The organism is Bradyrhizobium liaoningense, from assembly GCF_018130785.1.
Taxonomy (GTDB): domain Bacteria; phylum Pseudomonadota; class Alphaproteobacteria; order Rhizobiales; family Xanthobacteraceae; genus Bradyrhizobium; species Bradyrhizobium liaoningense_A.
Window position 1 is genome coordinate 1 of sequence record NZ_JAFCJT010000014.1, and the last position, 56,364, is coordinate 56,364.

The following is a 56,364-nucleotide window of genomic DNA, read 5'->3' on the forward strand; positions in this document are numbered from 1 at the left end:
GTGCTGCGCCTGCCCGAGGCCGGCATGGAAGAGAACCCCGTCAACCTCGACCCCCGCATGGCCAAGCTCGCCGGCGGTGTCCATCGTCTCGACGGTCAGCTCATGGTCGTCCTCGACGTCGATCGCGTCCTCGAGCTCGCCCCTGAGATGATGGCGGCCTGATACGGCGGCGTTGCCGCCGACGGACTTGCAATTGGAAGTATCCCCGCAAAGGGGATAGGAAGCAGAGGTTCACATGCGAACTTGTCTCGTCGTTGATGATTCCAGCGTCATCCGCAAGGTTGCGCGCCGGATCCTGGAGGGCCTCGACTTCCAGATACTCGAAGCCGAGGACGGTGAGAAGGCGCTGGAGGCCTGCAAGCGCGGCTTGCCCGATGCGGTGCTGCTCGACTGGAACATGCCCGTGATGGACGGTTACGAGTTCCTCGGCCATCTCCGGCGGATGCCCGGCGGCGATCAGCCCAAGGTGGTGTTCTGCACCACCGAGAACGACGTCGCGCACATCGCCCGTGCGCTGCACGCGGGCGCCAACGAATACATCATGAAGCCCTTCGACAAGGACATCGTGACCGCGAAATTCCAGGAAGTCGGGCTTATCTGAGCGAACACCCGGAGGCTGAACGGATCCTTCGGCGATTGTTTTCAACTGAACCGTTTCAGTCTGAGTTGGTGAGTAATGAGTGTTGCGTTCGCAGGTAATTCGACCACGAGTCCGTCGCGCGACGCCGGGCCGCTGCGGGTGATGATCGTCGACGACTCCGTCGTCATACGCGGTCTGATCTCGCGCTGGATCGGTGCCGAGCACGACATGGAGGTCGCGGCCTCGCTGCGCACCGGGCTCGAGGCGGTCAACCAGCTCGAACGCATCAATCCCGACGTCGCCGTGCTCGACATCGAAATGCCCGAGCTCGACGGCATCTCGGCGCTGCCGCAACTGCTGGCGAAGAAGCGCGATCTCGTCATCATCATGGCCTCGACGCTGACCCGACGTAACGCGGAGATCAGCTTCAAGGCGCTGTCGCTCGGTGCGGCGGACTACATTCCGAAGCCGGAGTCGACGCGCGAAGCGTCGGCCGCGGACATCTTTCATCACGACCTGATCCAGAAGATCCGTCACCTCGGCGCGCGGCTGCGCCGCAGGCCCGCAGTCGCTAGCCCGCCGCTGGCGCCCGCGAGCCCGGCACCGGCTGCACGTGCGCCGGCCGTCGTGCGGCCCGCCGCGCCCGCACCGGCCCCGCATGCGCCGTCGTCGGGGGCGCTGTCCACGCGCCCGTTCTCGGCTCACGCACCGAAGGTGCTGCTGATCGGCTCCTCGACCGGCGGTCCGCAGGCACTGATGGCGCTCGTCACCGAGCTCGGCCCGGTGATCGACCGCTTCCCGGTGCTCATCACCCAGCACATGCCGCCGACCTTCACCACTATTCTCGCCGAGCACCTGGCGCGCGCGAGCCGCAAGCCCGCGGCCGAGGCGGTCGACGGCGAGCCGGTGAAGCCGGGACGGATCTACCTGGCGCCCGGCGGCAAGCACATGCGTGTCGTGCGCAGCGGCGCTGACGCGGCGATCGCGCTCGACGACGGTCCCGCCGTCAATTTCTGCAAGCCCGCGGTCGATCCGCTCTTCACCTCCGCCATCGACATCTGGCACGGCAACATCCTCTCGGTGATCCTGACGGGCATGGGCTCGGACGGCATGCGCGGCGGCAAGGACATCGTCGCCGCCGGCGGCAACGTGATCGCGCAGGACGAAGCCTCCAGCGTGGTCTGGGGCATGCCGGGCGCGGCGGCCAATGCCGGCATCTGCGCGGCGATCCTGCCGCTCAACCAGATCGGCGCCAAGGTCAACCGCCTGTTCGCGGGGGACCGCTCGTGACGCCGGTTGACTACGAGTATCTGCGCAAGTTCCTGAAAGAACGCTCCGGCCTCGATCTCTCCGCCGACAAGCAATATCTCGTCGAGAGCCGGCTGCTGCCGCTTGCCCGCAAGGCGAGCTTGCCCGGCATTCCCGATCTCGTGCTGAAGATCAGGAACGGCGACGGCCGGCTTGCGACCGACGTGGTCGAAGCGATGACCACCAACGAGACCTTCTTCTACCGCGACAAGATCCCGTTCGATCATCTGCGCGAAACCATCCTGCCGGGCCTGCTCCAGGCGCGCGCGGCGCGGAAGAGCTTGCGAATCTGGTCGGCAGCGTCCTCGACGGGGCAGGAGCCCTATTCGATCGCGATGTGCGTGAAGGAGATGGGCGCGGCCTTCGCCGGCTGGCGCATCGAGATCGTCGCCACCGATCTGTCGCAGGAGGTGCTGGAGAAATCCAAGGCCGGCGTCTACAGCCAGTTCGAGGTGCAGCGCGGCCTGCCGATCCAGCACCTGATGAAATACTTCACCCAAGTTGGCGAGCTCTGGCAGCTCAATGCCGACATTCGCGCGATGGTGCAGTTCCGCCAGCTCAACCTGTTGCAGGACTTCTCCCATCTCGGCACGTTCGACGTGATCTTCTGCCGTAACGTGCTGATCTATTTCGATCAGGACACCAAGGCCGTGATTTTCGAGCGCATGGCGAAGGGACTGGAAGCCGACGGCACGCTGCTGCTAGGCGCCGCCGAATCCGTCGTCGGCATCACCGACGCGTTCCGCCCGATCGTCGACCGCCGCGGTCTCTATCAGCTCAACCCGGCGCGCTCCGGCCGCCCGATGGGCGGTTTGATGCCGCAGCCGCTGAAGGTCGCCGCGGCGAGGTGATCTTTTCCTGTCATTCCGGTCTCGCGACTACGTCGCGCCCGGAATGACAACCTCACAAAATCGCATGCGGCAGAAACCGCGAGCGGTTGCCCGTGATCGGACTTTCGTCCTCGCGGATCGACAGGCCGCACGGCTCGTGGTTCACGAGCCAGCTTCCCACCACCGCGTAGAAGCCTGAGAAGTTCGGCAGCGGCGACAATGCCTGCCGCACGAAGCCTTCGGCGCCGTAGGGGCCTGCCTGCTCGTCGAGCGGCAGGCCACCAGACACCAGCGTGACATTGGCGCCTTCGCGCGACAGCAGCGGCTTGCGGACGTAGGAGCTGCCGAGCTCGGCAGCCCGCGCGTCGTCCTCGAAGAAGGCCGGCAGCAGATGGGGATGGTTCGGAAACATCTCCCAGAGCAACGGCAAAATGCCCTTGTTGGAGAGCACCGCCTTCCAGGGCGGCTCGATCCAGCGTGTCGGCGCGCTCATCAGCTTGGCACCGAAGGCGTCGTGGAACATCCATTCCCAGGGATAGAGCTTGAAGGCGAGCGCGATGTCGCCATCGTCGAGATCGACGAAGCCGCCGGGCTCGTCGCGCCAGCCGACCTCCTCGATGTCGAGCAGCCTGGTGGAGAGCCCCGCCTGGCGCGCGGTGTCCTCGAGATAAGCGAGCGTGCCGGCGTCTTCCTCGCTGCCGGTGGTACCGGTGAGATGGACATGGCGGCCTGCGGCAATCTCCTTCCATGCCGCGATCAGCCGTTCGTGGATGGAGTTGAACTGATCGGCGCGCGCGGGAATGATGCGGCGTTCGATCGCCTGTTCGAGCCAGGTCCATTGAAACACCGCGGCCTCGAAGATCGAGGTCGGCGTATCCGCGTTGTATTCGAGCAGCTTTGCGGGACCCTGGCCGTCGAACTTCAGGTCGAGCCGGCCATAGAGGCTGCGGTCGTCGCGCTCCCAGCTCTCGGCGATCAGGCTCCAGAACGCCTCTGGAATCTTCAAGCGTCGCAGATAGCGCTCGTCACCGATTATGCGACCGGCAAGCTCCAGGCACATCGCGTCGATCTCGCCGGTCGGCATCTCGATGCCGCGCTCGATCTCGTCGAGCGTGAAGGCGTAATAGGCACTCTCGTCCCAATAGCGCTCGCCGTCGATGGTGTGGAAGGCGAAGCCGCATTGCTCGGCGGTCTGCCGCCAGTCGTCGCGCTCGGGGCAGACGATGCGTTGCATGGATCAGCCGCCGCCCGAGAAGCCATGGCCGAACGAGCCGAAGCCGCCACGGCTCACGCTGCTGGAGCCTGAGTCCGAAGAGGTTCCCGATGAGGAATGGCTCGCGGAATCGCTGCTGAAGAAGCTCGACCGAGACGACCAGCGCGAGCTGCTGCCGCTGCTGCCGCCTGACGAACTGCTGCTACTGCTGCACGTCGTGGTCGTCTGGCCCGGCAAGGCTCCGGGCGAGGGCTCGCAATGTTGCCGCGGCATCAGCGTGTAGGCGGTGGTGCCCACCGCAATCGTGCCCATCACCAGCAGCGCGACATGGCCGGAGCGCTTCACCGGTGGACTCGATGGCGGCGCCACGGGCGCTGGCCGGCGCTTGCCGAACTGCTTGTTGGAGGGTTTGTCGGCCATATCAGTGGATCATGTCAGTAGATCATGCAGGCGGCGTTCAACAAGCCCGCCGCGAGCGAGGACAGCCCGAGCCAGATCGCTGGCGCAAGCTCGCCTGCGGCAATCCGCGCCGACAGGTTCGGCACCGGCACCTTCACCAGAAACAGCACGATGATCTGAACGATCAGCGCGATGATCGCCCAGATCAGGCAGTCCAGCACATTGGCCGAATGCGCGATGGCGCTGACCAGCGGCGCCACGAAGCCGAGCAGGCTGAGGCCGAGCGCGATCGCGGCGGCCGGCTCGTTGTCGCGGATGAGCTGGAATTCATTGTGCGGGGTGATGCGGGTGTAGACGAACAGATACGCCACGATCGCGATCAGGCCGGTGCAGAAATAGACCAGGAAGGCGGGCAGGCCGGCGAGTGATTGCAGGATCATCGTTCCCCCATCGTGCAGCGACCATTCGTCGGCGGGGGAAGGATAGCGGTTCAATGGCGCAAGGACGATGAGGCCGCGTTGGCGTCCCCAAAAAACAAAACCCCGCCATTTGCGGCGGGGTCCAGGCTGGGAGGAGCAAGCCCCGAAGGGCTCGCGACGTAAACCCAGGGATCAGGCGGGAATGCGCTCTTCGTGCTCGTGCGGCTCGCGCAGCACGTAGCCGCGGCCCCACACGGTCTCGATGAAGTTGCGGCCTTCCGAGGCATTCGCGAGCTTCTTGCGGAGCTTGCAGATGAAGACGTCGATGATCTTCAGCTCCGGCTCGTCCATGCCGCCATAGAGGTGGTTGAGGAACATTTCCTTGGTGAGGGTCGTACCCTTGCGCAAGCTGAGTAGCTCCAGCATCTGGTATTCCTTGCCGGTCAGATGCACGCGCTGGCCGCCGACTTCCACCGTCTTGGTGTCGAGGTTGACGACGAGGTCGCCGGTCTGGATGACCGACTGGGCATGGCCCTTGGAGCGGCGCACGATCGCGTGGATGCGGGCCACCAGCTCGTCCTTGTGGAAGGGCTTGGTCATGTAGTCGTCGGCGCCGACGCCGAGACCCTTGACCTTGTCCTCGATGCCGGCGAGGCCGGAGAGGATCAGGATCGGTGTCTTGATCTTGGAGACCCGGAGCTGCTTGAGCACGTCGTAGCCGGACATGTCGGGCAGGTTGAGGTCGAGGAGAATAATGTCGTAATCGTATAGTTTACCGAGATCGACGCCTTCTTCCCCCAAATCGGTCGTGTAGACGTTGAAGCTCTCAGACTTCAACATCAGCTCGATCGACTGCGCGACGGCGCTGTCATCTTCAATCAGCAAAACGCGCATGCCAGTTCCCCATAGTCGCCGCTCCCGGGCGTCAGGTCGGCCGCATTCGCGGCACTCAACAAAACGCCTTTGAACAACTGATTCGGATCCTGACGACAGATGGTTAACAAATCCTGATTCTGGAACGCAAGTCCCCCCGGTGCAATTTTTGTCGAATCGCCCTAAGGTGTTGCGCGCGAAGCAGCTTTCGTCACATCGTGCCGTTCAAGTTCCACTTTAAGAGGCGGGCCTAACCGACTCCCGCGACTCAGCCTTCTTCTGAAGGGGAGTCGCGCTCAGTCACAAAGACAGTGACGCAATGATTAACGATGCGGGTAAACACGAAGTTAAGCGCCGTTCAGAAATGTGGCGAAACTTAAGGGTTTCGCCATGAAGCCTGGAATCGAAGGCGACCACCTGATGACGGCCCTCTTGTTGAAAGCGCGCGCTTGATGAAGGCCCTTGCCGAACAGATCGGCGACATCGACGGCGTCAACATTTATGGCCGCGTGGTCGGTGTTCGCGGCCTGATGGTCGAAGTGGCCGGACCTATTCATGCGATGTCGGTCGGTGCGCGGCTCGTGATCGAGACCGGCGCGAACCGTTCCATTCCCTGCGAGGTCATCGGCTTCTCAGGCAACAATGCTGTCGTGATGCCGTTCGCCGGCCTCGACGGGGTGCGTCGCGGCTGCAAGGCCGTCATCGCCAATGCGGCTAATCAAGTGCGTCCGTCATCGGCCTGGCTCGGCCGCGTCGTCAACGCGCTGGGCGAGCCGATCGACGGCAAGGGGCCATTGCCGCAGGGCCCGGCGCCGATGCCATACCGCAATTCGCCGCCGCCGGCGCATTCGCGCAAGCGCGTCGGCGCCCCGCTCGATCTCGGCGTGCGCGCGATGAACACGTTCCTCACCTGCTGCCGCGGCCAGCGCATGGGCATTTTCGCAGGGTCCGGCGTCGGCAAATCGGTGCTGCTGTCGATGCTCGCGCGCAACGTCGATGCCGCGGTCAGCGTCATCGGGCTGATCGGCGAACGCGGCCGCGAGGTCCAGGAGTTCCTGCAGGACGACCTCGGCGAGGAGGGCCTGGCGCGCTCGGTCGTGGTGGTCGCAACCTCGGACGAGCCGGCGCTGATGCGGCGCCAGGCGGCCTATCTGACGCTCGCGGTGGCCGAATACTTTCGCGATGAAGAAAAGGACGTGCTCTGTTTGATGGACTCGGTGACGCGCTTTGCCATGGCCCAGCGCGAGATCGGCCTGTCCGCCGGCGAGCCGCCGACCGCCAAGGGCTATACGCCGACCGTGTTCACCGAGCTGCCGAAGCTTCTGGAGCGCGCAGGGCCGGGCCTGGGCGAGGGCGCGATCACGGCGATCTTCACGGTGCTGGTCGACGGCGACGACCATAACGAGCCGATTGCGGATGCCGTCCGTGGCATCCTCGACGGCCATATCGTGATGCAGCGCTCGATCGCCGAGCGCGGCCGCTACCCCGCCATCAACATCCTCAAATCCGTCTCCCGCACCATGCCGAAATCGGCCGATCCGCAGTTCTGGCCGACCATCCAGCGGGCCCGCCAGGTGATGGCGACCTATGCCGACATGGAGGAATTGATCCGGCTCGGGGCCTACCGGGCCGGTTCCAGCCCCGAGGTCGACGAGGCGATCCGGCTGCACGAGCCGCTGGAGGCGTTCCTGCGCCAGCGCAAGGACGAAAATGCATCACTGGCGGACGGCTACCGCCAGTTGGCGCAAATCCTCGGTAATTTGGAAACGGAACGCTAACTTTGTCCCGTCATCATCCGTTCTCACAGAGTAGCAGAGCCGGTCTTGGCCCCAGTCGGGCCTGTGGGGAGACCGGTGTCGTCCCACGCGCAGCCAGGGGACTTCTGGGGAGTATGAGTCGATGAAGTCACGAGATACCCTCATCCGCCTGAAGAAATTTCAGGTCGACGAGAAGCGCCGCCGGGTCACCCAGATCGAGACCATGATCGCCGACTTCCAGCGGATGTCGATCGATCTTGAACGCGAGATCACGACCGAGCAGGAGCGCGCCGGGATCAACGACCCCTCGCATTTCGCCTATCCGACCTATGCCAAGGCCGCGATCCAGCGCCGCGAGAACCTGACCCGCTCGGCCGACGAGCTCAAGGGACAGCTGGACGAAGCCAAGGCCGCGCTGGCCGAGGCCTTCGAGGAGCTGAAGAAGGTCGAGCTCCTCGACGAGCGCGACCAGGCCCGCGAGCGCGCCGAGGAGAACGCCCGCGAGCAGGCCGACCTCGACAGCATCGGCCTGATGCGTGCCCGCATCGGCGCCGTCGCCTGAGACGCTAGCAGCAAAACTGCCGAAATTTGCCAAACCCGGACCCGCCAGGTCCGGGTTTTCGCATTTGCTGTCCACAGTGTGGCGCCCCGCCTCTTGGTGATGGGCTTTGCCGCGCGCTATGGTAGCGGAGTGCCTGGGTCCGCGCGGAACAACGCGACGGGGGCCAGCGCGTTGGGGGGCTGAATGCTGACGCCAGCAGAGCTGGTCGGGCTGATTGAGGCGGTGACGAAAGGCGATCAGGCCGCGTTCGAGCGCCTCTACGTCGCCACGCGCGCGAAACTCTATGGCGTCGTGCTCCGTATCTTGCGCCGACAGGATCTCGCAGAGGAGGTCATTCAGGAGACCTACGTCAAGATCTGGAACAGTGCGGGCCAGTTCAATCCGGCTTTATCGTCGCCGATCACTTGGATGGCGTCGATCGCGCGAAACCGCGCCATCGACATCGTGCGCAAGAAGACGGAAATCTCCATCGAGGAAGAGCCTCAGGCGATGGAGGTTGCGGCCGACAGCCCCGATCCGCTGGCGCGGAAGGAGATGACCGAGGAGTTGAAGCGGCTCCTGGAATGCATCGGCCGGCTCGAGCCGGACCGTCAGAGGCTCGTGCTTCTCGCCTATTACAACGGCTGGAGCCGCGAACAATTGGCGGAAAAATTCGCTGCGCCGGTCAACACGGTGAAGACGTGGCTCCGGCGCAGCATGTTGGATATCCGCGAATGCCTCGGACTATGAGGGCTCGTATTGTGAAGGTGGTTCTGGACTGCATGTGATGGCCTACACGGAGGACCATATCGCGCTCGCCGCGGAATATGCGCTCGGTACGCTCGACGCCGACGAGCGTGCGCAGGTCGAGACCATGATGGCCGTGGACAAGGCGTTCGCCGATGTCGTGCAGGCCTGGGCTTACCGGCTCGGCGTCCTCAACCAGATGGTCGGTTCGGTCGAGCCGCGTCCGATCGTGTGGGAGAACATCCGGTCCGAGCTGGCGCGGACGGACTTTGCGCAGGAGACGGCTGCGCCGGAAGCTTCGCCGCCGCCCCCACCTGTGGCGGAGTTTTCCTCGATCGAAGCTGCACCGCCTGAGCCGTCGCCGGACGTCGCGCCGCAACCGGAGCTGCAGCCTTCCGAAGCAGAGCAGCCCGGGACGGCGCCGCCGGCATCCGATGCGCTTCCCGACGTCGCGCCGATATTCATGCCGCAGGTCCATGCGCCCGATCCTGACGTCGCGCGCGCGCCGCAAATGCCGGTCGCCGACAACAGCAACGTCATCCGGCTCGAGAGCCGCGTGAAACGCTGGCGCACGATCGCTTCCGCCGTGGGCGCGCTTGCGGCTGCGCTGCTGGTGACGCTGTCGCTTCAGATCTTCCAGCCCGATGCGCTACCGGGCGGCCTGCGTCCGGCGCCGCGCATCCAGACGGTGGAAGTGAAGACGCCGGCGCCGCTCGCGGCTGCTTCGCAATATGTCGCGCTGTTGCAGGGCCAGGGCGGCGGTCCCGCCTTCATCCTCACCATCGACGGCGCGACGCGGAATTTCACCGTGCGCAAGGTCGGCGCGACCCCGGAGGCCGGCAAGAGCTTCGAGCTCTGGCTGATCTCGGACAAGCTGCCGCGTCCGCGCTCGCTCGGCGTGATCGGCGCGGGCGATTTCACCGCGCGGCCGGTGCTCGGCTCCTTCGATGCCGAGGTCGTCAACGGCGCGACCTACGCCGTCACCGTCGAGCAGGCCGGCGGCTCGCCCAACGGCCAGCCAACCTCGGCCCCGGTATTTTCCGGCAAGCTGATCGAGACCGTGCCGCCGTCTCAGCCGCAGGCGCCCGCGAAGAAGTAGGTGTCGTAGCCCGGATTATGCTTCGCTCCTTCCGGGCTACGAAGGCGCTCGGCTGTCGCCACGGTCCATCCAGCCGTCGCATCCGGACAAATCCCGCCGAATCCACCCCCGATTTGAACCTCCCCGCAATCCGCGGCGTCAAATGCCCGGAATTTGCAGTCGGCGCCGCAGATCATGGTGCCGGAGAGGGGCTAGAAGTCAGATGGATGCAGCAAGGACGCCGGGCATCTTCGTCCACCACTATGCGGGTCTTCCGCATGGACCGGCCTTCGAACATTGGCGCGAGCGGGCCTTCGGTCCCTGCGGCCTCGATATCGGCCCGAGCCATGGCGACAGCATCGATTGCCGGCTCCAGGTCAGCGTGGTCGACAATATCGCTTTGGCCATTCCAGAAGGTGCCTCCGCGCAATATTCGCGCACGCAGAGCCATCTTGCCGACGGCAGCGATGATCTCGTCCTGATCGCCGCGCATGCGGGTCTGGTCCGCGTCGGGCAGAACGGCCATACCGTCGAACTTGCGCCCGCGCAGATGGTGCTGGTCGACATGGGCGTCACCGGCACCGTCGGCCACACCGAGGAAGATCGCTTCACGACCATCCGCATGCCGCGCCGCGCGCTGCTCGACATCAATCCGCGTGCCGAGGACAAGCTGTCGCAAGTGCTCTCGGATGGCGCGGTGGCCGAGACGATCTTCCGCTACCACGCACTCGCCGCCAATCACGCGCCGCATCTCGACGCCGTCGGCCAGCGCCTGACCGCGCAGCACATGATTGATCTCGTCGGCCTGCTGCTCGGCACCGATGCGGAGCATGCAAGCCTTGCGCGCGGTCGCGGACATGCGGCGGCCCGTCTCGATCTCATGCGTGCCGACGTGATGGCCGCGCTCGGCCGCAACGATCTCTGCCTGTCCGAGATCGCGACGCGCTCTGGGCTCAGCCCGCGCCAGGCGCAACGCCTGTTCGAGCAGGCCGGCACGACCTTCACCGAATTCGTGCTGGAGCAGCGCCTGGTGCTGGCGCGCAAGCTGCTCGGCGATCCCCGCGCGAGGGCGCGCAAGATCAGCGACATCGCGCATTCCTCGGGCTTCTCCGACCTGTCCTATTTCAACCGTGCCTTCCGCAAGCGTTTTGGCGCGACGCCGTCGGAATTGCGCGAGGCCTGAGGCCAGCGATTTTGTGCAGCGGCGCGGCGCCGCCGCAGTTGGTCGATCCGGGCGAATGAGCTATATCTGCCTGCGCGGGCAGGCCGCCGGAATTCTTGGACAAAGCAGTAAACGGACATGGCGCGTATCGTCGTGCTCGGCGCCGGGTTTGCAGGTCTGTGGGCGGCCATCGGCGCCGCGCGCAAGCGCGACGAGATCGGCGCGGCCGGCCGTGACGTCGAGATCTGTGTCGTCGACCGCAATCCCTATCACAACATCCGGGTGCGCAATTACGAGGTCGACCTCAGCGAGGTCGCGCTGCCGTTGCCGCAATTGCTCGATCCGATCGGCGTCACTCATGGCATTGGCGAGGTCGAAGCCATCGACCCGGCGCGGCGCGAGATTTCTCTCGTCACGAGCGGCGGCGAGGAGACGCTGAGCTACGACCGCCTGGTGCTGGCGCTCGGCAGCGAAGTGATGCGTCCCGCCATCCCCGGCCTTGCCGAGCATGCTTTCGATGTCGATTCCTATGCCGCCGCGCTCAGCCTCGAAAATCATCTCGTCTCGCTCGGACACAGCGCGCCTTCGCCGGGGCGCTCGACCGTCGTGGTGGTCGGCGCCGGATTCACCGGCATCGAGGTCGCGACCGAGATGCCCGACAGGCTGGCGCGCGCCGGCATCACCGGCAGCCGCCGCATCGTCCTGGTCGATCCCAATCCTGCGGTCGGCGCCACCATCGGCGCGCATGCGCGTCCCGTCATCGAGACGGCATTGGCCTCGCTCGACGTCGAGACGCGGCTTGGCGTGCGCGTCGTGTCCGTCGAGGCCGCCGGCATGCGCCTGAGCTCGGGCGAGTTCGTCCCGGCGCAGACGGTGATCTGGTGCGCCGGGATGCGTGCGAGCCGGCTGGCCGAGAGCTTCGCGGTCGCGCGCGATCGCCTCGGCCGCCTGCTGGTCGATCCGTTTATGCGGCTTGCGGACGTACCGGGCGTGTTCGCTGCCGGCGATGTCGCCTCGAGCGTGGTCGACGGGCTGCATCCGACCGTGATGTCCTGCCAGTTCGCCCGTCCCATGGGCCGCTTTGCCGGCCACAATGTGGTGGCCGATCTCGCGGGCCTGCCGATGCTGCCGCTGCGGATCGACTGGTACGTGACCGTGCTCGATCTCGGCGGCTGGGGCGCGCTCTATACGGAAGGGTGGGATCGCGAGGTTCGCGCCACTGGCGCGGCCGCAAAGGCGACCAAGGAGACGATCAACCGCAAGCGCATCTACCCGCCGCTCAACGGCCGCAAGGACGAATTGTTCGCGGCGGCAGCCCCGACAGTGCAGGCGCCGCCACCGACTTATGGGGCGCGGTAGTCGCCCGGTGTCAGGTGTCATCGTCCGCGAAGGCGGACGATCCAGTATTCCAGAGACGGCAGTGGGATACGGAGAAGCCGCGGCGTACTGGATTCCCCGCTTTCGCGGGGAATGACGGCGGTGTTCGGGGCGACGTCCCGCGCTACATCCATAGCGAAGCCATACCCAGACATGAGAAAGCGCCCGTGGGGGGCGGGCGCTTTCCGTAGTCGACTTGGGGTTGGGGTCGTCTACATATCCACGTGGCGACTTTGGGGGGCTGGTAAAGAGCCGCGTGAATTCACAAAACTCGTCAAATCTCCTTATCGAACGAGGGACGCGTTCGAGCTGGTGATAACAACCGGCTTGCCGGCCTTGATGACGCGGGCGGTCTGGGTCAGGCCTTCATCCGAACCCGTACGAGCCTTGATGCCGAAGCCTGCCACCGCGATCCCTGCGACGAGGGCCACGACCACGATCTTCAGGTGGGTCGAGCGATCAGCGCTGTAAATCGAGTGGTTCATGGAAGGCTCCTGCCGCCATCTACCCGAAGTAGTCGCTACCCTGTTGGGGCAGGTTCATGCTTCCGGTGCCCAACAACCTAGTATTGGGGGGATTCGTTCCCAAGAGGCGATCACAAGAGCGTGACAGGACGTGAAAGGTCGCGATCAAAAGCGATCGTTGGTCGTGCGATTTCGTAATTATTTCAAAGTGGTAATGTGCCCGTAAGGCGCCTTGCCGGCATTTGGTCGACAAGAGGCCAGGAGCTCAAAAACCGTTTGCATGTGGCTGAAAAACACACGGCTTCTTAAGGCAAATCAGACGCTTCCGACCGTTTTCAATCGCGCCCTGGGGTGGATTTCGGCCTGCGACAGCACCGTCGTCTGGGCCCGGAACCGCTCCACCAGGGAACGCACGAAGGGACGAATTGCCGCAGAGGTGACCAGCACCGGCGCCTCGCCTTCGCGGGCGGCGCGCTCGAACGCCTCGCGCACGGCGGTCATGAATTCCGACAGCTTCGAAGGCTGCATCGCGAGGCTGCGTTCCTCGCCCTGGCCGATGATGGATTCGGCAAAGGCTTGTTCCCACCGCGCCGACAGCGCGATCAGCGGCAAATAGCCGTTGTAGGAGGTGTTCTGCGCGCAGATCTGCCGGGCCAGCCGGGCCCGGACATGCTCGACCATGGTCGCGGGATTGCGCGAGAAGGCGAGCGAGTCGGCGATACCTTCGAGAATGGTCGAGAGGTCGCGGATCGAAATGCGCTCGGCGAGCAGCAGCTGCAGCACACGCTGGATGCCGGAGACCGTGACCTGGCCCGGCACGATGTCCTTGACCAGCTCGCTCTGCTCCTTCGGCAGTTCCTTGAGCAGCTTCTGCACCTCGCCATAGGAGAGCAGATCCGACATGTTGGCCTTGAGCAGCTCGGTGAGGTGGGTCGAGAGCACGGTTGCGGCGTCGACGACGGTGTAGCCCTTGAGTGAAGCTTCTTCCTTGAGGCTGGCGTCGACCCAGGTCGCGGGCAGGCCGAACGTCGGCTCGGTGGTGTGGATGCCGGGCACCTGCACCTGGCTGCCGCCGGGGTCCATGACCATGAACTGGTTCGGCCAGATCTTGCCGGTGCCGGCGTCGACCTCCTTGATCTTGATGATGTAGGTGTTGGCTTCGAGCTGGACGTTGTCGAGGATACGCACGGCGGGCATCACGAACCCCATCTCAATGGCGAGCGAACGGCGCAGCGCCTTGATCTGCTCGGTGAGGCGGTCGGTGCCGTCGGGCCCGTTGACCAGCGGCAGCAGCGCATAGCCGAGCTCGATCTTGAGGTCGTCGATCTTGAGTGCGGCCGAGATTGGCTCCTCGGCTGCGGCGGCGCCCGGCGCACCTGGCGTGCCCGGAGCGGGCGCGGTCTTGGCGGCTTCCTCGGCCTTGGCCGTCACCCGGTTGCGGTTGCGGGCGTGCCAGGCCAGCGCGCCGGCGCCGGCGCCGAGCGCGAGGAAGGGAATGGTAGGAATGCCCGGCAGCGCCGCCAGCACCAGCATGACCGCCGAAGACATCGCGAGCGCCTGCGGATAGCCGGAGAACTGCTTCATCAGCGCCTTGTCGGCGGCGCCGGAAACGCCGGCCTTGGAGACGAGCAGGCCGGCCGCGGTCGAAACGATCAGCGCAGGCACCTGGGTGACGAGGCCGTCACCGACGGTCAGCAGCGTGTAGCTGCGCCCGGCGTCGGCGAAGGAGAGGCCCTGCTGCGCCACGCCGATGATCATGCCGCCAACGATATTGATGAAGACGATCAAGAGGCCGGCGATGGCGTCGCCGCGGACGAATTTGGAGGCACCGTCCATGGCGCCGAAGAAGCCGCTTTCGTCCTCCAGCTCCTTGCGCCGATGCTTGGCAACCTTTTCGTCGATCAGGCCGGCGGAGAGATCGGCGTCGATCGCCATCTGCTTGCCGGGCATGGCGTCCAGGTGGAAGCGCGCGGCGACTTCGGCGATACGGCCCGAGCCCTTGGTGATGACGACGAAATTGACGATGATCAGGATGGCGAAGACGATGATGCCGATGACGAAATTGCCGCCCATCACGAAGCTGCCGAAGGCTTCGATGACGTGACCGGCGGCATCGGTGCCCTCGTGCCCGTGCGACAGGATCAGGCGGGTCGAGGCCATATTGAGCGACAGCCGCAGCATGGTCGAGATCAGCAGAACGGTCGGGAAGGCGGAGAATTCCAGCGGCGCCTGGATGAACAGCGACGTCATCAGGATCAGGATCGAGAGCGTGATCGAGATCGCCAGGAACAGGTCCAGCACGATCGCGGGCAGTGGCAGGATCAGCACCACCAGGATGGTGAGGACGCCGAGCGCCAGCGCGATATCGCCACGCTTGAGGATGTTGCCGATCTCGGCAAGGGAGGGGATGCTCGGCTTCGCGCTGCCTACGCCTTGTCCCGCGGTGACGTCGACCATGGTAGCTGCCTCCCCGCGCGACTGCCGGCCGCGCGCCCCAAATGTCTGCGCGGCGGCCGAGGGGCCGCCGTTCCGAAAGTGAGGCACCGCACTGGCGTCCACGGGGGACCTCCCGTTTTACGCGGCTGACGACACTCGACTTCACCCGGCAATTCTTGCCGGGTGTATGGTTAGCAAAGGGTTAACGGAGGGTGCGGCAAGGCTGCGGGGAGGGTTTTTGGCCCGGGCAGGGGAAGAAATCGTCATGCCCGGGCTTTCACGTTCTCTGTGCCGCATGGCAAGGCGTGGATGGCCGGGACAAGCCCGGCCATGACGCTTTGGAAGCTTCAGCGCCCAGAATGACGGTTGAGGGAGACTGCCCTACTTCGCCTTCTCCAACTTTGTCACCGTATACCCCGAAGCCGCCTCTTCGGCGTCAAAAGTCACCTTGTCGCCGACCTTGACCTGCTTGAGCAAAGCGGGGTCCTTGACGCGGTAGACCATGGTCATGGGCTCATCCATGCCGAGGCTTTTCGCCGGTCCGTGCTTGAGCGTGATCTTGCCGGCGCCCTCGTCGATCTTCTTGACCTCGCCGCTGATCGCGGCGCCCTGGGCCGCGATGGCTCCGGCGGCAAGGCCGACGGTCAGCGCCAGCGCTGCGGCGATACGGATGGTGCGGTTCATGGGAGTCTCCCTTGTTACTTCACGGTGACGTGGCCGACCATGCCGTAGTCGCGATGGTCGGGAATCAGGCAGGAAAATTCGAACGTGCCGGCCTTGCTGAACTTCCAGAGGATCTCGGCTGTCTTGTTCGGTGCAAGCCGCACCCCGTTGGGATCGTCGTGCTCCATGTGCGGATGCTTCTTCATCTCCACGGCATGCGCGAGATTCTCCTTCGTCGTGGCGAGCAGGAATTCATGGTCCTCCTTGCCGACATTGCGCAGCACGAAACGAATCTGCTCGCCGCGTTTGACCTCGATCCTGGCGGGGGCGTAGTCCATCTCGTTCAGCAGGATCTCGATCGTGCGCGCGGGCTTCCCGGGATCGCCGGGCTCGCCGGCCGAAAAGTTCCCATGCCCATGCTGGTCGTGGGCAAACGCCGGTGCGGTCGAAAGCGCAGCCATCGCGAGGCCGAGCCTGATCGTCTTCCTCATCGTCATCTCCAGTTGGTGGTGGTTCATCGAAACGCTCACATCTTCATGTTCTTCATCGGCGTGCTGCCCGGCCCTTGCCGCGCCGGCTCTGTGGACGGCGGCGTGACCTCGTAGGCGACGGTGCCTTTCGGGAATTGGTAGGGGCCGGGATCGCGATAGTCGTCGCGCGCGAGGCCCTCGCGGATCTTCATCACCGTGAACATGCCGCCCATCTCGATCGGCCCGAACTGACCGGTGCCGGTCATCATCGGCAGCGTGTTGTCGGGCGCGGGCATCTCCATGTTTCCCATGGCCATGCCGGTCGAGCCCATGGCCATGCTGTCAGGCGCGAGCTTGCCGACGGCCTTGGCGAGATCCTTGCGCGACACGCCGATCAGGTTGCGCACTGCGTGTCCCATCGCATTCATGGTGTGATGCGATTTGTGGCAATGGAACGCCCAATCGCCGGGATTGTCGGCGAGAACGTCGAACACGCGCACCGCGCCGACGGGTACGTCGGTGGTCGTCTCCGGATATTGCGCGCTCTCCGGAATCCAGCCGCCATCGGTGCAGGTCACCGCAAAGCTGTGGCCGTGCAGATGAATCGGATGGTTTGTCATGCTGAGATTGCCGATGCGCACGCGCACCTTGTCGCCGAGCCTGACCGGCAAGGGATCGATGCCGGGAAACACCCGCGCATTCCAGGTCCACATGTTGAAATCGGTCATCTCGTTGACCTGCGGCAAATATGTGCCGGGATCGACGCGATAGGTGCTCATCACGAAGACGAAGTCGCGATCGACGGGCCGGAAGTTCGGATCGCGCGGATGCACGACGACCATGCCCATCATGCCCATCGCCATCTGCACCATCTCGTCGGAATGCGGGTGGTACATGAAGGTCCCGCTCTTCTTCATCTCGAACTCGTAGACGAAGGTTTTTCCCGGCTGGATGTGCGGCTGCGTCAGCCCGCCGACACCGTCCATGCCGCTGGGGATGATCATGCCATGCCAGTGCACGGTGGTGTATTCGGGCAGTCTGTTGGTGACGAAGACGCGGACCTTGTCGCCTTCGACCGCCTCGATCGTCGGGCCAGGCGACTGGCCGTTATAGCCCCACAGATTCACCTTCATGCCCTCGGCGAATTCCCGCACCACGGGTTCGGCGACGAGATGGAATTCCTTCCAGTCGCCGTTCATGCGGAACGGCAGCGACCAGCCGTTCAGCGTGACCACGGGGCGGTAGTCGGGGCCGCTGATCGGATGCAGCGGCGGCTGCATCACCACCTTGTCCATGTGCGGCGCTTCCGGAATCGACGCAGCCTGGACGCGGCCGCTGATGGCCGACGCGCTGGCAAGCGCAGCGGTGCCCAAAAATCCTCGGCGGGAAAACATGTTGGTCTCCATGTCAGTGGCCGCCATCGGCCGGCGCTGCGGCGGCGATGGTGGTTGAATTGTCGCCGCCCGACGCAGGTGCGCCGCCGCCGTTGACGGCGGTCTGGAGGTCGGACTGGGCGAGGAAGAATTTTTGCTTGGCATCGATCGCGCCGCGCAGCGATGCGAGGCGCTGCCGCGCTTCGGTGAGCAGCGCGAAGATATCGACCTGCATGCTGGAGAAGCGCAGCTGCATCTCCTCCGTGATGATTTTTCGCAAGGGGAGGATTTCGCGCTGATAGTGGCCGGCGATGTCGTAGGTCGAGCGATAGACGCGATAAGCATCACGCGCCTCGGAGCGCACGTTGACGGCACGCTCGGTCAGGCGATTGAAGGCGAGGTTGTAGGTCTCAGCCGCCTGCCGCACGCGCACCTCGCCGCCGTCGAAGATCGGGATCTGGAACTGCACGTCAAAACCGCGTTCGCGGAACGGCGGACCCTCGGGGTCCTGGGTGCGGCGGGAGATGCCGGCGAGGTCGAGCAGCGTGACGAAGCGCGTCGCCTCGGTGAGGTTGAGTGACTTTGCCAGCGCCGTCAGCTCCAGCCGCGCGATCTGAAGATCGATGCGATGGGCCACCGCATCGACCTCGATCGAGGGCAGTGCCTGCGGCCGGCGCGGCAGCGGCGGCAGTTGATCGGGCAGACGGAAGTCGAGGCCGCCATCCCACAGCCCCATCAGGCGCGCGAGCCTTTCGCGCGCGCTCGCTGCCGCTTGCCGCGCGGAAGCGAGGTCGGCCGTGGTCTCGGCGTAAAACACCTGTTCGCGGGCCTGGTCGAGCTTGTTGAGCGAACCGGTCTCGCCGAGTTTGACCGCGAGCTGCGCCGTCGATTCCGCCGTCGCCTTCGCGTCGGTGAGCAGCGCCACCATTTCGTTTCCGGCGACCGCACGGACATAGGCGCGCCGGACATCGGCGGCCAGCCGCAGCGTCGCCAACGCCGCGCGCAATTGTGCCTGACGAAAACGGTCGCGCGCGATGTCGGTGCGGAACGGCAGGGTGGCCAGCGCGAGGATGTCGCCGACCACCTGACGCTCGATTTCGCTGGCGCCATTGCCCGAGATCCGCGAGATCGAGAATACGGGATTGGGCGGCAGGCTCTGCTCCACCAGGTCGGTTTCGGCCAGTGCGAGCTCATTATAGGCGGCCTGCAGACCCTTGTTGTTGAGCAGCGCGACCTGCACGGCGGACTCGGTGGTCAGCGTGCGTGCCAGCAAGCGGTGGACGGTCGCGTTGACGGCCTCCGCGCCTTCGGCCGTTCGCACGAAGGCGACGTCCCTGTTGATGGTCTGGCTGGTGAGGTCCGAGACCGTCGTCATGCCTCCGTCCGGCGAGAATGTCATGCAGCCGGAGAGTCCCAGCACAGTGAGCACCAGCAGGCCCCGCGCAAAATGATGCGTCATGGCGCGCCCCTACCGGTCTTGCTTCGGCGGCGGCGCGACAGCGTCGTTGCGGTCGCGCCATGGCCCCGGCGCCGCAGGTCGCAGGCTGGTGTAGGGCGCAATCGTCGAGCGATAGCCGACGTGCGCGACCTTCGCCGCCGGATCGGCCGGATCGGCGCCGGTCACGGGCACAGTTGCCGGCATGCAGCCGGACAACATCAATGCGGTTGCGGCCAGCAGCGGCCAATTGAATCGAAAGTGTCGGCCACGCGCTGCGGATGCGGCGGCGAACTTCGCCCCGGAAAGGGTAAGCATGAGTCATCCTTGATCTGTCGTAAAGACCACAGGTTCGCGCGCGCGGATGCGCGTGCGGCCCTGACGTCGTCGCGTCAGATCAGGCGATGGGCGGGCGGTAGTGCTGAGGCGGCGGCGCGCTGTGCAGGCTGGCCACGATCTCGGGCGCGCAGGCGGATATAGGTTGAACCGGCTTTGCGACGCTGGGCAGATCGGCCGGCAGAGCGCTGATGCACATCATTGCGCAGCAGGGGCCAGCGTGGCTTTTGCCGTCATGATGATGCTGGGCCGGCGCGTCCTGTGCGGCGGTCTGGTGATGCGCATGCGGTCCCGAATGGTCATGCGATGCGTCACCATGAGCGTGGCTGGCCTGCATCTGATGATGCACCGGTACGAGATCGGCGAGGCGTGCGTCGTCGAGGCACGGTGCTGGACCGCTACCCCAGGCAAGCGCCGCTGCCGGCGCGAGCACGCAGAACAGGTAGGCGAGGGCAATGAGGCGCCCCACCCTGATCCGCATCGATCGCGTCAATCGCAACAGCATTCCGCCGATAGACTCCTCGCGCGGCAATGTTGCACACGCAGATTGCAAACTAATGGCAAAGCGCGGCTTCGCCAAGCTCCTTCTTACCGCAGTGCACCGCGCATGCCCAATATCGCGGCACGATGCTTGACCGCGCGGCGATCAGCGAACATGGTCCAGCCCGTGCACGCGCCAAATCTTCCAGGACAGAGACCGGCCTCATTCACCCCTGATTCGCGTCAGGCTTGGGTGCGGCTGTTGCTTGCGCTGCTGATCGGTTCGATCGGTGGCGTCGGCATGTGGGCGGTCGTCGTGGTGATTCCCGTCGTGCAGACGGAGTTCGCCGCCACGCGCGCGGCGGTCTCGCTGGCCTTCACCTTGATGATGTTCGGTTTCGGGCTCGGCGGCGTGATCGCGGGCAAGATCACCGACAAGTTCGGCATCGTGCCGGCGATGGCGATCAGCATTGCTTTCATCGGCGTTGCCAATGTGCTGGCGGGGCTCTCGACCCAGCTCTGGCAGTTCGTCGCGGCCTATTTCCTGATCGGGCTCGGGACGTCGGCGACCTTCGCGCCGCTGATGGCGGAGGCCTCGCACTGGTTCGAACGCTATCGCGGACTTGCCGTGACCATCGTTGCGAGCGGCAATTACGTCGCGGGCACGATGTGGCCGCCACTCATCAGCTCGGGCATGCAGACGATCGGCTGGCGCTACACGCATATCGGCATCGCCCTCGTTTGCGTGGTCTTGATGACGATCCTGGTGCTGGTCCTGCGCGCGCAGATGGGCGACGATCAGGTCCGCAACCACGCCAATGCGCGGCCGCCGCAGGTCGACCTCAAGCTTTCGACCAATACGCTGACCGTGCTGCTCTCGATCGCCAGCATCTCCTGCTGCGTCGCCATGGCGATGCCGCAAGTGCACATCGTCGCCTATTGCGGCGATCTCGGTTACGGCGTGGCGCGCGGTGCCGAAATGCTGTCGCTGATGATGGCCTGCGGCATCGTCAGCCGGATCGGCTCGGGCTACCTTGCCGACAAGATCGGCGGCATCCGCACGTTGCTGATCGGATCGCTGGCGCAGGGCTTTGCGCTGGTATTCTATCTGTTCTTCGACAGCCTTGCTTCGCTCTATCTCATCTCGGCGATGTTCGGCCTGTTCCAGGGCGGCATCGTGCCGAGCTACGCCATCATCGTGCGCGAGGCGATGCCGGCGAGCGAGGCCGCAACCCGCGTCGGCATCGTGATCTTTGCCTCGGTGTTCGGGATGTCCTTTGGCGGCTGGGTGTCGGGCGTCATCTTCGACGCGACGGGCTCCTACGCTGCGGCGTTCGCGAACGGCGTGGCGTGGAATGCCCTCAATGTCGGCATCGTGCTGACACTGCTGATCCGGTCGCGGATGAACGCGGTCAAGACGGGGCCGGGGTTCGCGACCTAAGCCTCTCGCCCTGCCTTGAGCAGCGAACAGCCGGTGATCTTGTAGCTGCCATCGGGCTGCTGCTCGAGCGTGTAGAGCGCCTCCCAGGCTTCGCCATCGGCATCGATGATGTGAACGCGCTGGGAGATCCAGTTGCCTTCACTCTTGCCCTCGCCAAACTCAAAACTCTTGTGCCGATAGACCGGCGCGTAACCGTTTTGCACCATGGACATGAAGATGTCGGGCGCGGGGAAAATCTCCTTGATCGCCGGCGCAGCATGGGAATAGGCCGCGGCCGCATCGTCGCGCGCAAACGCCTGTTCCTGGGCGCGGATGACGCCCTGCGCCGCGGCGACGTCGCCGGCGCATGCCGGAGCGGCACTGAGGGTGATGACAAGGGCGACGAGCAAGGCGGCAATGCGCATGACAGGCTCCGCGTTGAAGTCCCGGCGGTGCCGATCCTAGCACGACCTCCAGGAAATACGGGCGTGCTATCGCTTCCGTTTCACCGCCGGCTTCGCGGGCTTGGCGGTGCGCGCCTTGGGTCTGCCGGCCGGCTGCACCCGCAGCCCGTCCACGAACACGTCGAGCATGCGCAGCACCGAGGATTGCCAGCCGGGCTGGTCGTGCATGTAGCACATGCCGACGAGAGCCCGCAGCAGATCCTCCGGGCTGACATCGCCGCGCATCTCGCCGGCAGCAACCGCACGGTCGAGCAGCGAGCCGATCGCCTTGGTCAGCCGGTCCATCGAGAACGCCGCGAGTTCCGACGAGCTCTGGAACGTCAGCGCCAGCGCGGCCGACATGCCCTTTTTTGTGGCAACGAATTCGACGTTGGAGCGCAGCCAGCGCCGCAGCGCATCGACCGGATCCTTTGCGTTCTTCAACTGCTCCGCAAGCTCGCTGAGCTGCTCGACCTCGCGCCGGTACACCGCCTCGAACAAATCTTCGCGAGTCGGGAAGTGCCGATACAGCGTGCCGATGCCGACGCCTGCGCGTTTTGCCACGGCCTCCAGGCTCGCCTCGGGACCGCCCGCGTTGAACACGATTTTCGCCGCCTCGAGCACGCGCTCGCGATTACGCACGGCATCGGCGCGGGGCTTCCGAATCTGGTCGGCGTGGTCGTCCATGCGAGCAATGTAGATCACGAATTGGTTAGATTGAACCCTTGCAGGGCCGCATCGCGTTGGTGGCGCATGGGCTTTTGACGAATTCCAAATATTTTTTGGTGGCCCTTGTTAACCGGAGGGTGCCTCCGTATCTTCGTTGAGATGTTGGCCGGGTTCCGCCTGACCAGCGCATGTCGACGGCGGCCACGGCGGTGGCGCGCTGCGCGATGACTCATGTCCATATCTGATCGGAGCCTTGTATGAACCACTCCATCAGCCTCACCGTGAACGGTGCGCGGCGCGATTTCGTCCTCGACGATCCGCGCGTCACGCTGCTCGATCTCCTGCGTGAGCGCCTCCATCTCACCGGAACCAAGAAGGGATGCGACCGCGGCCAGTGCGGCGCCTGCACCATTCTCGTCGACGGCAAGCGCATCAACTCCTGCCTCGCGCTCGCCATCAGCCATGACGGCGCCGACATCCTCACCATCGAAGGTGTTGCGCGCGGCGACCAGCTTCATCCCGTCCAGGCCGCCTTCATCGCCCATGACGGATTTCAGTGCGGCTTCTGCACGCCAGGCCAGATCATGAGCGCGATCGGCATGATGCGCGAAGCCCAGGCCGGCAACGATCCCGAGCGCATCCGCGAATGCATGAGCGGCAACCTCTGCCGCTGCGGCGCCTATGCCGGCATCGTCGATGCCGTGCTCGAGGCGCAGGCCGGTACTGACGAAGCAAATCAGAGGCGCTCCGCATGAAACAGTTCGATTACGTCAGGCCGGCCACGGTCACTGAAGCCGTCGCTGCCGCCGCGCAGCCGGGCGCCGTCTATCTCGCCGCCGGCACCAATCTGCTCGATCTGATGAAGGGCGGCGTCAGCCGGCCGGATCGCTTGGTCGACGTCACGCATCTCGGCGGGCTCGATCAGATCGAAACCCTCGCCGACGGATCCTTGCGCATCGGCGCGCTCGTCAGCAATGCCGATCTCGCGCACGACGCGGACTTTGCAAAATCCTATCCGGCCGTCGCCGAAGCGCTGCTCTCCGGCGCGTCGGCGCAACTGCGCAATGCCGCCACCGTCGGCGGCAATCTGTTGCAACGGACGCGCTGCGCGTATTTCTACGACACGGCGAGCCGCTGCAACAAGCGAGAGGCCGGTACTGGCTGCGATGCCCGCGAAGGCGAGAACCGTACACATTCGGTGCTTGGCTGGAGCGAGAGCTGCATCGCCACGCATCCGTCCGATTTCTGCGTGCCGCTCGTCGCGCTCGATGCCGTCATCGAGATCGAGGGCAAGCACGGCCGTCGCGAGATCGCACTTGACGAACTGCATCGTTTGCCCGGCAATACGCCCGAGCGTGACGCCGCGCTCGAACCCGGCGACCTCATCGTCGCGGTTCGCCTGCCGCCGTCGGCGCGCGGCTTTGCCGCACATGCACGCTATCTCAAGGTCCGCGAGCGCACGTCTTACGCGTTCGCCGTCGTCTCGGCCGCTTCTGCGTTGCGCATCGAGAACGGCAAGATCGCGGAGGCGCGGCTGGCGCTCGGTGGCGTCGCCGCAAAGCCCTGGCGTGCCCGCGCCGCCGAAGACGTGCTCAGAGGCGTCGCGCCCACGGCAGATGCCTTCCAGGAAGCGGCCTGGCGCGCGCTCACCGACGCAAAACCGTCCGGCGACAACGCCTTCAAGATCGAGCTCGCACGCCGCATCGTCGTGCGCGCGCTGACCCTTGCCGCCGCCGGTACGCCCGCGCGTATTCCCGCGCTGCCGGCCTCTCCCTTTGCCTCGACGTCCGGAGCCATCCATGCCTGAGCTCAATCTCACCAGCGCGCCCGCCCATCTGCGCCATGGCTCGAACATCGGCCAGCCGCTGACCCGCCGTGACGGCATCCTCAAGGTCAAGGGGCAGGCGACCTACGCCGCCGACAACCATCCGCCCGGCATGCTGTTTGCCGTAATGGCGGTCTCCAGCATCGCGCACGGTCGCGTCACCTCGCTCGATGTCGCCGCCGCAAAACGCCACCCCGGCGTGGTCGACGTCATGACGCCGGATCACAAGCCGCAGCTCGCGATCGATCCCGAGATCAAGACAAATCCGTTCGTGTTCCGGATGGAGGTCTTGCAGAGCAACGAAGTCCGCTACGCCAACCAGCCGATCGCCGTCGTGATCGCCGAGACGCTGGAGGCGGCGACGGAAGGTGCGGTGCTGCTGGCGCCCCGCTACGAGGCGCAGCCCGCGCTGGTTGGGCTCGATGCCGGCACGAGTTACGTGCCGCCCGTCGTCGGCGTCGGCAACCCCACCGAAAATCACCTCGGCGATGTCGAGGCGGGGCTTGCCTCGGCCGACAAGCAGATCGACGCGATCTACGAGACGCCGCCGCAATATCACAACGCGATGGAGCCGCATGCGATCGTCGCCGCATGGGATGGCGACAGTCTGCAGATCGACATGCCGACCCAGGGCCTCATGCTCTCGCTCGGGCGCATTGCCGAGCTGTTCGGCATCGCGCCGGACAAGATCCACATCCGCAGCCCGTTCCTCGGCGGCGGTTTCGGCTCCAAGGGACTGATGTCCGGGCCGCCGACCCTCGGCATCATGGCCGCGAAGCTGGTCGGAAAGCCGGTGAAGCTCGTGCTGCGGCGTGAGCAGATGTACGGCCCGGTCGGCCATCGCGCGCCGACGCGCCAGCGGCTTCGCATCGGCGCCGACGGCGAGGGACGCCTGACTGCGCTCGATCACCACGCCAGGACCGTGTCGAGCACGTTCGACGATTTCTACGAGCCCGCGGCCGACGCCTCGCACACGCTCTATGCGAGCCCGGCGATCCGCACCTCGCACGATGCCGTGCGCGTCAACACCGGCACGCCGCTGTTCATGCGCGCGCCGGGCGAGGCGACCGGATCAATCGCGCTCGAAAGCGCGATCGACGAGATGGCCTGGGCCTGCGGCATTGATCCGCTTGCCTTCCGCCTCAAGAACTATGCCGAGGTCGAGCCGATCACGGGAAGGCCATTTTCCTCGAAAGCGCTGCGTGCCTGCTACGATCAGGGCGCAGCGCGTTTTGGCTGGGCGAAGCGCTCGCTCCAGCCTGGACAGATGCGCGATGACGCCGGACTTCTGGTCGGCTGGGGGATGGGCACCGCGACGTTCCCCGCGCTGATGTTTCAGGCGGAAGCGCGCGCCGTGATCCGCCTCGACGGCTCCGGCGCGATGGAGATCGGCGCGCATGACATGGGGCAGGGCGCCTGGACGGCGTTGGCCCAGATCGCCGCCGACGAGCTCGGGCTCGATATCGATCGCGTCGAGTTCAAGGCCGGTTCCTCCGACTTGCCCGACGCGGGCATTGCCGGCGGCTCGGCGCATACGGCAACCGCGGGTGCTGCGATCCACAGCGCGGGCGCGGCCGTGATCGCCAAGCTTGCAGATCTCGCCACCAACGACGAGCGCTCGCCGCTGTTCGGCGCCGGCAATGCCGGCGTGATTGCGCGCAACGGCCGATTGATCAGGCGTGACGACGAGAGCCGCGGCGAGAGCTACGTCGAGATCCTCGCGCGCGCACGCATCGTCGAGATCGAGGCGCGCGGAACCGGCGCGCCGAATCCTGCGGCGATGGAGGAGTATGCGATGCATGCGCATGGTGCGGTGTTCGCGGAGGTGAAGGTCGATCCCGAGCTCGGCCAGGTCCGCGTCACCCGCATGGTCGGCGCCTTCGCCGCGGGACGCATCGTCAATCCGCATCTGGTCAAGAGCCAGCTGTTCGGCGGCATGATCTGGGGTATGTCGTTCGCGCTGCACGAGGAGGCCATCACCGATCGCCGCAGCGGCCGGATCATGAACGCCAATCTCGGCGAGTACCATATCCCGGTGAATGCCGACGTGCCGCCGCTCGACGTGATCACGGTCGAGGAACACGATCCGCATGTGAATGCGCTCGGCATCAAGGGTGTCGGGGAGATCGGTATCACCGGCAGCGCCGGTGCGGTCGCCAACGCAGTCTGGCATGCGACCGGCGTGCGCGTCCGCCGCTTTCCGATCCGGATCGAGGACTTGCTGGCGCAGCGTTGAGGCGGCGGGCGGGGCGAGATATTCTCGTTCCGCCGCGTACCGCTAATGCAGCTTCCTGCGGAGGGCCTTGAGCGCCTCCCGCTGTGTCTCGATGTATTCGGCAATAGCCTTGCGCAGCTCGCGTGAATGGAGCTTGTCGGCATCACGCTGCACTTCATCGAGCGCAGCCTCTGCATTGGCGAGCGTGATCTTCATCTGCGAGCCCAGTTACGAAGCGGCGCCGGAATGTCTCGGCTAGGGTTCGCAACATATAGCGGCCCGGCTCGCGGAAATTGAGGTGGCTCAAGCTCCGTAAGATACCGGTGGCTCCGTAAGATCCCGGAGAGCGCTGATGCGCTTCAGAAGGTCGGCGGTGTGCAGGCCGAGATCACTTCGCACGGCTTGCCGCCGACGCAGCGGAAGCGATGCGGGCGACGGCTCTCGAAGTAGTAGGCATCGCCCGGATTGAGGATGCGGCGTTCGTCCTCGACGGTGACCTCGAGCTTCCCCGAGATCACGATGCCACCTTCCTCGCCGTCATGGACGAGATGAACGCGCCCGGTGTCGCTGCCGGGCTCGTAACGCTCCTTCAGGATCTGCAGGCTGCGGCCGAACAGATTGTCGCCGATCTGGCGATACGAGATCGGCTTCTTGCCGACCTCGGTCAGCTCCTCCGCGCGATAGAAGATCTTGCGCCGTGACTCCGGCTCCAGCGCGAAGAACTCGGCGAGCCCCATCGGGATGCCGTCGAGGATGCGCTTGAGCGCGCCGACCGACGGGTTCATCTGGTTGGATTCGATCAGCGAGATCGTCGAATTGGTGACGCCCGCGCGCTTGGCGAGCTCGCGCTGCGACAGCTTGTGGCGTGCCCGGATGAATCGCAGCCGTCCACCGATGTCGACGCTCATGCCCTGGCCTCTGTTTCAGGTGTTGCGGATCGCGCAAATATGGACCGGCTGCCCCAGTTAAATCAATGGCTTGCAGGTCACCAGAAAAGGACTTGTTGCCCCATCCAAGCCGTGGCTCTGCTAGTGGGTCAGCAAAGGAGCGTGGCCCGTGACCCTTCATCAGATTCCGAACACTATCAAGACCGACGCGTTCTGGATGCCGTTCACGGCCAACCGTCAGTTCAAGAAGGCGCCGCGCCTGTTCTCCTCGGCCGAGGGCATGCACTACACCACCGTCGACGGGCGCAAGGTGATCGACGGCTCCGCCGGCCTCTGGTGCGTCAATGCCGGCCACGGCCGCAAGCAGATCGCCGCTGCGGTGGAGCGCCAGCTCATGACGCTGGACTTCGCGCCGACCTTCCAGATGGGCCATCCGCTGGCATTCGACTTCGCCGAGCGTCTCGCCGAGATCGCGCCGAAGGGCCTCGACCGCATCTTCTTCACCAACTCTGGCTCCGAGTCGGTTGACACCGCACTGAAGATCGCGCTCGCCTATCACCGCGCCAACGGCCAGTCGAGCCGCACCCGCCTGATCGGCCGCGAGCGCGGCTATCACGGCGTCGGCTTCGGCGGCACCTCGGTCGGCGGCATGGTCGCCAACCGCCGTGCCTTCGCCACGCTGCTGCCGGGCGTCGACCACATCCGCCACACTCATGATCTCACCCGCAACGCCTTCGCCAAGGACCAGCCCGAGCACGGCGCCGAGCTCGCCGACGATCTCGAGCGTCTGGTCGGCCTGCACGGCGCCGAGACGATCGCCGCCGTCATCGTCGAACCGGTGCCGGGTTCGACCGCGGTGCTGCCGCCGCCGAAGGGTTATCTGCAGCGCCTGCGCCAGATCTGCGACAAGCACGGCATCCTCCTGATCTTCGACGAAGTCATCACCGGCTTCGGCCGTCTCGGCACCCCGTTCGCCGCCAACTTCTTCGGCGTCACGCCGGACCTGATGACGACCGCCAAGGGCATCACCAACGGCACCATTCCCTGCGGTGCCGTGTTCGCGAGCCGCAAAGTGCATGACGGCATGATGGTCGGCCCAGAGAACCAGATGGAGCTGTTCCACGGCTACACCTATTCCGCGCATCCGACCGCCTGCGCCGCTGGTATCGCCACGCTCGACATCTACAAGGACGAGGGCCTGCTCACGCGCGGTGCGACGATGGCAGAATACTGGCGCGACGCGCTGCATTCGCTGAAGGGTCTGCCGAACGTCGTCGACATCCGCAATTGCGGCCTGATGGGCGCGGTCGAGCTCGCCCCGCGTGATGGCGTCGTCGGCGCGCGCGGCTACGACGTCATGGTCGACTGCTTCAACACGGGCCTTTACCTCCGCATGAGCGGCGACAGCTTCGCGATGTCGCCGCCCCTCATCGTCGAGAAGAGCCACATCGACCAGATGGTCTCGATCCTCGGTGACGCCATCAAGAAGGTGGCCTGATAATTGCTCTCGCCGCTGCAGGGTTTTATCTTGCAGCGGCGCGCGTGATGCCGCGGGAGTTTGACGAAGCGTGAAAGTTCTGATCCTCGGCAGCGGTGTCATCGGTGTCACCTCTGCCTACTACCTTGCGCGTGCCGGTCATGAGGTGACGGTCGTCGACCGTCAGCCCGAGCCGGCACTGGAGACCTCGTTCGCCAATGCCGGCGAGGTATCGCCCGGCTATTCCTCGCCCTGGGCCGGCCCCGGTGTGCCGGTGAAGGCGATCAAGTGGCTTCTGATGAAGCACGGCCCGCTGGTGATCCGGCCGAAGCTCGATCCCGTCATGTGGATCTGGCTGCTCAAGATGCTGCGCAACTGCACCAGCGCGCGCTATGCGGTCAACAAGAGCCGGATGATTCCGATCGCGGAATACAGCCGCGACTGCTTGCGCGACCTACGCCGCGACATCGGTATTCAATATGACGAGCGCTCGCAGGGCACGCTGCAGCTGTTCCGCTACCAACAGCAGATCGACGGCACAGCTGAGGACATCGCCGTGCTCAAGCAATATGGCGTGCCTTACGAAGTGCTGAGCCGCGAGGGCTGCATCGCGGTCGAGCCGGCGCTCGCCGCCGTGAAGGAGAAGTTCGCCGGCGGGCTTCGCCTGCCGCAGGACGAGACCGGCGACTGCCACATGTTCACGCAGGCGCTGGCCAGGCACGCCGAAGCGCTCGGCGTGCGCTTCATGTTCAACACCGGCATCGATCGCATCGTCACGGACGGCGCGCGCGTCAGTGGTGTCGTGACCAGCGCCGGCACGTTGCAGGCGGATAGCTACGTGCTCGCGCTCGGAAGCTGGTCGTCGCGGCTCGTTGCGCCGCTCGGCATCTCATTGCCGGTCTATCCGGTGAAGGGCTATTCGATCACGGTGCCGATCAAGGACGCCTCCGGCGCGCCGGAATCGACCGTGATGGACGAGAGCTACAAGGTCGCGATCACCCGTCTCGGCAATCGCATTCGCGTCGGCGGTACGGCCGAAATTTCCGGCTATTCGAGCCAGCTCTACGACGCCCGCCGCGCCACGCTCGATCACTCGCTGACCGATCTGTTCCCGCGCGGAGGCGATCTCTCCAAGGCCACGTTCTGGAGCGGCCTGCGCCCGATGACGCCGGACGGCCCGCCCGTGATCGGCCCGACGCAATACGCCAATCTGCACCTCAACACCGGCCACGGCACGCTCGGCTGGACCATGTCCTGCGGCTCCGGCCGCGTGCTCGCGGACATGCTATCGGGCAAGAAGCCGGAGGTCGATGTGAGTGCGCTGACGGTGGATAGGTATAGTCACCGGTTTGGGTAACGCTCCATCCCCTCGTCATTGCGAGGAGCGAAGCGACGAAGCAATCCAGAATGTCTCCGCGGAAAGACTCTGGATTGCTTTGCTTCGCTCGCAATGACGATGTTGAAGCGTCGCCGCTCTTCTCACTTTCGCTGCGCGCGGTGGAAGGTGAGCAGGGCTTACCCCGCTCCCGTCACGCAATTCACCCACAGCACCACCGCCTTTGCATCCTGCATCGGATTGGAAAACCGGTGCGGCCGGCGGCTCGCGAAGCGAAAGCTGTCGCCCGTCTTCAGCGACCACGTCTCGCTGTCCACCGTCAGCATCATCTCGCCTTCCAGCACCAGGCCGGCTTCCTCGCCGTCGTGGGTGTAGAGCTCGTCGCCGGTGGAGCCGCCGGGCTCCAGATGCACCAGGAACAGATTGAGCCGGTTGTCGCTGCTCGCCGGACTCAGCAACTGCTTCGACACCCCGGTGCGCCAGAGTTTCAGTTCGGGCCGCTGGAGCCCGCGCGTCACCACCTGATCGGAAACGCCGTCGGCACTCGGGCTTGCGCCGAACAGCGCGGCGATGCCGACGCCGAGCACGTCGGCGAGCGTGGCCAGCACGCGCAGCGACGGCGACGAAAGGCCGCGCTCGATCTGGCTGAGGAAGCCGATCGACAAGTCCGTGCGCGCCGCGACCGTCTCCAGCGAGAATTGCCTGACGCGCCGGAGATCCCTGATGCGGCGGCCGACCGCGACGTCCATCGCGGGCTCGGCCGGCTTGATGATCGCCTTGGACTTCACCTTCTTCGCCGGCTTTGCGGCGGCCGGTTTGCGCATTCTTTTGCCACCGCTCACGTCAAACCGCTTCCTTCATGTGCATGAAAACCGCTTGCATCGGCCGCGAAAGTGTGACCAAATTTTCATATTGGTGAAAATAGGCCGAAACGGCGTGGCCCGCAACGTCTGATCACGACATGCGCGAGCGCCGCCATCGGCCAGGCCCAAAGGGGGATGCGATGAAGCGTTTTGGTCTGGCCGCGGTCGCGGCGCTCGCGATTGCAGCCGTAGCGCCGGCTTCGGCGCAGCAGGTGCTGAAGGTCGGCTCGACACCGACAGGCATTCCGTTCACCTTCCTCGACACCAAGACCAATACCATCCAGGGCATCATGGTCGATCTCGTCACCGAGGTCGGCAAGGATGCCGGGTTCAACGTGCAGATCGAGCCGATGCAGTTCTCGGCGCTGATCCCCTCGCTGACATCGGGCAAGATCGACATCATCGCGGCTGCGATGTTCATCACGGCACCGCGGAAAGAGGTCGTCGACTTCTCCGACCCGATCTACACCTATGGCGAGGGCCTGGTGGTGCCGAAGAGCGACACCAAGGCCTATGTCACGCAGGATGATCTGAAGGGCGAGACGGTCGGCGCCCAGGTCGGCACCGCCTTCGTCGATGCGCTGAAGAAGTCCGGTCTGTTCGCCGACGTGAAGGCCTACGACACCATCCCGGACATCCTGCGCGACGTGAACACCGGCCGCCTCAAGGCCGGCTACGCCGACTATCCGATCCTCGCCTACAATCTGAAGCAGGGCGGTTTCCCCGAAGTGCGCCTCGTCGACGGCTACAAGCCCGTCACCGTCGGCTCGGTCGGCATCGGCGTCCGCAAGGGCGAGGCTGCACTGCTCGGCAAGATCAACGCCTCGCTGGCGAAGCTGAAGGCCAACGGCACGATCGACAAGATCCTCGATAAATGGGGCCTGAAGGCGCAAGGCTGATAGGGTCCGATCGATGAAGGCTGACCGATGAAAAGATTCTGGCACGACGCCGCCGAGTTCTTCCCGATCCTGATGAACGGCGTCGCGCTGACGATCATCGTCACCATCGGCTCGCTGCTGCTCTCGACCGTGCTGGGCCTGATCTGGGCGATGATGCGGGTCTCCGGCATCCGCGTCCTGTCGATGCTCAGCGCCAGCCTGATCAACGTGATCCGCGGCATCCCGATCATCGTGCTGTTGTTCTATCTCTACTTCGTGATGCCGGATCTCGGCGTCACGTTGTCGGCCTTGCAGGCCGCGATCCTCGGGCTTGGCATCGCCTATTCGGCCTACCAGGCCGAGAATTTCCGCGCGGGCATCGAGGCGATCGACAAGGGCCAGATCGAGGCGGCGCAGTCGATCGGCATGGGCTGGTGGCTCACCATGCGCCGCGTGGTGCTGCCGCAGGCGGTGCGCATCGTGCTGCCGCCCTACGGCAACGTCATGATCATGATGTTGAAGGATTCCTCGCAGGCCTCGACCATCACGGTCGCCGAGCTCGCGTTGCAAGGCAAGCTGATCGCCTCCTCGACCTTCAAGAACACCAACGTGTTCACGCTGGTGGCGCTGATGTATCTCACCATGAGCATCCCGCTGATCCTGCTGGTCCGTCATTTCGAGAAGCGGGCCGGCAAGCGATGATCGAGCTCAACGGCGTCCACAAGAGCTTTGGCAAGGTCGAGGTGCTCAAGGGCATCACGGCCTCCGTCCAGAAGGGCGAGGTGGTCTGCATCATCGGTCCGTCCGGTTCTGGCAAGTCCACCATCCTGCGCTGTATCAACGGTCTCGAAAGCTACGACCGTGGTGAGATCAGCGTCGAGGGCCTGAAGGTGGACCGCGACGCGGCGTCGATCGTTGCGATCCGCACCCAGGTCTCGATGGTGTTTCAGCGCTTCAATTTGTTCCCGCATCGTACGGCGCTGGAGAACGTCATTGAGGGACCGCTGTTCGTGAAGAGGGAGCCGCGTGCGCAGGCTTACGAGCGCGGCCGTGCGCTGCTCGCCCGCGTCGGGCTCGCCGAGAAGGCCGACGTGCATCCGCCGCAGCTCTCCGGCGGCCAGCAGCAGCGTGTCGCGATCGCGCGGGCGCTGGCGATGCAGCCGAAGGCCATCCTGTTCGACGAGCCGACGTCTGCGCTCGATCCCGAGCTCGTCGGTGACGTGCTCGGCGTGATGCGCAAGCTCGCCGACGAGGGCATGACAATGGTCGTGGTCACCCACGAGATGGGCTTTGCCCGCGACGTCGCCGACCGCGTGCTGTTCATCGACGGCGGCGTCATCGTCGAGCAGGGGCCCGCCAAGGCGCTGCTCAATCAACCCCAGCATCCGCGCACGCAGGATTTCTTGCGCCGCGTGCTGCATCCGCTCTGACCGGACGTCGCCATGACTGCGCGCCTGCCTCTGCCGCCCTCGCTCTATGCCGACACCGCCGTTGCGCCGGTGGCCACGCCGCCGCTCGATACGGACAAGAGCGTTTCCGTCGCCATCATCGGCGGCGGCTACACCGGCCTGTCCACGGCGCTGCATCTGGCGGAGCAGAGCGTCGAGGCATTGGTGCTGGAGGCGCAGGAACCCGGCTGGGGAGCATCGGGCAACAATGGCGGCCACACCAATCCGGGCTTGAAGCACGATCCCGATCAGATCGAGGCCGATTTCGGCACTGAGCTCGGCCGCCGCATGATCGCGTTCTCCTATGGCACGACGAATTTCACGCACGACCTGATCCGCCGCTACCAGATCCCCTGCGAAGCGCGGCAGAACGGCACGCTGCGCGCGGCCTATAACGAGGCCAGCGCGGCTGCGATCGAAAAGACAGCGCAGCAATGCATCCACCGCGGCATGCCGGTGTCGTATCTGAACCGCGAGCAGTTGCGCGAGATGACCGGCACGGACCGCTACATCGGCGCGATGCTGGACACGCGCGGCGGCGATCTGCATCCGCTCAGCTACGCCCGCGGCCTCGCGCGTGCCGCGATCTCGGCGGGCGCGAAGGTCCATGGCGAGACCCAGGCGCTATCGCTCCGTCGCGATGGCAGCCGCTGGCGCATCGAGACGCCGCGCGCGGTGGTGCACGCCGACAAGGTGCTGCTCGCGACGAACGGCTTCACCGACGATCTCTGGCCCGCGCTTCGCCGCACCATCGTGCCGGTGTTCTCCTCCATCGCCGCCACGGCGCCGCTCTCCGACGCGGTCGCCCGCTCGATCATGCCGACACGGCCGGTGCTCTACGAGAGCGGCCACATCACGGTCTATTACCGCATCGATCAGCACAATCGCCTGCTGATGGGCGGCCGCGGCCCGATGCGCTGGATCAAGTCGCCCAACGACGTCGCCTATCTCATGCGTTATGCCGAGCGGCTATGGCCGCAGCTCAAGGGCGCCGCCTGGACGCATGGCTGGAACAGCCGCCTCGCCATCACCAAGGATCATTATCCACATGTGCACGAGCCGGCGGAAAACATCCTGATCTCGCTCGGCTGCAACGGCCGCGGCGTCGCGCTCTCGACCGCGATGGGCGCGCAACTCGCGCGCCGGCTGATCGGCGGCGCCAAGGCTGAGATCGACATGCCCGTCACGGGCATCAAGACGATCCCGATGCATGCGTTTTGGCCAGTCGGTGTGACGACCGCCGTGATTGCCGGCCGCGTGCGCGACCGGCTGGGCATTTAAAGAAGGCGCCGCCCGGTCAGGGACGGCGCCTCGCACGAATTGCGGATAGGGCGTCAGCAGCGGCCCTGTTTCCACAGGCCGGGCGGGCAGCCCCTGCCGCGCCAGCCGACCTTGCGCCCGTGGTGCCATCCGGGCGGAGTGGCATGGCGATGTCCATGGTATCCGCCATGATGGCCGTGACCATGACCATGTCCGTGGCCGCCCCTGGCGAATGCGGCGTTTGGCATGGTGCAGCCGGCCGCGATGATCAGTGTTGCGGCGAGCGCAAGTTTCTTCATTCGAAATCTCTCCTGTTAGGCACGAATCTGTCCGCTCGACGAACGAACATCGATCGCCGTGTCGCGCGCAAATGCGGAGGAGTCGTGACGCTCAGGATTCGGCGACAGCGTCGGCCCAGGGCTGGAAGATCTCGACCGCGCCGGAATTCGTATCGCCCTCGCGCATCACCACGCTGGGGCAGGCGAACTTCTGCGGCAGGGCCTGCACTTGCGTCTCTTCATAATCGAAGCGTGCAGCAAGTGTCTTTCGCACGTCCGCCGGCAGTCTGATATCGCCGATCACGACCGCGCCTTCGCTGGCGTCGATGCGCGGCTGGTGGATGGCGGCATCCAGGTCCATGCCGAAATCCATCGCAAAGGACACGAGCTGCATCACCGATGGCAGGATGCGGCGGCCGCCGGAGGCGCCGACCGCGAGACGTTTGCCGTCCTTCGTTTCGGCGATGACGGGCGTGTAGTTGCAGAGGCAGCGTTTCCCGGGAGCGAGCGAGTTGGTGGTGCCCGGCGTCGGGTCGAACCACATGACGCCGTTGTTCATGGCGATGCCGGTGTGCGGCGTCACGTATTTCGAGCCGAAGGACGAGAGCAGCGTCTGCGTCACCGCCGCGATGTTGCCGTGACGGTCGACCACGGAGAAATGCGTGGTGCAGGCGGGCGCGAGATATTCGGCGCCGAGCGAGCGCTTGCCGTCGGCATCGCCCATGTCCTTGAGTCGCTCGCGGAAGGCGGCTTGCAGCGCCTCCGCATATTCGCTGTAGGTGGTTGCGTCGGGTGCGCTTCCGGGCTTCAGGTTCTGCTGCAACAGGCGCAGCGCATGCGCCATGGTCGGTCCGGCCGTGAGCTCCGGCGTCGCAAACACCTTGCCGTTGCGATACGGGATCGCCAGCGGCTCGCGCAGGTGAGCGCGGAACGCGGCAAGATCCTCCACCGACAGCGAGCCGCCGTCGGCCTTGATGTCCGACGCGATGCTCCTGGCGAGATCGCCCTGGTAGAAATCGCGCGGTCCGGCTTCGGCAAGGTGCGACAGCGTCGCCTTGAGCGTGTCCTGCGGCAGCCGCGTCTCGGACTTGATGCCCCACGGCGCGCTCGGAGGCAGGCCGTCCTTCAGGAAGGTGGCCGCGCTGGCGGGATAGCGTCTGAGATCGGCCGCCGATGCCGCGATCGTCAGCGTGGTCCACCAATCGACCAGCAGGCCTTCGCCGGCGAGCGCGGCGGCCGGCGCGACCAGATCTTTCCACGGCATCTTGGCATAGCGGCGATGCGCCTCCTCCATGCCGGCGACGACGCCGGGCACCGCGATCGAGCCGGGGCCGTGGATGTTACGATCGTCCTTCACCCGCGGCCAGGGAAACAGATCGGAGGCCGCGCCTTCGCCGCTGAGCGGATAGTCGGTGGCGCGCAGGCTCTGCGGCGCGCACATGCCGTAGTCGATCACCTCGGTGCGATTTTCCTTGGCGCGGTAGAGTACCATCGCGCCACCGCCGCCGATGCCGCTGTTCCAGGGCTCCAGAACGTTCAGCGCCATGGTGGTGGCGACGATCGCGTCCACGCAGTCGCCCCCCGCTGCCAGCACCTGCGCCCCCACTTCGGCCGCCCGCCGCGATTGCGAGGCGACGATGCCCTTCTTGGATGTGACGGCGGGTTTGCGGACGGTTTGTTTGAGGCTGAACTGATGAGGCATGATGTCGTCTTGATCTCTGGATTCGGTTGTTCGGGTTTCGTTGCGCTGACGCAGAAGCTGCAGCATTGGCGGGGCGCGCGAAGGATGGCACATTGCCGCCAACGAGAAAATCCAAAGGGAGACGCGACATGGCAGGTGTGAAACAGGCGCGGGATGGCGCGGTCGGGATCCTGACGCTCGACGAGCCGGCAAGCCTGAACGCGATGACGCCGGACCTGCTCGGCGCGCTCGCCGCCGCCGTCGCCGAGATGACCGGGGATGAGGACGTCCGCGCCCTGATCCTCACCGGCGCGGGGCGCGGATTTTGCTCAGGACAGAATTTGAAGGCGTCGGAAGCGCTGGGCGAGGACATCGCCGCCGGCGTGATGCGCTTCTACTGGCCGGCGTTCAAGGCGTTGCGTGAATGCCGCGTGCCTGTCGTGGTCGCCGTCAACGGCGTCGCGGCCGGTGGCGGCTTCAGCCTTGCGATGGCCGGCGACATGATTGTTGCGGCGCGGTCGGCGAGCTTCATCCAGGTGTTCAGCCGCATCGCCCTGGTGCCCGATCTCGGTTCGACCTGGCTGTTGCCGCGGCTGGTCGGCCGGCAGCGCGCGCTCGAGCTGATGTTGCTGAACGAGCCCCTGACGGCCGAACGCGCGCAGGAGATCGGCCTGGTGCGAGACGTCGTCGACGACGCGAAGCTGATGGACGAGGCCCTAACTCTGGCGCGCCGTCTGGCCGACGGCCCGACGCGCGCTTTGGTCGCAACCCGCACACTGGTCGAGGAGAGCGAGCACACGACCTATGAGGCGCAGTTCCGCCGCGAGATCGAACTTCAGGCCACGATCCGCAAGAGCGCTGACGCCATCGAAGGCCGTAACGCCTTCGTCGAAAAGCGCAAGGCGAAGTTTACGGGGCGGTGAGGTGCCACGACTGTTTCCTCGACGTCATGGCCGGGCTCGTCCCGGCCATCCACGATCTTCGACACAGATGCCAAGACGTGGATGCCCGGGCATGACGAGTGGAGAGATCGCTAGTGGAAAGGAGACAACCGCGTCGCTCAGCGCCTGCGGTCCAGTCGGCTGGCCTGATATTTGGCGTGCCATTTCGGGCCAGGCCCGCGCATGTAGTGAAGCTCAGGGCGGTAGGGATTGCCCGCGATCCGCACCAGCTTCTGCCACTTGGTGGCGACGAAGTTGAGGGGTTGGCAGAGCAGGGTCAGTGAAGCGAACAGCACGGCATCACCTCAATGCGGCTTGCCGAGCATGGCGGTGAAGGGAAGGTCGAATATCTCCTCGCCGTCGGAGCCGCTGACATGGATCACCCAGTCGCGCCAATCTTCGGCGCCGGGCGTCAGGATCATCGAGTTCATGATCTGGGCGGCGCGGTCACGCGCCTCGGTCAGGCTGGCCACCGCGGTGCCGCTGCGATCGATCAGCGTGCCTTCAGCGTTGGAGCAGTGAAAATAGACCTGGACCATATGCGTCTCCTATTGGGAGCGATCAGGATGGCAAACTGATACCACCCGAGGCCTTCGCGAAACATTCGGGTCGAACCCGGTAAGGGAATCTACGGAGATTGGTCGGCACGAAGACCCCAGCGGGTTTGATCACAGGGGGGTGATGATCAACTGGACGGCGTTCCCATGACATGGAACAACCTTTGACGGAAAGTCCGGGGGCCGCCTTTGAACTACCTCACATTCTGGCATGAACGCCGAAGCCTGTTTGCGGCGGTCGTCGCCGGTGCGCTGCTCGGTCTTGCCCCTGGAGCCTCATCCGAACCGGTGAGGAAAAGCGGCTATGCGATCGGTACGGAAACCTGCGGCAGCGGCGATCTCGCTTTTCCCAAGATCCAGATCGACATGAAGGCGGGATTTTGCGCCGGTCTCGTCGCCAGCGAAGAGGATCGCCTGAAATTTCCGCGCTCGATCATCCAGGTGCCGGGCCGTGACCTGTTCGTGGTTGCCGACATGGGCGGCTGGGGACACACCGACGGACGGCTGCTGCTGCTCGATCCGCGCGCGCCCCAAGGCCAGCGTTTCAAGGAGTTGCTCACTGGCGTTGAGTATCCGTTCGGCCTCGTGATCGGCCCGGACAAGAAGCTCTATGCCTCGACCGCGGAGACGATCTTCCGGTTCGATCCGCTCGCCGACAATCCCCGCGGCACGGTCGAGACCATCATCCGGCACATGCCCGGTCGCCGGATCACATTGCCTGACGGCACCAGGCTCGACGAGAGCGCGCATCCGCTCAAGCAGTTTGTCTTTGACAGGAACGGGCGGCTGTTCGTCAATGTCGGCTCGCACAGCGACGACTGCATCACGTCGGCGCCGATCACAAAGCCTTGTGCGGCCGCCGAAGGCACGTCCGCCATGGCATCGATCTGGCTGTTCACGCCGCCCGCGGGCGGCGTCTTCCCGGCATTGACGCCTGGGGATACCGACCCGCCGCACATCGTCTACGCGCGTGGCTTGCGCAATTCGATGGCGCTGGCGCTGCATCCAAACTTTCCCGATGCGGGTTACGCCTTCCTGCAAGGCGAGAACGGCCGCGACTTGCCCGACATCTTCAAGCCGAACGAGGAGATCAACGCGATCGAGCAGGGCAAGCATTATGGCTGGCCCTATTGCTACGACCTGTCGACGCCGAGCCCCGAATTCAAGCTCGTGCTGCAATCCGGGGTCTACAAATCGCTCTGCACGGCCAATGCGCTCTACAAGGCGCCGTTCTCGCTGATGCCGCCGCATGGCGCGCCGCTCGCGATGCTCTATTACCACGGCGCGAAATTCCCGGAACTGGAAGGCAGGCTGCTGGTCGGCCTGCATGGCTATCGTCCGACCGGCAGCCGCGTCCTTGCCTATGACGTCGACGACCATGGCTTCCCGAAGCCCGCCCCGGCGCCGGTGCGCTACCACGTCAGTTGCGCGGCCGATCCGACCCACAGCTTTCAGACCGACGCCGGCGAGGTCGCCGCCGCACCATTCGAGGAGCTGATCGCCGGCTGGCACCGCGTCAACGGCGCGCGGCCGCAGGGCGCGCCAGTCGGTATGACTGTCGCGGAAGACGGCGCGATCTGGCTGGTCGAGGACAAGAACAAGACCGTGATCCGTATCGATCGCGCCGCGGGTGATCCGCCGCAGCCGTTGCCCTGCGACACGCGCAGCCAGGCAATGATCGACCAGCTCGCGGCCTTCGTCGCCAGGGATGCGCAGAACAGTGTCCGGCTCACAACGCTGCGCAAGGGACTCGTCGAGAAGCATTGCGTTGGCTGCCACTCGGATTTCGGCCTGAAGGCGGGGCAATCGGAAGCGGAAAAGGACGCGACGGTGCTACGCTTCATGCTGTCGCAGGACGGCTGGATCTATCCGGGCGATCCAGACTCCGGCAAGCTGCGCACGCGGCTGCGCGGTATCGGCGCCGAGAAGCTGATGCCGCCGGGCGGCGAGAGCCTGCCCAAGACCGAACCCGGTTACACGCGCTTGCTCGACACCGCGGATCTGCTGGTTGCGAAAATGGTTCCGGGCACGCGGATGCGGATCAAGTCCGGCCCGCCGCAGCGCAAGTTCTTTGGCAAGACCAACAGGGAATGCGGCGAAATACCGGCCGCCAAGGTCGTTGTCGTGACACAAAGGAGCGCTGTAGACAAACCCGGCTTCAGCCGATTCTTCCGGCCTGCCGATCCCTATCTGAATGGCGAGTGCAGCGACGACGATGGCTATTACATCCGGCAGGAATTTCTGGTGCCTGTGCGGTAGCGTCCTTCTCGTCATCGCGGCGCCGCAAGCCCGTGCCGAAACCAAGCTGTTCGAAAGCGTGCAGGTGACGCCGCCGGGCGAATACACCTTCGGCATCGAAGGGCCCGCTGCCGATCTCGACGGCAATCTCTTCGTGGTCAACTTTGGCAAGCCCGGCACCATCGGCAAGCTGCCCGTGGGCGCCGCCGCTTCGGAGCAATTCACAGCACTGCCCGAGGGCAGCGTCGGCAACGCCATCCGCTTCGCGCGTGACGGCACCATGTTCATCGCCGACTACAAGAAGCACAACATCTTCGCGATCCCGAAGGGCGCGAGCGCGCCCGTCGTCTGGTTTCATTCCGACGACATGAACCAGCCCAACGACATTACGGTCGCGCGCGACGGCACGATCTATGCGAGCGATCCGAACTGGAAGGGCCGGGAAGGCCACATCTGGCGCATCGCGAAAGCCGCGGACGGCACGGTGCGGGGGCAGGTGATGTCGGCGCCGCGCGCGATGGGCACCACCAACGGCATCGATCTCAGCCCTGATGGCACGACGCTCTATGTCAGCGAGTCCAGCAACGGCCAGATCTGGGCCTACGCGATCAACGGCAACGAGCTCACCGGCGCGAAAATGGTCAAGGCATTCCAGCCCGACACCGTCGACGGACTGCGCACCGATGTCGCCGGCCGCCTCTATGTCGCGCGCATTCTCAAGGGCACGATCGCGCTGATGAAGCCCAACGGCGCGGTCGAGCGCGAGATCGCGCTGAAGGGCAAGGAGCCGACCAACCTCGCCTTCGGCGGCAGCGACGGCAAGACCGTCTTCGTCACCCAGCGCCAGGGCGGCTTCATCGAGTCCTTCCGCACCGACCAGCAGGGCCGCGAGCACTGCCTCCAGCGCGGGCGCTGCTGAGCTTCAATCGCGCTCTGCTCCCTGTGCAGGGCGGCACGACGGGGGCGGCATTCTTCTTGCTTGCATCTGGCCGCCGCAGCGATCAAGACATCTGTGGCATCGTCAAAGCGACCACGGAGTGTTTGAGTGAAAGCCGTCCATACCGAACTGCATCGCAGCCACGATCCGCAATTCTTCCTGGTTCGCGGCGTCGTCAAGCGCACCACCGAGCAGCCCGAGCGCGCCGACCGCCTGCTCAAGGGGTTGAAGGACGGCAAGCATCAACTGGTCGAGCCGACTAAGTTCGGGCAGGGGCCCCGCGCGCGCATTCACAGCCCGGAATATCTGTCGTTCCTCAGCGAGGCCTGGGACGCCTGGACTGCGCTCGGCGATTCCGGCCCGGAGATGATCGGCAACATCCATCCCGTGCGCCACGCTGCGACCTATCCCACCCACATCGTCGGCAAGCTCGGCTGGCACACTGCCGATACCGCGGCGCCCATCGGCCCCGGCACCTGGGCCGCGGTGTGCGCCGCGACGGACGTGGCGGTGACCGCCGCGCAGATGGTGATGGACGGCGAGGATGCGACCTATGCGCTCTGCCGCCCGCCCGGCCATCACGCCTACCGCGACATGGCCGGCGGTTTCTGTTTCCTCAACAACAGCGCGATCGCCGCGGCGCATCTGCGACTGAAGCATGAGCGCGTCGTGATCCTGGACGTCGACGTCCATCACGGCAACGGCACGCAAGGAATCTTCTACGCACGCCCTGACGTCTACACTGTCTCGATCCACGCCGATCCCATCGCGTACTATCCTTATGTGTGGGGCTACGCGCATGAGCGCGGCGAAGGACCCGGCCTCGGCGCCAATCTCAACATCCCCCTGGCCATCGGCACCGGCGATGACGGCTACATCCAGGCGATGGACGTCGCGCGCAAGGCAATCGAATCCTTTGCACCCGGCGCCCTCGTCATCGCACTCGGCCTCGACGCCTCGGAGCACGATCCGCTCAAGGGGCTGGCCGTCACCACGCCGGGCTTCCGCCGCATCGGCCAGGCCATCGCGAAGCTGGGCCTGCCGACCGTGTTCGTGCAGGAGGGCGGCTATCTCTCCGATATTCTGGGCGCGAACCTGACCTCGGTGCTGGCCGGATTCGAAGAGGCGCGGTGAGGGCCTTTCGCCTCTCCCCGCAAGCGGGGAGAGGGAGACGAGGCATCTTCAAAACATCCCGCTCGCCGCGAGGGCCTTGCAGACGTGCTGCATCTCGGCCTGGTCGGCGACCATGTCGAGCATGATCGTGGTCAGGCCCTTCGCGGCAAAATCCTTCAGCTTCGCGCCGATCTCGGCATAGCTGCCGACGAGATAGGGGCAGTCGGCCTGGAAGGTGAGGTACGGCAGCAGCCAGTAGCCATTGTCCGCGAGCTCGCCGCTCTGGCCGTCATAGAGCCGCCGCTTCCAAACGGAGTCGCTGTTCTCCACGGTGAGCGCGAGCAACTCGCGGTCATCCGGGTTGTCGGGGAAGCGTGCCTTCGCGGCCTGTCGCGCTTCCTCACGGCTCTCGCGGGCGAAGATGCCAAAGTTCATTCCGGGCGCATCGAGACCGCGATCGAGATCGGGCGGCAGCATCTGCATCCTGATGCAGCCGGTGTCCTTCGCCACGCGCTGCGCCGCCTCCGATTGGCCCGCGACCAGGAATTCCGGCATCAGCTCCGCCGGCAGGCGCGGGCGAAGTTGCAGATGGTGCGCGCGGTAGAACCGGCCCTCGAAATTCACCGGGCGGGGGCTTTCCAGCAATTGGCGCATCAGCGCGACGAATTCGCCGAGCCGGATATAGCGGTCGGCATGCGACTGCTCGTCGCCCAGCCCCTGCAGATCGCTGACCGCGGTCCCCGTGATCATGTTGAGATAGACCTTGCGGCCGTGGAGCTGCGCAAAGGACGTGACGAATTTTGCCGCGGTGAACGGGTGCATGTAGATGGGGTTGACCGCGATCAGCGGCGAGCTTCGCGTCGTCTCACCCATGATGTGCTGGGCCATCGCCCAGGGCTCGACGAACACGTCGTTGCCTTCGAACAGCAGGATGCCTTCGAAGCCGTTGCGGTCGGCGAACCGCGCCACCCGCATCAGCTCGCCGACATATTTTTTGGGATCGCGGTTGCGCGAGATCGCTGGAAAGACGCGCAGCCGCGGCGGCGTCATTCAGCCGCTTCCTGGAAGGGCCAGGCATTGCGGGTGATGGGAAGGCCGCCGTCCGCACGGGAGCCGTCGGCGATCGCGAGGCGATGCGAAGGCGACGGCGAACACAGCGAGAATCGCCAGCCCGACGGATCGTCGGCGATATCGGGCTTGAAGCTGATCTCGATGGCCTCGTGCGACACCTGCATCGCAAAGGCGTCGAGCGGCAGATTGAGCCCAAAGCCCCTGGCCTTCAGATAGGCCTCCTTGAGCGTCCAGTAGTCGAAGAAGCGCTCGATCGCAGCGGGCTCGGGCAGTCCGCGCAACGTTTCGACCTCCTCCGGCGCAAAGAAGCGAAGCGCGGTGGACAGTGGCGCGACGCGCCGTGACACGGTTTCGACGTCGACGCCGACGGTCTCATGCCGGGACACGACGCAGGCAACGCAGCCATCGGCATGGGACAGGCTGAAATGCAGCGCAGTCGAGGTTGCGGGCGCTGCGACAAACGGCCGCCCGTAGCGGCCAGCCCCGAACGACCAGTCGGAGGGCGCGACGTTGGGGGCAACCTGCGACAGCGCCAGGCGCAGCATCGCGTGCGCGAAGATATATTGCCGCCGATGCCGCTCGAACATGAAGCGGTCGGCGCGGATCCGTTCGTCGACCGAGAGCAGACGCCGGCACGCATCGACTGCGCCCGGCGCGTCAATGGTCTCGATCAGTCCGACAAACAGTTCAATTCTGTCGTCTGCCATCAATTGCGCCCATGGCGTCATGGCGGAGGCCAAGTCTCCGACCCTGACGGAAGAATCAACTGAACAAGAAGCAACTGAGCGGACCGCTTCTAACGGTCCACCCGGGCAATTTCTTGTCGATTTGCAGGCCGGTTTACAGGCGCAAGCTTGTGCGAGACCCCAACTCGACGAGCGAGCGGCCCGGATCCGGAAAGTGAAGTCTGAAGAATCGTGCGGCGTCCCGGCCGACGAACCTTACTTCTTCTTCTTCTTGGCTTTCTTCGCTCCGCCCAGCATCGAAAGGCTGGCATCGACATCCTTGAGCGCGGACTGGAGCTTCTTCTTCTCGGCGCCCAGCAGCTTTTGCAGGGCCTTGCGATCCTTGTCGCTCAACGAGGTGCCCTTGGTAAATTTGATGAAACCCATAACAAACTCCCCGGTTGAAAATAATCGTCCAAATCAAATCGACAGAATAATCTTGCGCGCTGGCGCCAAATAATCAAGCTGCAACTTGGTCATTCACAGCTTTGGCGAGTGAACCTGTGTTCTCCCGTCCCGTACAGCCGGTCATGCCGCCCTGCGAGCGAGTAATCGGCCGAGCGGCGTGTTGGGTTGGGCGACGGCCGCCTCCAGCAGCGCAACGAGATGCGCCATCCACTCACCGACCCTGCGGCCATCCAGCAGCTCGCTCTTGTAATTGCATGAGCCGGTGATTCCGGTGGGGCGTTCCTTGAGCATCAGCGATAGCCAGGTCTGGTCGATCGGCAGCACCGGCTGGCCTTCACGCGCGATTCGGCCGATCGATTCCATCGTGACGTCGGGCAGATCGAGCGGCTGGCGCAGTGGATTTTGCAGGGTGAAATAGACCTGGAGCAGCGAGGCCGGATCGATCCCCTCCTGCTCCAGATGGTCGGCCAGGATGTTGAACGGCAGCTCCTGGCGCGCGTGCGCGTCGAGCACGCTCTGGCGCACCCGGGCCAGGGCTTGCGCGAACGACAGCTCCGTCGTGATTCGGGTCCGGACGATCACCGTGTTCTCGAACGGGCCGACGACCCGGTCGGTATCCGGCTGGGCGCGATTGGCCATGGCGGTGGCGACCGAAATGTCGTTGCGGCCGCTCTGCGCCAGCAGCAGGGCTTTCAGGCCGGTGAGAAGGCACATGAACAGCGTGCTGTTATGCCGGCCGGCAAATGCCGTGAGCCGTCTGATCAGCTCGTGATCGAGGCTGACGGGGCAATAGCCGGTGGACGCGCCGGCGCTTGCTTCACCGTCGAAGACGGGGGCCGCGCCGCGCAGATTCTCGGTCCAGTCGGCGGCCTGGCGGCGGGCGGCGTCGGTGCCGCACCACCAGCGCTGCCAGCGGGCGACGTCCGAAAAGGCGAGCGGCAGTTTCGGCAGCGGCACGGACGGACGTCCGGCCAGCGCCGCATAGCGGTTGGACAGCTCCTCGAACAGCACACCGATCGACCAGCCGTCGGCAACGGCATGATGCAGCGTCAGCAGCAGCACATGGTCGTCGGCATGAAGCCGCAACAGCCGCGCCCGCAACAGCGGCGGCCGCGCGGTGTCGAACGGGGCGTAGGTCTCCTGCTCGATCAGGAGATCGATCTTCCTGAGTTCGAGGGCTTTGCGCCGCCTGTTGTTGTGGGGACGTCCGTCGCCGATGATCTCGACGGTGAGGACCGGTCCGAGTTCGTCGGGTGTGGCGATGCGGCTGACGGGCTCTTCGCCGCTGCGGCCGAACCCGGTCCGCAGCGACTCATGGCGGCGCACGATGTCGCCGAACGCCTGCGCGAGGGTGGCCGGATCGAGTGGGCCCTGGAGGCGGAAGGCAAAGGGAAGGTTGAACAGCGGCAAGCCCGGCAGGTGCTGCTCGATCCGCATCATCTGGTCCTGCGCGATCGAGAGCGTTGCAAGCCCGCTTTCAGCCAGCCTCGTTTCAGTCAGCTTTGGCATGCCCGTTGCCGACTTGCGCGGCTTTGCCGCCACGGCCTCGTCAACCCGCCGGGCGAGTCCTTCGATCGTCGGGGCCTCGAAGATGGTCTTGATCGGCAGCGACACGCCGAGCGCACGGGCGACGCGCGCCATCGCCTGGCCCGCCAGCAGCGAATGGCCGCCGAGATCGAAGAAATTATCGGTCACGCCAAGGCTCTCGACCTTCAGCAAATCGACCCAGATGTCCGAGAGCACTTTTTCGGTGAAGCGTCGCGCCGGCACGGCGGCGTCCGGCCCGGAGACGTCCTGCTGCGCGGGCGCCAGCAGCGCCGACCTGTCGATCTTGCCATGGGCATTGAGCGGCACCTGGTCCAGGAACAGGAATGCGGACGGGATCGCATGGCCCGGCAGCCGGCTCTTCAGGAATTCGCGCAGCTCGCTGGCGCTGCTCTGGCTGCCGGCCCTTGCGACGATATGGGCGATCAGCCTGACATCGCCGCTCGCCTCGCGGCGCGGCTCGACGATGCCGGTGCGCACACCCGGATGATCGGCAAGCGCGTTCTCGACCTCCTTGAGCTCGATACGGTAGCCGCGGACCTTGACCTGATGGTCGGCCCGGCCGAGGCATTCGATCGTGCCATCGGCGCGGCGGCGGGCGAGGTCGCCGGTCCGGTACAGCCGGCTGCCGGCCTGGCGCGAGAACGGATCGGGGATGAAGCGCTCCCGGCTTTGTGCGGGATCGTTGATGTAGCCACGGCCGACACCGGCGCCGCCGATGCAGAGCTCCCCGGTCACGCCGACCGGTTGCGGCTGAAGGCTTTGATCGAGCACATGGAGCTGGGTGTTGGGCAGGGCCGCGCCGACCGGGACGTTGCTCGTCGCCGCCGCCGGCGCTTTGGTCAGGCGATGCAGCGAAACGTCGTCGGAACATTCCGACGCGCCATAGGCGTTGATCAGCGGCACCTTCGGGCAGCGGGCGAGCCAGGCGTTGCAGAGGTCGACGGCCAGCGGTTCTCCGGTCGAGATCAGGAGGCGCAGCCTTGCGAAGGCGCGCTGGACCTGTGCCTCGTCCATGCGATCGAGGATCACGCGCAACAGCGAAGGCACGATCTCGAGCACCGTGATGCCCTCGCGCTCGATCTCCCGTGCGAGCAGGATCGTGTCCTGCGCGATCGCGTTGGCGCAGATGTGCACCCGCGCGCCGACCATCGGACCAGCGAAGAACTGCCAGACCGAGATGACAAAGCTCTGCGGCGCGGTCTGCGCGATCACATCCCTGGCCGACAGCCCGAGCTCGGAGATTAGCGACGCCAGATGGTTCGACAGCCCGCGCTGCTCGATCATCACGCCCTTCGGTGCGCCGGAGGAGCCGGACGTATAGATGAGATAGGCGAGGCTCGCGGCTGCGCGCCGCGCGGTGCGGGCCGGCCTGGTCGCCCCTGGCGTGAGCGCGTCGTCGAGCTCGGCCACATGGATGCGCTCGACCAGCGGTTCGAGCAGCGCCTCGACCATGGATGACTGCGCGCGCCCGGTCAGCAGCATGCGGGCGCAGCTCGATCCCAAAATGGTCGCGAGCCGTGCCGGCGGCTGGTCGGGGTCGAGATTGAGGAAGGCCGCGCCGACGCGCTGCACTCCGATCATTGCGGCGAGCAGGTCGGGTCCACGGTCCGCAAGCAAGGCGACCACGCTTTCGGTGCCGACGCCTTCGCGAGCGAGCCAGCGTGCGGCCGCCTGGCTGCGGCGAGCAAGCTCGCGATAGGTCAGGGTGGTGCGGCCGTCCGACACCGCAATCGCGTTCGGCGTCTTCTTCGCCTGGCGGTCGAAGCGTTCGCTTAAATTGCCTCGCGCAGTGAAATTGGCCGCCACGCCCTGGCCTTTCGCCAGCAACTGCCGGCGTTCGGCCTCCGTCAGGAGCGGCAGGCGCGAGACGCGCTGCTCCGGATTGGCGATCACGGCCTTGAGCAGGGTCTTGAACTGAGCGGCCATGGCTTCGATGGTCGCCGCGTCGAACAGATCGGTGGCGTATTCGAAGAAGCCGGTGAAGCGGCCGTCGGCCTCGACCAGTTCGAGTGTGATGTCGAAGCGCGCGACTTTCGGGTCGACCTCGAGCCGCCGCGTCGACAGGCCGGGGAAACGCGCCGCCTCTATCGAGGCGTTCTGGAGAATGAACATGATCCGGAAAAGCGGATTGCCGTCGCTCCGGCGCGCGATCTGGAGCGCGCGCAGCACCTCCTCGATCGGGAGGTCCTGGTTGCGATAGGCATCCAGCGTGACCTGCCGCACCCGCCGCAACATTTCGCCAAAACTCGGATCGCCGCCAAAATCGTTGCGCAGGATCAGGGTGTTGGCGAACAGCCCGATCAGTCGCTCGCTCTCGATCTGGTTGCGGTTGGCGATCAGCGATCCCGTCGCGACATCCTCGTGTCCAGTGTGGCGGAACAGCAGGCACTGGAAAGCCGCGAGCAGCGTCATGAATGGCGTGACGCCCTGGTCCTGGCTCAGGGCTCTCAAATCAGCCGACAGCGTCTTGGAGAATTCGAGATAGTGACGGGCGCCGTGACCGCTCCAGATCTCCGGCCTTGGCCGGTCGGTCCGCAGCGGCAGCGTGGTGACGACGTCGAGCTGCGCCCGCCAGTAGTCGAGCTGCTCCTTCGCCGCCGGCGTCTTTGCCCAGCTCTGCTGCCACAGTGCAAAGTCGCGATACTGGAAGGCGGGCGGCGGCAGTGTCGCCGCGCTCGTCTTGCGCGCGGCGGCATAATGGGCGGCAAGCTCCTCCCAGAACAGCCGCTGCGACCAGCCGTCGGTGACGAGGTGATGGACGTTGACCACCAGCGCGTGGCTGGATTTGTCGAACGACAGCAGGGTGACCTTCAGCGGCGGCTCGCGCGCCAGATCGAACGGATATTGCGCGAGCTCGAGCGCCTCGCGCCGGATGATTGCGGCCCGCTTGTCCGCCGCGCAGGGCTTGAGCTTGATCCGCTCGAATCGCGGAGGTGATTGCAGCACAAGTTGCGCCGGCTCGCCCTGGCGCTCGATGAAGACCGAGCGCAGCGCCGCGTGGCGCGCGCAGATCGAGGCGAGGCTCGCAGAAAGCGCGGCGACGTCGACCAGGCCCTTGAGAACAGCGACTTCGACGACGTTGTAATTGTAACGGGTCGGATCGAGCCGCGAGAGCACATACATCCGCTGCTGCTGGAACGACAGCGGCGCGTCTGCTGCCGCTGCCTGGCGCCATGCGGGTAGCATCGTCTCGCGATGGGTTGTGGCGGTCTCGATCCGGGCCGCAAGCGCTGAGACCGTGGCGCAATCGAAGATGTCCTCGAACGAGAAGTCGACGTTGAAGCGTTCGCGCAGCCGCGAGCGCATCTGTGTCGCCGCGAGCGAATCCGCGCCGAGCGCAAAGACATCCTGATCGATGCCGACCTGCGGCAGCTCCAGCAAACCGGCCCAGATCCCCGCGAGCTGGGTCTCCAGCTCGTTGCGCGGCAATTGCGCTTCGTCGCCATGCTCCGCGGTTGCGATCAGATCGGCCAGCGCATTGCGCTTGACCTTGCCGCTCGCGCCTTTCGGCAGTGCGGCCACGCTGCGGATCAGGCTCGGCACCTTGTAGGCCGCAAGGCGCTTTCGCGCGAACTGGCGCAGCTGGTCCGAGGTCGCCTCGGAATTCGCGCGCAACACCACGACGGCGGCGACGTTCTCGCCGAGCTTCTGGTGCGGGACGGCGAACACGCCGGCCTCCAGCACCGCCGGATGGCTGAGCAGGACCTCTTCGACCTCCAGGGGCGAGATCTTCTGTCCGCCGCGGTTGATGACGTCCTTGATGCGGCCGACGATGAAGAGATAGCCGTCAGCGTCGAGATAGCCGAGGTCGCCGGTCCGGAACCAGCCGTTGCGGAACGCGGCCCGCGTCGCCGCCTCGTCATTGTAATAGCCGCGCGTCATGTTCGGCCCGCGCAGCATGATCTCGCCATGCTCGCCGCTCGCAAGGGCGCGACCCGTCTCGTCCATGATCGCGATCTCGGGGCCGGCAGCGCAGCCGACCGATCCGACCTTGCGCAGCTCGAACGGATTCGCCGCGATCTGCGAGGCCGCTTCGGTCATGCCGTAGGTTTCGAGCACGGGAACGCCGAACATCGCCTCCAGCCCGCTCAGGATCGCAGGCGCGAGCGAGGACGAGGCCGAGCGGATCACACGCAGCGACGATGATCGGGCGCGGTCCGGGCTTGCCTCCGCTGCGGTGAGCAGCGCGCGATGGATGGTCGGCACCGCCGTGTACCAGGTCGGTCGCAGCTCCCGCATCCAGCCGAAGAAGGACAATGCGTCGAAACCGTTGGTGCAGATCACGCTGGAGCCCGCGGCCAGTGCCGTCAGCAGGCCGGAGATCAGACCATGGGCATGAAACAGCGGCAGGGCGTTGAGAAGGCGATCGTGGGATGCGAGCGACAGCACGCGGCCGGCATTGTGCGCAGACAGGCACACATTGCGTTGCGTCAGCGGCACCATTTTCGGCCGCGCCGCGGTGCCCGACGTCAGCAGGATGAATGCGTCGTCGTCGCCGTGCGAGGCGCCGCTGGTGTTCGCTGGCCCGAGCGCCGGGCCGATAAACGCGCAGCCGCCGAGATTGTCGTCCGGCCCCGGCACGAAATCGATCACCGCAATATCGAGCGCCTTCGCGACATCACGACTCGGTGAGTTCATGTCGGCCCGGGTGACGAGCGCGGTCAGCTTCATTTCGCTGAAATAGCGTTGCAGCTCGTCAGCGGTCAGATCTGGGTTGACGGGGACGCAGGCACAGGCCGAGGCGACCGCGATCAGCGCCAGCGCACCGTCGGCGCCGCGCGGCAGCGCAACGGCGATGCGGTCGGCAGGGGCAATGCCGAGCCCGCGCAAAGTGCGGATAAGATGCTGAATCAAGCCGTCCAGCTCACCATAGGTGAGGGCCGGCCGGCCTGGGGCGAGGAGGGCAGGTGCCGTCGGCGTCTTCCGCGCATAAAAGTCGAGAAGGCCGCCGATATGGGCAAAGGTCCGGGTTTCGGCGCTCAAGCCGTCCGATCCCTCTCTCGCTCCGGATGCGATGTCCGACAATGCCATTCCCTTTTGATCTAATTGGGCTATTCTTCCTAGAACTTAGGGAACGCGTCCAGTCTGAGGTGAAGTTCGGGCCCCAAAATCTTTGGTTGAGGGGCCTAAAGCCCTTCGACGGAGTGAAGGTCGAGCGGAATCACCATGCTGGAGAATGAGCCGGACACCGGGGCGGAAGGCGGGCTGAAGCGCTGGCTCGAAGGCGTCGGTCTTGGCCATTACTCCGATCTCTTCGCGCAGCACCGCCTCGATCTCGATGTCGTGGGGGACCTGACGGAATCCGACCTGGTCGAGCTCGGATTGCCGCTCGGCGATCGCAAGCGGCTTCGGCGCGCGACGTCGGCGCTATTCCAGGCTGAGACCGCAGAGAAGCCTGAGGCGGAGGCCCGTCCGCAGACCCGAACGGAGGTCGGTGCCGAGCGGCGTCAGCTCACCACCATGTTCTGCGACATGGTGGATTCCACCGCGCTCTCGGCGCAGTTCGATCCGGAAGACGTGCGCGACATGATCGCGAGCTTCCGCGAAACCTGCGTCCGCGTGGTGAAGCATTACGAAGGGTTTGCCGCCCGTTTCGTCGGCGACGGCATTTTGGTCTATTTCGGCTATCCGACCGCGCATGAGGACGATGCCGAGCGCGCGGTGCGGGCCGGGCTCGAGATTGTGCGGGTGCTCTCGACCGCGCGCGCGATCGAGCCGCGCGGTGCGCTGAGCCACGCTCCGGCCGTCCGCATCGGGATCGCGACCGGTCTCGTCGTGGTCGGCGACCTCGTCGGGCAGGGCACCGAGGAGCGCGATTCCGCGGTCGGCGAGACCGTCAATCTCGCCGCGCGCTTGCAGGGTCTGGCGCCGTCCAACGGCGTGGTGATCTCGGCCTCGACCCAGTCGCTGCTGAAGGGGAAGTTCGACTACCGCAATCTCGGCGTCCATGCGCTGAAGGGAATCTCGGAGAAGGCGCAGGCGTGGCACGTGGTGCGCGCCTCGCGGGTGGAGACCCGCTTTGCCGCCGCGATGGGCACGCGGCTGACGCCGCTCGTCAACCGCGAGGAGGAGATCGCGTTGTTGATGGGGCGCTGGCAGCAGGCCAAGGACGGCGACGGCCAGGTCGTCGTCAAGTTCGGCGAGCCCGGCATCGGCAAGTCGCGCATCATCCAGGAGATCTTCGAGCGGATCGCGGGCGATCGCCACGGACAGGCCTCGTTCCAGTGCTCGCCCTATTACACCTCCACGGCGTTCTATCCGTTCTCCGAGCAGCTCAAATTTTCGCTCGGCCTCGATCGCGAGGATCCCTCCGCGACGTCGCTGGCGAGCCTGGAGAACGCGATCGCCGCCGCCCATGGCGACGTCGAGCAGGTCACGCCGCTGTTTGCCGCGCTGTTGTCGATTCCGACCGGAGATCGCTATCCGCCGCTCGACCTGTCGCCGCAGCAGCAGAAGGACGCGACCGTCGCGGCGCTGGTCAATCACTTCCTCGGCCTCGCGCGCGAGATGCCGCTGGTGATCGCGTTCGAGGATTTGCACTGGATCGACCCGACCTCCCGCGAGGTGATCGACCTCCTGGTCGACAGGGCGCAGAACCGGCCCGTGTTGGTCATCATCACTGCGCGCTCCGAATTCCAGCCGAGCTGGAGCGCGCATTCGCACATCACCACGCTGGTGCTGAATCGCCTCAGCCGGCATTTGCGCACGACGCTGGTGGAGCGTGTCGCGGGCCGCGAGCTTCCCAAGGAGGTGGTCGAGGAGATCATCGTCAAGACCGATGGCGTGCCGTTGTTCCTGGAGGAGCTGACCAAGACCGTTCTCGAATCCAACCTTCTGACCGAACGGCACGGGCGCTATGTGCTGTCGGGTCCGTGGCGGCAGCTCGCGATCCCGGCGACCCTGACGGACTCGCTGATGGCGCGGCTGGACCGCATGGGGCCGTTCAAGCGGATCGCGCAGATCGGTGCCACCATCGGCCGCGAGTTCTCGTACGAGACCCTGCATGCGGTCGCCAACACGCCGGCAGAGCAGATCGAGGCCGCGCTCAATCATCTGGAGGAAGCCGGCCTGATCATGCGCCGCGGCCATCCGCCCGATGCGCTCTACTCCTTCAAGCACGTGATGATCCAGAACGCCGCGCATGCGAGCCTGCTGCACAGCGAGCGGCGCAAGCTGCATTCCCGGATCGCCCAGGTGCTCGCCGAGATGTACCCGGAGAAGACGGAGCGCGAGCCGGAGCTGCTCGCCCATCACCTCACCGAGTCCGGGCAGAGCGAGGGCGCCGCGAGCTTCTGGCTCAAGGCAGGCAAGCAGGCGGCCAAGAGCGGCGCCAATCTCGAGGCGATCGGGCATCTGCGCCGGGGCTTGAGCGTCGTGCAGGCCAATGCGCGCATGCAGGGCGCTGACGAGATGGAGCTGGAGCTGCGCATCGCGCTCGGCAACGCATTAATTGCCGCCAAGGGCTACGCCGTGCAGGAGGTCGAGGAGAACTACATCCGCGCGCTCGAGCTCGGCCAGCAGCTCGATGACGATGAAAAGGCCTTCGCCGCCACGCGCGGACTCTGGGTCTGCCATTTCATCCGCGCCGATCTCACCCGCGCGCACGATCTCAGCGTCGAGCTGTTGAAGTTCGCCAAGCGCGAGCGGCTGAACGAGCGCACGCAGCCGGCGCAGCAGACCGGCTATCTGATCGAGGCGCACCGCTCGATCGCGATGACAATGCTCTATCGCGGCCGTTTTGCCGCCTCCCAGCACCATCTGCACCGCTGCATCAACCTCTACAGCCCCGATCTGCATTCCGATCTGATGGAGCGGCACGGCACCGATCCCGGCGTCGTTTCGCTGTCCTATCTCGGCTATCTCCTCTGGTTCCTCGGCCGGCCCGATGCGGCGCGCCAGCACAGCGAGCAGGCGATCGCGAATGCCGAGAAGATCCGCCATCCCTTCACGCTCGCCTTCGCGCTCGTGTTCGGCGCCTATCTCTGCCAGCATTTGCGCGACGTCGAGGGCACGCGCGACCATGCCAACCGTGCCATGATCATCGCGACCGAGCACAATTTCCTGCACTGGAAGCAGCAGGCGGCGATCCTGCGCGGCTGGGCGCTGGCCCAGCTCGGCGAGGCCGACGAAGGTCTCAGCCAGATGCGCTTCGGCCTCGACGAATACGAGGCGATGGATTCCTGGCTCGCCGGCTGCTGGTTCCGCTGCCTGCTTGCGGAAGCCTATGCCAAGGTCGGGATGCGCGATGCCGCCTTGCGCGCGCTGGACGGCGCGCTCGCGACCGCGAGACGGACCGGCGATCACTCCTATCTCGCCGAGGTCTATCGCCTGCAAGGCGAGATCACGATGTCGGACGGTAATCCGGAATCGGTGCAGGAGGCCGAGGACCTGTTCACCCTGTCGCTGGAGACCGCGCGCAAGCAGGGCGCGCTGTCATGGGAGCTTCGGACCGCCGTCAGCCTTGCGCGCCTGTCGCACGAAGCCGGCAAGCGCGAGCACGCAAGCCTCCTGCTCGTGCCGATCGTCGGCAAGTTCAGCGAGGGCTTCTACACCCCGGACCTGAAGCAGGCGATGCAGCTCCTCAACGAGCTCGGAGGGGACGCGCCCGTCCGTGAACAGGCTGATCCCGTGAGATGAGCGATCTGACCGCCGCGCGCGCGCGTTACGTCGAGTTGATCGCGAAGCGCGAGCGGATCTCCTCACCACGCCTGCTCGAAGCGCTCGCCGCCGTCCCGCGCGAGGATTTTCTGGCGAAGGGACCCTGGCGCATCAAGAGCGAGGCGGCGCGCAGCTATCGCCTGACGCCAGATGCCGATCCCGCTCGTCTCTACGACAATGTGCTGGTCGCGATCGATGCGCGCCGCAAGCTCGACACCGGGCTGCCGAGCCTGTGGGCGCATTTCATCGATCTGCTCGAAATCGGAGAGAAGGACCGCGTGGTCCAGATCGGCTGCGGTCTGGGTTATTTCTCGGCGGTGTTATCGAAGATCGTGGGCCCCAAGGGCAGGGTGCATGCAATCGAATGCGACGGGCGGCTTGCGGCGCGGGCTGCGAATTGCCTTCGCGCCTATCGTAATGTCGAGGTCGTGCATGGCGATGGATGTGAGAAGATCGGCGAGCCGGCCGACGTGATCATCGTGCATGCCGGGTTCTCGCACCCCCATCCGGTCTGGCTTCAGTCGCTTCGTCCGCGTGGCCGCCTCCTGGCGCCGCTGACCCAGCGCGACCGCGAAGGCGCCGCCCTCATGATCACGCGCAAGGGCAGGGGGTTCGAAGCCGAGGCGGTGCAGCAGATCCGGATCTTTCCGGGCCAGGGTCGCGGTGTGACCGCACTCGACGACCGCGTCGCCGACTGGTGGCAGCGCGCCTCCGCACTGGCGCCGCTGCGCTTTCGCGGGATCGCGCAGGGGCTGCCGTCGGATGGCTAATGCTTCGTTTCATTTTACCTTGATTCCGTTTGTGAGTTTCCAGCATCTCGCGGTGCGGCTATGAGTGCGGCTTGATGGCCATTCGAGCGCGCTCCATGCATTCCGTTGCCCTGCTGACCGCCAGCTACGCCAAGGATATCGAACGCTTTTCGCTGCTCAGCGAGAGCATCGACACCTGGCTCTCGGGATACACGCGGCATTATGTTCTCGTTAACGATGAGGACGTGCCGCTGTTCGAGCGATTTGCTTCAGACAAGCGCGTCATCGTCCCGGCCTCGCGCTATCTGCCGAAATGGCTCTGGGCGCTGCCGCCGGCGCTTCAGTTCCTCAGCAAGCGCCGCGTGTGGCTGTCGCTGCTGTCGTCCCCGGTGCACGGCTGGCACATCCAGCAGATCCTGAAGATCGCCGGTGTCCTCAACGCTTCCGAGCAGCGCGTCTGCATCCTGGATTCGGACAATCTGTTCTTCCGCGAATTCGACGTCGGCCAATATGCCGGCGCTGAGAAGACGCCGCTGTTCGTCACCCCGAAGGACATCGGTGCTGACCACCCGTTGCATGGGCTGTGGCTGCGTACCGTCGATCAGCTTCTCGGTATCAAGCAGCGCTCGTTCCCCGCCGACGATTATGTCGGCAACGCACTGGTCTGGGACAAGGACACCGCGCGTGCGATGACCGATGCCATCAAGTCGGCGACGGGATTGAACTGGGTTCTGGCGCTGTGCCGGAAGAAGAAGTTCTCGGAGTACCTGATGTACGGCCACTTCGTCGCGAACTCGC

Annotated in this window: 51 protein-coding genes and 1 pseudogene (1 of these 52 only partly in view); 27 read left to right on the forward strand and 25 right to left on the reverse strand. The window is 65.4% G+C overall.

Features of this window, described 5'->3' with window-relative positions:
* The 4 genes and pseudogenes from JQ627_RS39150 to JQ627_RS24675 all read left to right on the forward strand — a co-directional run.
* Positions 1-162: pseudogene (locus tag JQ627_RS39150) on the forward strand (chemotaxis protein CheW); the annotation flags it as partial.
* Between the two features lie 73 nt (positions 163-235).
* Positions 236-601, forward strand: a complete 366-nt coding sequence (locus tag JQ627_RS24665) for a PleD family two-component system response regulator (RefSeq protein ID WP_007600538.1) — start codon at positions 236-238, stop codon at positions 599-601.
* A 75-nt stretch (positions 602-676) separates the two neighbouring features.
* Positions 677-1,870, forward strand: a complete 1,194-nt coding sequence (locus JQ627_RS24670; protein WP_212486695.1) for a chemotaxis response regulator protein-glutamate methylesterase — start codon at positions 677-679, stop codon at positions 1,868-1,870.
* On the forward strand, positions 1,867-2,739 hold the full coding sequence (locus JQ627_RS24675) for a protein-glutamate O-methyltransferase CheR (RefSeq protein WP_212486696.1): 873 nt from the start codon (positions 1,867-1,869) through the stop codon (positions 2,737-2,739). Before JQ627_RS24670 ends, JQ627_RS24675 begins: the two co-directional genes overlap by 4 nt.
* Before the next feature lie 52 nt (positions 2,740-2,791).
* Here JQ627_RS24675 and JQ627_RS24680 read toward each other — a convergent pair whose 3' ends face one another.
* The 4 genes from JQ627_RS24680 to ctrA form a co-directional block, all read right to left on the reverse strand.
* Positions 2,792-3,952, reverse strand: a complete 1,161-nt coding sequence (locus JQ627_RS24680) for a glutathionylspermidine synthase family protein (protein ID WP_212486697.1) — start codon at positions 3,950-3,952, stop codon at positions 2,792-2,794.
* A 3-nt stretch (positions 3,953-3,955) separates the two neighbouring features.
* Positions 3,956-4,351, reverse strand: a complete 396-nt coding sequence (locus JQ627_RS39155; protein ID WP_249143341.1) for a hypothetical protein — start codon at positions 4,349-4,351, stop codon at positions 3,956-3,958.
* Between the two features lie 14 nt (positions 4,352-4,365).
* Positions 4,366-4,770: a DUF350 domain-containing protein gene (locus JQ627_RS24690; RefSeq protein WP_212486699.1), complete on the reverse strand. Its 405-nt coding sequence runs from the start codon at positions 4,768-4,770 to the stop codon at positions 4,366-4,368.
* Positions 4,771-4,941: 171 nt separating this feature from the next.
* Positions 4,942-5,643, reverse strand: coding sequence for a response regulator transcription factor CtrA (ctrA, locus tag JQ627_RS24695; protein WP_008138878.1), 702 nt, complete (start codon positions 5,641-5,643; stop codon positions 4,942-4,944).
* A 431-nt stretch (positions 5,644-6,074) separates the two neighbouring features.
* Here ctrA and fliI point away from each other — a divergent pair, with 431 nt between their 5' ends.
* The 6 genes from fliI to JQ627_RS24725 all read left to right on the forward strand — a co-directional run bounded on the left by fliI (position 6,075) and on the right by JQ627_RS24725 (position 12,266).
* Complete coding sequence (fliI, locus tag JQ627_RS24700) at positions 6,075-7,400, forward strand: flagellar protein export ATPase FliI (RefSeq protein ID WP_212486835.1); 1,326 nt, start codon at positions 6,075-6,077, stop codon at positions 7,398-7,400.
* Positions 7,401-7,521: 121 nt separating this feature from the next.
* The gene (fliJ, locus tag JQ627_RS24705; protein WP_212486700.1) at positions 7,522-7,941 is read left to right on the forward strand and encodes a flagellar export protein FliJ; all 420 of its coding nucleotides are present in this window, start codon (positions 7,522-7,524) and stop codon (positions 7,939-7,941) included.
* A gap of 183 nt (positions 7,942-8,124) precedes the next feature.
* The gene (locus JQ627_RS24710) at positions 8,125-8,670 is read left to right on the forward strand and encodes a sigma-70 family RNA polymerase sigma factor (RefSeq protein WP_212486701.1); all 546 of its coding nucleotides are present in this window, start codon (positions 8,125-8,127) and stop codon (positions 8,668-8,670) included.
* A gap of 37 nt (positions 8,671-8,707) precedes the next feature.
* Entirely contained in the window at positions 8,708-9,766 is a 1,059-nt protein-coding gene (locus tag JQ627_RS24715) for an anti-sigma factor domain-containing protein (RefSeq protein WP_212486702.1), read from the forward strand.
* 202 nt (positions 9,767-9,968) lie between these two features.
* Positions 9,969-10,928 carry an AraC family transcriptional regulator gene (locus tag JQ627_RS24720; protein WP_212486703.1) on the forward strand — a complete coding sequence of 320 codons (960 nt, stop codon included), beginning with the start codon at positions 9,969-9,971 and terminating at the stop codon, positions 10,926-10,928.
* A gap of 117 nt (positions 10,929-11,045) precedes the next feature.
* Positions 11,046-12,266, forward strand: coding sequence for an NAD(P)/FAD-dependent oxidoreductase (locus JQ627_RS24725; RefSeq protein WP_212486704.1), 1,221 nt, complete (start codon positions 11,046-11,048; stop codon positions 12,264-12,266).
* Positions 12,267-12,568: 302 nt separating this feature from the next.
* On the opposite strand, the gene JQ627_RS24730 is transcribed toward JQ627_RS24725, so the two are convergent.
* The 8 genes from JQ627_RS24730 to JQ627_RS24765 form a co-directional block, all read right to left on the reverse strand.
* Positions 12,569-12,769, reverse strand: a complete 201-nt coding sequence (locus JQ627_RS24730) for a hypothetical protein (protein WP_212486705.1) — start codon at positions 12,767-12,769, stop codon at positions 12,569-12,571.
* A gap of 294 nt (positions 12,770-13,063) precedes the next feature.
* A complete protein-coding gene (gene flhA, locus JQ627_RS24735) occupies positions 13,064-15,205 on the reverse strand; it encodes a flagellar biosynthesis protein FlhA (protein WP_212486706.1) in 2,142 nt (713 codons plus the stop codon).
* Between the two features lie 360 nt (positions 15,206-15,565).
* A complete protein-coding gene (locus JQ627_RS24740) occupies positions 15,566-15,868 on the reverse strand; it encodes a copper-binding protein (protein ID WP_212486707.1) in 303 nt (100 codons plus the stop codon).
* Between the two features lie 14 nt (positions 15,869-15,882).
* Complete coding sequence (locus tag JQ627_RS24745) at positions 15,883-16,338, reverse strand: cupredoxin domain-containing protein (RefSeq protein WP_212486708.1); 456 nt, start codon at positions 16,336-16,338, stop codon at positions 15,883-15,885.
* 35 nt (positions 16,339-16,373) lie between these two features.
* Positions 16,374-17,711 carry a copper oxidase gene (locus tag JQ627_RS24750; protein WP_212486709.1) on the reverse strand — a complete coding sequence of 446 codons (1,338 nt, stop codon included), beginning with the start codon at positions 17,709-17,711 and terminating at the stop codon, positions 16,374-16,376.
* 13 nt (positions 17,712-17,724) lie between these two features.
* Entirely contained in the window at positions 17,725-19,149 is a 1,425-nt protein-coding gene (locus tag JQ627_RS24755; protein ID WP_212486710.1) for a TolC family protein, read from the reverse strand.
* Positions 19,150-19,158: 9 nt separating this feature from the next.
* Positions 19,159-19,443: a hypothetical protein gene (locus JQ627_RS24760; protein ID WP_212486711.1), complete on the reverse strand. Its 285-nt coding sequence runs from the start codon at positions 19,441-19,443 to the stop codon at positions 19,159-19,161.
* 79 nt (positions 19,444-19,522) lie between these two features.
* Positions 19,523-19,966 (reverse strand): hypothetical protein, encoded by a 444-nt coding sequence (locus tag JQ627_RS24765; protein ID WP_212486712.1) that lies wholly within the window; start codon positions 19,964-19,966, stop codon positions 19,523-19,525.
* A gap of 150 nt (positions 19,967-20,116) precedes the next feature.
* Here JQ627_RS24765 and JQ627_RS24770 point away from each other — a divergent pair, with 150 nt between their 5' ends.
* Positions 20,117-21,382 (forward strand): MFS transporter, encoded by a 1,266-nt coding sequence (locus JQ627_RS24770; protein ID WP_212486713.1) that lies wholly within the window; start codon positions 20,117-20,119, stop codon positions 21,380-21,382.
* Here the strand turns inward: JQ627_RS24770 and JQ627_RS24775 are convergent.
* Positions 21,379-21,786 carry a DUF4864 domain-containing protein gene (locus JQ627_RS24775; RefSeq protein WP_212486714.1) on the reverse strand — a complete coding sequence of 136 codons (408 nt, stop codon included), beginning with the start codon at positions 21,784-21,786 and terminating at the stop codon, positions 21,379-21,381. The two genes, JQ627_RS24770 and JQ627_RS24775, sit on opposite strands and share 4 nt — an antisense overlap.
* A gap of 66 nt (positions 21,787-21,852) precedes the next feature.
* The gene (locus JQ627_RS24780) at positions 21,853-22,491 is read right to left on the reverse strand and encodes a TetR/AcrR family transcriptional regulator (protein ID WP_212486836.1); all 639 of its coding nucleotides are present in this window, start codon (positions 22,489-22,491) and stop codon (positions 21,853-21,855) included.
* Between the two features lie 239 nt (positions 22,492-22,730).
* Here JQ627_RS24780 and JQ627_RS24785 point away from each other — a divergent pair, with 239 nt between their 5' ends.
* From JQ627_RS24785 to JQ627_RS24795, 3 genes are read left to right on the forward strand one after another with little or no spacing between them, the layout of a single operon-like run.
* Positions 22,731-23,228: a (2Fe-2S)-binding protein gene (locus JQ627_RS24785; protein ID WP_212486715.1), complete on the forward strand. Its 498-nt coding sequence runs from the start codon at positions 22,731-22,733 to the stop codon at positions 23,226-23,228.
* The gene (locus JQ627_RS24790; protein WP_212486716.1) at positions 23,225-24,280 is read left to right on the forward strand and encodes a xanthine dehydrogenase family protein subunit M; all 1,056 of its coding nucleotides are present in this window, start codon (positions 23,225-23,227) and stop codon (positions 24,278-24,280) included. The genes JQ627_RS24785 and JQ627_RS24790 overlap by 4 nt, the downstream gene beginning before the upstream one ends.
* Positions 24,273-26,534 (forward strand): xanthine dehydrogenase family protein molybdopterin-binding subunit, encoded by a 2,262-nt coding sequence (locus JQ627_RS24795; protein WP_212486717.1) that lies wholly within the window; start codon positions 24,273-24,275, stop codon positions 26,532-26,534. The genes JQ627_RS24790 and JQ627_RS24795 overlap by 8 nt, the downstream gene beginning before the upstream one ends.
* 42 nt (positions 26,535-26,576) lie before the next feature.
* On the opposite strand, the gene JQ627_RS24800 is transcribed toward JQ627_RS24795, so the two are convergent.
* Positions 26,577-26,729 (reverse strand): hypothetical protein, encoded by a 153-nt coding sequence (locus tag JQ627_RS24800; protein ID WP_212486718.1) that lies wholly within the window; start codon positions 26,727-26,729, stop codon positions 26,577-26,579.
* Between the two features lie 143 nt (positions 26,730-26,872).
* Positions 26,873-27,421, reverse strand: coding sequence for a cupin domain-containing protein (locus tag JQ627_RS24805; RefSeq protein ID WP_008561958.1), 549 nt, complete (start codon positions 27,419-27,421; stop codon positions 26,873-26,875).
* Positions 27,422-27,569: 148 nt separating this feature from the next.
* Here JQ627_RS24805 and JQ627_RS24810 point away from each other — a divergent pair, with 148 nt between their 5' ends.
* Both JQ627_RS24810 and JQ627_RS24815 read left to right on the forward strand, forming a co-directional pair.
* Positions 27,570-28,898 carry an aspartate aminotransferase family protein gene (locus JQ627_RS24810; RefSeq protein ID WP_212486719.1) on the forward strand — a complete coding sequence of 443 codons (1,329 nt, stop codon included), beginning with the start codon at positions 27,570-27,572 and terminating at the stop codon, positions 28,896-28,898.
* A gap of 70 nt (positions 28,899-28,968) precedes the next feature.
* On the forward strand, positions 28,969-30,234 hold the full coding sequence (locus JQ627_RS24815) for a D-amino acid dehydrogenase (protein ID WP_212486720.1): 1,266 nt from the start codon (positions 28,969-28,971) through the stop codon (positions 30,232-30,234).
* 158 nt (positions 30,235-30,392) lie between these two features.
* Here the strand turns inward: JQ627_RS24815 and JQ627_RS24820 are convergent, their stop codons facing one another.
* The gene (locus tag JQ627_RS24820; protein ID WP_212486721.1) at positions 30,393-31,037 is read right to left on the reverse strand and encodes a helix-turn-helix domain-containing protein; all 645 of its coding nucleotides are present in this window, start codon (positions 31,035-31,037) and stop codon (positions 30,393-30,395) included.
* Between the two features lie 179 nt (positions 31,038-31,216).
* On the opposite strand from JQ627_RS24820, the gene JQ627_RS24825 reads away from it, so the two are divergent.
* Genes JQ627_RS24825 through JQ627_RS24840 form a run of 4 tightly spaced genes read left to right on the forward strand, consistent with a single transcriptional unit; the run spans position 31,217 to position 34,683 of the window.
* Complete coding sequence (locus JQ627_RS24825; RefSeq protein ID WP_212486722.1) at positions 31,217-31,975, forward strand: ABC transporter substrate-binding protein; 759 nt, start codon at positions 31,217-31,219, stop codon at positions 31,973-31,975.
* A gap of 27 nt (positions 31,976-32,002) precedes the next feature.
* Positions 32,003-32,656: an amino acid ABC transporter permease gene (locus tag JQ627_RS24830; RefSeq protein ID WP_212486723.1), complete on the forward strand. Its 654-nt coding sequence runs from the start codon at positions 32,003-32,005 to the stop codon at positions 32,654-32,656.
* On the forward strand, positions 32,653-33,384 hold the full coding sequence (locus JQ627_RS24835) for an amino acid ABC transporter ATP-binding protein (RefSeq protein WP_212486724.1): 732 nt from the start codon (positions 32,653-32,655) through the stop codon (positions 33,382-33,384). Before JQ627_RS24830 ends, JQ627_RS24835 begins: the two co-directional genes overlap by 4 nt.
* A 12-nt stretch (positions 33,385-33,396) precedes the next feature.
* Positions 33,397-34,683: an FAD-binding oxidoreductase gene (locus tag JQ627_RS24840; protein WP_212486725.1), complete on the forward strand. Its 1,287-nt coding sequence runs from the start codon at positions 33,397-33,399 to the stop codon at positions 34,681-34,683.
* Between the two features lie 53 nt (positions 34,684-34,736).
* On the opposite strand, the gene JQ627_RS24845 is transcribed toward JQ627_RS24840, so the two are convergent.
* Both JQ627_RS24845 and JQ627_RS24850 read right to left on the reverse strand, forming a co-directional pair.
* Entirely contained in the window at positions 34,737-34,961 is a 225-nt protein-coding gene (locus JQ627_RS24845; RefSeq protein WP_212486726.1) for a hypothetical protein, read from the reverse strand.
* Positions 34,962-35,052: 91 nt separating this feature from the next.
* A complete protein-coding gene (locus JQ627_RS24850; RefSeq protein ID WP_212486727.1) occupies positions 35,053-36,642 on the reverse strand; it encodes a gamma-glutamyltransferase family protein in 1,590 nt (529 codons plus the stop codon).
* Between the two features lie 128 nt (positions 36,643-36,770).
* Here JQ627_RS24850 and JQ627_RS24855 point away from each other — a divergent pair, with 128 nt between their 5' ends.
* Positions 36,771-37,544: an enoyl-CoA hydratase-related protein gene (locus JQ627_RS24855; protein ID WP_212486728.1), complete on the forward strand. Its 774-nt coding sequence runs from the start codon at positions 36,771-36,773 to the stop codon at positions 37,542-37,544.
* Between the two features lie 137 nt (positions 37,545-37,681).
* Here the strand turns inward: JQ627_RS24855 and JQ627_RS24860 are convergent, their stop codons facing one another.
* Both JQ627_RS24860 and JQ627_RS24865 read right to left on the reverse strand, forming a co-directional pair.
* On the reverse strand, positions 37,682-37,858 hold the full coding sequence (locus JQ627_RS24860) for a hypothetical protein (RefSeq protein WP_212486729.1): 177 nt from the start codon (positions 37,856-37,858) through the stop codon (positions 37,682-37,684).
* 9 nt (positions 37,859-37,867) lie between these two features.
* Complete coding sequence (locus JQ627_RS24865; RefSeq protein WP_212486730.1) at positions 37,868-38,101, reverse strand: DUF6894 family protein; 234 nt, start codon at positions 38,099-38,101, stop codon at positions 37,868-37,870.
* Positions 38,102-38,308: 207 nt separating this feature from the next.
* Between JQ627_RS24865 and JQ627_RS24870 the strand changes: the two genes are divergently transcribed.
* The 3 genes from JQ627_RS24870 (at position 38,309) to JQ627_RS24880 (ending at position 42,428) form a co-directional block, all read left to right on the forward strand.
* A complete protein-coding gene (locus tag JQ627_RS24870) occupies positions 38,309-40,378 on the forward strand; it encodes a sorbosone dehydrogenase family protein (RefSeq protein ID WP_212486731.1) in 2,070 nt (689 codons plus the stop codon).
* Complete coding sequence (locus JQ627_RS24875; protein ID WP_212486732.1) at positions 40,335-41,276, forward strand: SMP-30/gluconolactonase/LRE family protein; 942 nt, start codon at positions 40,335-40,337, stop codon at positions 41,274-41,276. Before JQ627_RS24870 ends, JQ627_RS24875 begins: the two co-directional genes overlap by 44 nt.
* 126 nt (positions 41,277-41,402) lie before the next feature.
* Positions 41,403-42,428, forward strand: a complete 1,026-nt coding sequence (locus JQ627_RS24880) for a histone deacetylase family protein (protein WP_212486733.1) — start codon at positions 41,403-41,405, stop codon at positions 42,426-42,428.
* 48 nt (positions 42,429-42,476) lie between these two features.
* Here JQ627_RS24880 and JQ627_RS24885 read toward each other — a convergent pair whose 3' ends face one another.
* The 4 genes from JQ627_RS24885 to JQ627_RS24900 form a co-directional block, all read right to left on the reverse strand.
* On the reverse strand, positions 42,477-43,457 hold the full coding sequence (locus tag JQ627_RS24885) for an LLM class flavin-dependent oxidoreductase (RefSeq protein ID WP_212486734.1): 981 nt from the start codon (positions 43,455-43,457) through the stop codon (positions 42,477-42,479).
* Positions 43,454-44,185 (reverse strand): 4'-phosphopantetheinyl transferase superfamily protein, encoded by a 732-nt coding sequence (locus JQ627_RS24890; protein ID WP_212486735.1) that lies wholly within the window; start codon positions 44,183-44,185, stop codon positions 43,454-43,456. The genes JQ627_RS24885 and JQ627_RS24890 overlap by 4 nt, the downstream gene beginning before the upstream one ends.
* 234 nt (positions 44,186-44,419) lie before the next feature.
* Entirely contained in the window at positions 44,420-44,590 is a 171-nt protein-coding gene (locus JQ627_RS24895; protein WP_014497648.1) for a hypothetical protein, read from the reverse strand.
* A 141-nt stretch (positions 44,591-44,731) separates the two neighbouring features.
* Positions 44,732-51,190 carry a non-ribosomal peptide synthetase gene (locus tag JQ627_RS24900; RefSeq protein ID WP_212486736.1) on the reverse strand — a complete coding sequence of 2,153 codons (6,459 nt, stop codon included), beginning with the start codon at positions 51,188-51,190 and terminating at the stop codon, positions 44,732-44,734.
* A gap of 135 nt (positions 51,191-51,325) precedes the next feature.
* Here JQ627_RS24900 and JQ627_RS24905 point away from each other — a divergent pair, with 135 nt between their 5' ends.
* The 3 genes from JQ627_RS24905 to JQ627_RS24915 form a co-directional block, all read left to right on the forward strand.
* Complete coding sequence (locus JQ627_RS24905; RefSeq protein ID WP_212486737.1) at positions 51,326-54,796, forward strand: AAA family ATPase; 3,471 nt, start codon at positions 51,326-51,328, stop codon at positions 54,794-54,796.
* Positions 54,793-55,587: a protein-L-isoaspartate O-methyltransferase gene (locus JQ627_RS24910; RefSeq protein ID WP_212486738.1), complete on the forward strand. Its 795-nt coding sequence runs from the start codon at positions 54,793-54,795 to the stop codon at positions 55,585-55,587. Before JQ627_RS24905 ends, JQ627_RS24910 begins: the two co-directional genes overlap by 4 nt.
* Before the next feature lie 95 nt (positions 55,588-55,682).
* A protein-coding gene (locus JQ627_RS24915) for a DUF6492 family protein (protein ID WP_212486739.1) crosses the window boundary here: on the forward strand, positions 55,683-56,364 show its 5' portion. 269 nt of this gene lie beyond the right edge of the window; 682 of the gene's 951 nt are visible here — the first part of the coding sequence; its start codon is at positions 55,683-55,685; its stop codon lies off the right edge, out of view.

Bases quoted from the DNA above. Each gene is read 5' to 3' on its own strand.
- JQ627_RS24665 (WP_007600538.1), top strand. From the start codon at position 236: ATGCGAACTTGTCTCGTCGTTGATGATTCCAGCGTCATCCGCAAGGTT.
- JQ627_RS24670 (WP_212486695.1), top strand. From the start codon at position 677: ATGAGTGTTGCGTTCGCAGGTAATTCGACCACGAGTCCGTCGCGCGAC.
- JQ627_RS24680 (WP_212486697.1), bottom strand. From the start codon at position 3,952: ATGCAACGCATCGTCTGCCCCGAGCGCGACGACTGGCGGCAGACCGCC.
- JQ627_RS39155 (WP_249143341.1), bottom strand. From the start codon at position 4,351: ATGGCCGACAAACCCTCCAACAAGCAGTTCGGCAAGCGCCGGCCAGCG.
- JQ627_RS24690 (WP_212486699.1), bottom strand. From the start codon at position 4,770: ATGATCCTGCAATCACTCGCCGGCCTGCCCGCCTTCCTGGTCTATTTC.
- ctrA (WP_008138878.1), bottom strand. From the start codon at position 5,643: ATGCGCGTTTTGCTGATTGAAGATGACAGCGCCGTCGCGCAGTCGATC.
- fliI (WP_212486835.1), top strand. From the start codon at position 6,075: ATGAAGGCCCTTGCCGAACAGATCGGCGACATCGACGGCGTCAACATT.
- fliJ (WP_212486700.1), top strand. From the start codon at position 7,522: ATGAAGTCACGAGATACCCTCATCCGCCTGAAGAAATTTCAGGTCGAC.
- JQ627_RS24710 (WP_212486701.1), top strand. From the start codon at position 8,125: ATGCTGACGCCAGCAGAGCTGGTCGGGCTGATTGAGGCGGTGACGAAA.
- JQ627_RS24715 (WP_212486702.1), top strand. From the start codon at position 8,708: ATGGCCTACACGGAGGACCATATCGCGCTCGCCGCGGAATATGCGCTC.
- JQ627_RS24720 (WP_212486703.1), top strand. From the start codon at position 9,969: ATGGATGCAGCAAGGACGCCGGGCATCTTCGTCCACCACTATGCGGGT.
- JQ627_RS24725 (WP_212486704.1), top strand. From the start codon at position 11,046: ATGGCGCGTATCGTCGTGCTCGGCGCCGGGTTTGCAGGTCTGTGGGCG.
- JQ627_RS24730 (WP_212486705.1), bottom strand. From the start codon at position 12,769: ATGAACCACTCGATTTACAGCGCTGATCGCTCGACCCACCTGAAGATC.
- flhA (WP_212486706.1), bottom strand. From the start codon at position 15,205: ATGGTCGACGTCACCGCGGGACAAGGCGTAGGCAGCGCGAAGCCGAGC.
- JQ627_RS24740 (WP_212486707.1), bottom strand. From the start codon at position 15,868: ATGAACCGCACCATCCGTATCGCCGCAGCGCTGGCGCTGACCGTCGGC.
- JQ627_RS24745 (WP_212486708.1), bottom strand. From the start codon at position 16,338: ATGAGGAAGACGATCAGGCTCGGCCTCGCGATGGCTGCGCTTTCGACC.
- JQ627_RS24750 (WP_212486709.1), bottom strand. From the start codon at position 17,711: ATGTTTTCCCGCCGAGGATTTTTGGGCACCGCTGCGCTTGCCAGCGCG.
- JQ627_RS24755 (WP_212486710.1), bottom strand. From the start codon at position 19,149: ATGACGCATCATTTTGCGCGGGGCCTGCTGGTGCTCACTGTGCTGGGA.
- JQ627_RS24760 (WP_212486711.1), bottom strand. From the start codon at position 19,443: ATGCTTACCCTTTCCGGGGCGAAGTTCGCCGCCGCATCCGCAGCGCGT.
- JQ627_RS24765 (WP_212486712.1), bottom strand. From the start codon at position 19,966: ATGCTGTTGCGATTGACGCGATCGATGCGGATCAGGGTGGGGCGCCTC.
- JQ627_RS24770 (WP_212486713.1), top strand. From the start codon at position 20,117: ATGGTCCAGCCCGTGCACGCGCCAAATCTTCCAGGACAGAGACCGGCC.
- JQ627_RS24775 (WP_212486714.1), bottom strand. From the start codon at position 21,786: ATGCGCATTGCCGCCTTGCTCGTCGCCCTTGTCATCACCCTCAGTGCC.
- JQ627_RS24780 (WP_212486836.1), bottom strand. From the start codon at position 22,491: ATGGACGACCACGCCGACCAGATTCGGAAGCCCCGCGCCGATGCCGTG.
- JQ627_RS24785 (WP_212486715.1), top strand. From the start codon at position 22,731: ATGAACCACTCCATCAGCCTCACCGTGAACGGTGCGCGGCGCGATTTC.
- JQ627_RS24790 (WP_212486716.1), top strand. From the start codon at position 23,225: ATGAAACAGTTCGATTACGTCAGGCCGGCCACGGTCACTGAAGCCGTC.
- JQ627_RS24795 (WP_212486717.1), top strand. From the start codon at position 24,273: ATGCCTGAGCTCAATCTCACCAGCGCGCCCGCCCATCTGCGCCATGGC.
- JQ627_RS24800 (WP_212486718.1), bottom strand. From the start codon at position 26,729: ATGAAGATCACGCTCGCCAATGCAGAGGCTGCGCTCGATGAAGTGCAG.
- JQ627_RS24805 (WP_008561958.1), bottom strand. From the start codon at position 27,421: ATGAGCGTCGACATCGGTGGACGGCTGCGATTCATCCGGGCACGCCAC.
- JQ627_RS24820 (WP_212486721.1), bottom strand. From the start codon at position 31,037: ATGCGCAAACCGGCCGCCGCAAAGCCGGCGAAGAAGGTGAAGTCCAAG.
- JQ627_RS24825 (WP_212486722.1), top strand. From the start codon at position 31,217: ATGAAGCGTTTTGGTCTGGCCGCGGTCGCGGCGCTCGCGATTGCAGCC.
- JQ627_RS24830 (WP_212486723.1), top strand. From the start codon at position 32,003: ATGAAAAGATTCTGGCACGACGCCGCCGAGTTCTTCCCGATCCTGATG.
- JQ627_RS24835 (WP_212486724.1), top strand. From the start codon at position 32,653: ATGATCGAGCTCAACGGCGTCCACAAGAGCTTTGGCAAGGTCGAGGTG.
- JQ627_RS24840 (WP_212486725.1), top strand. From the start codon at position 33,397: ATGACTGCGCGCCTGCCTCTGCCGCCCTCGCTCTATGCCGACACCGCC.
- JQ627_RS24845 (WP_212486726.1), bottom strand. From the start codon at position 34,961: ATGAAGAAACTTGCGCTCGCCGCAACACTGATCATCGCGGCCGGCTGC.
- JQ627_RS24850 (WP_212486727.1), bottom strand. From the start codon at position 36,642: ATGCCTCATCAGTTCAGCCTCAAACAAACCGTCCGCAAACCCGCCGTC.
- JQ627_RS24855 (WP_212486728.1), top strand. From the start codon at position 36,771: ATGGCAGGTGTGAAACAGGCGCGGGATGGCGCGGTCGGGATCCTGACG.
- JQ627_RS24865 (WP_212486730.1), bottom strand. From the start codon at position 38,101: ATGGTCCAGGTCTATTTTCACTGCTCCAACGCTGAAGGCACGCTGATC.
- JQ627_RS24875 (WP_212486732.1), top strand. From the start codon at position 40,335: ATGGCTATTACATCCGGCAGGAATTTCTGGTGCCTGTGCGGTAGCGTC.
- JQ627_RS24885 (WP_212486734.1), bottom strand. From the start codon at position 43,457: ATGACGCCGCCGCGGCTGCGCGTCTTTCCAGCGATCTCGCGCAACCGC.
- JQ627_RS24890 (WP_212486735.1), bottom strand. From the start codon at position 44,185: ATGGCAGACGACAGAATTGAACTGTTTGTCGGACTGATCGAGACCATT.
- JQ627_RS24895 (WP_014497648.1), bottom strand. From the start codon at position 44,590: ATGGGTTTCATCAAATTTACCAAGGGCACCTCGTTGAGCGACAAGGAT.
- JQ627_RS24900 (WP_212486736.1), bottom strand. From the start codon at position 51,190: ATGGCATTGTCGGACATCGCATCCGGAGCGAGAGAGGGATCGGACGGC.
- JQ627_RS24905 (WP_212486737.1), top strand. From the start codon at position 51,326: ATGCTGGAGAATGAGCCGGACACCGGGGCGGAAGGCGGGCTGAAGCGC.
- JQ627_RS24910 (WP_212486738.1), top strand. From the start codon at position 54,793: ATGAGCGATCTGACCGCCGCGCGCGCGCGTTACGTCGAGTTGATCGCG.